Annotated in this window: 55 protein-coding genes (2 of these 55 only partly in view); 29 read left to right on the top strand and 26 right to left on the bottom strand. The window is 62.3% G+C overall.

Going from position 1 to position 56,673, the window contains the following annotated elements; translation table 11 throughout:
* Positions 1–316, bottom strand: partial view of a 23S rRNA (adenine(2030)-N(6))-methyltransferase RlmJ gene (locus HNR38_RS12560; protein WP_183704711.1) — the 5' portion only. Its footprint begins 527 nt before the window's first position; 316 of the gene's 843 nt are visible here — the first part of the coding sequence; its start codon is at positions 314–316; its stop codon lies beyond the left edge, outside the window.
* A gap of 390 nt (positions 317–706) precedes the next feature.
* Between HNR38_RS12560 and HNR38_RS12555 the strand changes: the two genes are divergently transcribed.
* From HNR38_RS12555 to HNR38_RS12535, 5 genes are all read left to right on the top strand, one after another.
* Positions 707–2,002 (top strand): imelysin family protein, encoded by a 1,296-nt coding sequence (locus HNR38_RS12555; protein ID WP_183704709.1) that lies wholly within the window; start codon positions 707–709, stop codon positions 2,000–2,002.
* A 130-nt stretch (positions 2,003–2,132) separates the two neighbouring features.
* Entirely contained in the window at positions 2,133–3,542 is a 1,410-nt protein-coding gene (locus HNR38_RS12550; protein WP_183704706.1) for a di-heme oxidoreductase family protein, read from the top strand.
* Positions 3,543–3,551: 9 nt separating this feature from the next.
* A complete protein-coding gene (locus HNR38_RS12545) occupies positions 3,552–4,589 on the top strand; it encodes an imelysin family protein (protein ID WP_183704704.1) in 1,038 nt (345 codons plus the stop codon).
* A gap of 8 nt (positions 4,590–4,597) precedes the next feature.
* Complete coding sequence (locus tag HNR38_RS12540; RefSeq protein ID WP_183704702.1) at positions 4,598–5,695, top strand: DUF1513 domain-containing protein; 1,098 nt, start codon at positions 4,598–4,600, stop codon at positions 5,693–5,695.
* Between the two features lie 72 nt (positions 5,696–5,767).
* Complete coding sequence (locus tag HNR38_RS12535) at positions 5,768–7,081, top strand: MFS transporter (protein ID WP_183704700.1); 1,314 nt, start codon at positions 5,768–5,770, stop codon at positions 7,079–7,081.
* On the opposite strand, the gene HNR38_RS12530 is transcribed toward HNR38_RS12535, so the two are convergent.
* The 4 genes from HNR38_RS12530 to HNR38_RS12515 form a co-directional block, all read right to left on the bottom strand.
* Entirely contained in the window at positions 7,082–7,441 is a 360-nt protein-coding gene (locus tag HNR38_RS12530; protein ID WP_183704698.1) for a hypothetical protein, read from the bottom strand.
* Positions 7,442–7,504: 63 nt separating this feature from the next.
* Positions 7,505–9,145: a methyl-accepting chemotaxis protein gene (locus HNR38_RS12525; RefSeq protein ID WP_183704696.1), complete on the bottom strand. Its 1,641-nt coding sequence runs from the start codon at positions 9,143–9,145 to the stop codon at positions 7,505–7,507.
* Between the two features lie 166 nt (positions 9,146–9,311).
* On the bottom strand, positions 9,312–9,563 hold the full coding sequence (locus tag HNR38_RS12520) for a hypothetical protein (RefSeq protein ID WP_183704694.1): 252 nt from the start codon (positions 9,561–9,563) through the stop codon (positions 9,312–9,314).
* Between the two features lie 87 nt (positions 9,564–9,650).
* A complete protein-coding gene (locus HNR38_RS12515; protein ID WP_183704692.1) occupies positions 9,651–11,453 on the bottom strand; it encodes an acyl-CoA dehydrogenase in 1,803 nt (600 codons plus the stop codon).
* Between the two features lie 361 nt (positions 11,454–11,814).
* Between HNR38_RS12515 and HNR38_RS12510 the strand changes: the two genes are divergently transcribed.
* Genes HNR38_RS12510 through HNR38_RS12480 form a run of 7 tightly spaced genes read left to right on the top strand, consistent with a single transcriptional unit; the run spans position 11,815 to position 19,276 of the window.
* Positions 11,815–14,616 carry a monovalent cation/H+ antiporter subunit A gene (locus HNR38_RS12510; protein WP_183704690.1) on the top strand — a complete coding sequence of 934 codons (2,802 nt, stop codon included), beginning with the start codon at positions 11,815–11,817 and terminating at the stop codon, positions 14,614–14,616.
* On the top strand, positions 14,616–14,984 hold the full coding sequence (locus HNR38_RS12505) for a Na+/H+ antiporter subunit C (protein WP_183704688.1): 369 nt from the start codon (positions 14,616–14,618) through the stop codon (positions 14,982–14,984). The genes HNR38_RS12510 and HNR38_RS12505 overlap by 1 nt, the downstream gene beginning before the upstream one ends.
* Positions 14,981–16,498, top strand: a complete 1,518-nt coding sequence (locus tag HNR38_RS12500) for a monovalent cation/H+ antiporter subunit D (protein ID WP_183704686.1) — start codon at positions 14,981–14,983, stop codon at positions 16,496–16,498. Before HNR38_RS12505 ends, HNR38_RS12500 begins: the two co-directional genes overlap by 4 nt.
* Complete coding sequence (locus tag HNR38_RS12495) at positions 16,498–16,986, top strand: Na+/H+ antiporter subunit E (RefSeq protein ID WP_183704684.1); 489 nt, start codon at positions 16,498–16,500, stop codon at positions 16,984–16,986. The genes HNR38_RS12500 and HNR38_RS12495 overlap by 1 nt, the downstream gene beginning before the upstream one ends.
* Positions 16,983–17,255 (top strand): K+/H+ antiporter subunit F, encoded by a 273-nt coding sequence (locus tag HNR38_RS12490; RefSeq protein WP_183704682.1) that lies wholly within the window; start codon positions 16,983–16,985, stop codon positions 17,253–17,255. Before HNR38_RS12495 ends, HNR38_RS12490 begins: the two co-directional genes overlap by 4 nt.
* Positions 17,256–17,271: 16 nt before the next feature.
* Complete coding sequence (locus tag HNR38_RS12485) at positions 17,272–17,604, top strand: Na+/H+ antiporter subunit G (RefSeq protein ID WP_183704680.1); 333 nt, start codon at positions 17,272–17,274, stop codon at positions 17,602–17,604.
* Between the two features lie 25 nt (positions 17,605–17,629).
* Positions 17,630–19,276, top strand: a complete 1,647-nt coding sequence (locus tag HNR38_RS12480; protein ID WP_183704677.1) for a fatty acid--CoA ligase — start codon at positions 17,630–17,632, stop codon at positions 19,274–19,276.
* A 71-nt stretch (positions 19,277–19,347) separates the two neighbouring features.
* On the opposite strand, the gene HNR38_RS12475 is transcribed toward HNR38_RS12480, so the two are convergent.
* The 6 genes from HNR38_RS12475 to HNR38_RS12450 form a co-directional block, all read right to left on the bottom strand.
* Positions 19,348–20,601, bottom strand: a complete 1,254-nt coding sequence (locus HNR38_RS12475) for a D-amino acid dehydrogenase (RefSeq protein ID WP_183704675.1) — start codon at positions 20,599–20,601, stop codon at positions 19,348–19,350.
* A gap of 33 nt (positions 20,602–20,634) precedes the next feature.
* Positions 20,635–20,994 carry a translation initiation factor Sui1 gene (locus tag HNR38_RS12470; protein WP_183704673.1) on the bottom strand — a complete coding sequence of 120 codons (360 nt, stop codon included), beginning with the start codon at positions 20,992–20,994 and terminating at the stop codon, positions 20,635–20,637.
* A gap of 19 nt (positions 20,995–21,013) precedes the next feature.
* Positions 21,014–21,541, bottom strand: a complete 528-nt coding sequence (locus tag HNR38_RS12465; RefSeq protein WP_183704974.1) for a DUF4136 domain-containing protein — start codon at positions 21,539–21,541, stop codon at positions 21,014–21,016.
* 73 nt (positions 21,542–21,614) lie between these two features.
* Positions 21,615–22,220, bottom strand: coding sequence for an IMPACT family protein (locus HNR38_RS12460; RefSeq protein ID WP_183704671.1), 606 nt, complete (start codon positions 22,218–22,220; stop codon positions 21,615–21,617).
* 7 nt (positions 22,221–22,227) lie between these two features.
* Positions 22,228–23,544: a sensor histidine kinase gene (locus tag HNR38_RS12455; RefSeq protein WP_183704669.1), complete on the bottom strand. Its 1,317-nt coding sequence runs from the start codon at positions 23,542–23,544 to the stop codon at positions 22,228–22,230.
* Positions 23,541–24,230, bottom strand: coding sequence for a response regulator transcription factor (locus tag HNR38_RS12450; protein WP_183704667.1), 690 nt, complete (start codon positions 24,228–24,230; stop codon positions 23,541–23,543). Before HNR38_RS12450 ends, HNR38_RS12455 begins: the two co-directional genes overlap by 4 nt.
* 162 nt (positions 24,231–24,392) lie before the next feature.
* Between HNR38_RS12450 and HNR38_RS12445 the strand changes: the two genes are divergently transcribed.
* Both HNR38_RS12445 and HNR38_RS12440 read left to right on the top strand, forming a co-directional pair.
* Positions 24,393–24,734, top strand: a complete 342-nt coding sequence (locus HNR38_RS12445; protein WP_183704664.1) for a hypothetical protein — start codon at positions 24,393–24,395, stop codon at positions 24,732–24,734.
* 132 nt (positions 24,735–24,866) lie between these two features.
* Positions 24,867–25,646, top strand: coding sequence for a DUF3750 domain-containing protein (locus tag HNR38_RS12440; protein WP_183704662.1), 780 nt, complete (start codon positions 24,867–24,869; stop codon positions 25,644–25,646).
* Positions 25,647–25,657: 11 nt separating this feature from the next.
* On the opposite strand, the gene HNR38_RS12435 is transcribed toward HNR38_RS12440, so the two are convergent.
* The 3 genes from HNR38_RS12435 to HNR38_RS12425 form a co-directional block, all read right to left on the bottom strand.
* A complete protein-coding gene (locus HNR38_RS12435) occupies positions 25,658–26,986 on the bottom strand; it encodes a hypothetical protein (protein ID WP_183704660.1) in 1,329 nt (442 codons plus the stop codon).
* A gap of 77 nt (positions 26,987–27,063) precedes the next feature.
* Positions 27,064–27,375: an AzlD family protein gene (locus tag HNR38_RS12430; protein ID WP_183704658.1), complete on the bottom strand. Its 312-nt coding sequence runs from the start codon at positions 27,373–27,375 to the stop codon at positions 27,064–27,066.
* 26 nt (positions 27,376–27,401) lie between these two features.
* Entirely contained in the window at positions 27,402–28,112 is a 711-nt protein-coding gene (locus HNR38_RS12425; protein ID WP_183704656.1) for an AzlC family ABC transporter permease, read from the bottom strand.
* Between the two features lie 301 nt (positions 28,113–28,413).
* Between HNR38_RS12425 and HNR38_RS12420 the strand changes: the two genes are divergently transcribed.
* The 3 genes from HNR38_RS12420 (at position 28,414) to HNR38_RS12410 (ending at position 34,587) form a co-directional block, all read left to right on the top strand.
* The gene (locus HNR38_RS12420) at positions 28,414–31,917 is read left to right on the top strand and encodes an indolepyruvate ferredoxin oxidoreductase family protein (RefSeq protein ID WP_183704654.1); all 3,504 of its coding nucleotides are present in this window, start codon (positions 28,414–28,416) and stop codon (positions 31,915–31,917) included.
* Between the two features lie 65 nt (positions 31,918–31,982).
* Positions 31,983–33,083 carry a Glu/Leu/Phe/Val family dehydrogenase gene (locus HNR38_RS12415; protein WP_183704652.1) on the top strand — a complete coding sequence of 367 codons (1,101 nt, stop codon included), beginning with the start codon at positions 31,983–31,985 and terminating at the stop codon, positions 33,081–33,083.
* A gap of 91 nt (positions 33,084–33,174) precedes the next feature.
* Entirely contained in the window at positions 33,175–34,587 is a 1,413-nt protein-coding gene (locus HNR38_RS12410; RefSeq protein WP_183704650.1) for a sodium-dependent transporter, read from the top strand.
* A 30-nt stretch (positions 34,588–34,617) separates the two neighbouring features.
* Here HNR38_RS12410 and HNR38_RS12405 read toward each other — a convergent pair whose 3' ends face one another.
* From HNR38_RS12405 to HNR38_RS12390, 4 genes are all read right to left on the bottom strand, one after another.
* A complete protein-coding gene (locus HNR38_RS12405; RefSeq protein ID WP_183704648.1) occupies positions 34,618–35,520 on the bottom strand; it encodes an NAD-dependent protein deacetylase in 903 nt (300 codons plus the stop codon).
* Between the two features lie 14 nt (positions 35,521–35,534).
* The gene (locus tag HNR38_RS12400; protein WP_343068305.1) at positions 35,535–36,272 is read right to left on the bottom strand and encodes a polyamine aminopropyltransferase; all 738 of its coding nucleotides are present in this window, start codon (positions 36,270–36,272) and stop codon (positions 35,535–35,537) included.
* 26 nt (positions 36,273–36,298) lie between these two features.
* A complete protein-coding gene (locus HNR38_RS12395; protein WP_183704644.1) occupies positions 36,299–37,483 on the bottom strand; it encodes a M24 family metallopeptidase in 1,185 nt (394 codons plus the stop codon).
* A gap of 114 nt (positions 37,484–37,597) precedes the next feature.
* On the bottom strand, positions 37,598–38,497 hold the full coding sequence (locus tag HNR38_RS12390; RefSeq protein ID WP_183704642.1) for a LysR family transcriptional regulator: 900 nt from the start codon (positions 38,495–38,497) through the stop codon (positions 37,598–37,600).
* Positions 38,498–38,624: 127 nt separating this feature from the next.
* Between HNR38_RS12390 and HNR38_RS12385 the strand changes: the two genes are divergently transcribed.
* The gene (locus HNR38_RS12385) at positions 38,625–38,819 is read left to right on the top strand and encodes a hypothetical protein (RefSeq protein ID WP_183704640.1); all 195 of its coding nucleotides are present in this window, start codon (positions 38,625–38,627) and stop codon (positions 38,817–38,819) included.
* Position 38,820: 1 nt separating this feature from the next.
* Here the strand turns inward: HNR38_RS12385 and HNR38_RS12380 are convergent, their stop codons facing one another.
* Positions 38,821–39,486, bottom strand: a complete 666-nt coding sequence (locus HNR38_RS12380) for a protein-L-isoaspartate(D-aspartate) O-methyltransferase (RefSeq protein ID WP_183704638.1) — start codon at positions 39,484–39,486, stop codon at positions 38,821–38,823.
* A gap of 191 nt (positions 39,487–39,677) precedes the next feature.
* On the opposite strand from HNR38_RS12380, the gene HNR38_RS12375 reads away from it, so the two are divergent.
* Both HNR38_RS12375 and HNR38_RS12370 read left to right on the top strand, forming a co-directional pair.
* The gene (locus tag HNR38_RS12375) at positions 39,678–40,343 is read left to right on the top strand and encodes an AbiTii domain-containing protein (protein ID WP_183704636.1); all 666 of its coding nucleotides are present in this window, start codon (positions 39,678–39,680) and stop codon (positions 40,341–40,343) included.
* A gap of 269 nt (positions 40,344–40,612) precedes the next feature.
* A complete protein-coding gene (locus HNR38_RS12370; RefSeq protein WP_183704634.1) occupies positions 40,613–41,287 on the top strand; it encodes an AbiTii domain-containing protein in 675 nt (224 codons plus the stop codon).
* 2 nt (positions 41,288–41,289) lie between these two features.
* Here HNR38_RS12370 and HNR38_RS12365 read toward each other — a convergent pair whose 3' ends face one another.
* Positions 41,290–42,063 carry a TSUP family transporter gene (locus HNR38_RS12365; protein ID WP_183704631.1) on the bottom strand — a complete coding sequence of 258 codons (774 nt, stop codon included), beginning with the start codon at positions 42,061–42,063 and terminating at the stop codon, positions 41,290–41,292.
* A gap of 111 nt (positions 42,064–42,174) precedes the next feature.
* On the opposite strand from HNR38_RS12365, the gene HNR38_RS12360 reads away from it, so the two are divergent.
* Both HNR38_RS12360 and HNR38_RS12355 read left to right on the top strand, forming a co-directional pair.
* Positions 42,175–42,471 (top strand): Rdx family protein, encoded by a 297-nt coding sequence (locus HNR38_RS12360; RefSeq protein WP_183704629.1) that lies wholly within the window; start codon positions 42,175–42,177, stop codon positions 42,469–42,471.
* Positions 42,471–43,256 carry a ZIP family metal transporter gene (locus tag HNR38_RS12355; protein WP_183704627.1) on the top strand — a complete coding sequence of 262 codons (786 nt, stop codon included), beginning with the start codon at positions 42,471–42,473 and terminating at the stop codon, positions 43,254–43,256. The genes HNR38_RS12360 and HNR38_RS12355 overlap by 1 nt, the downstream gene beginning before the upstream one ends.
* A gap of 10 nt (positions 43,257–43,266) precedes the next feature.
* Here the strand turns inward: HNR38_RS12355 and HNR38_RS12350 are convergent, their stop codons facing one another.
* Entirely contained in the window at positions 43,267–44,184 is a 918-nt protein-coding gene (locus HNR38_RS12350; RefSeq protein ID WP_183704625.1) for a LysR family transcriptional regulator, read from the bottom strand.
* 161 nt (positions 44,185–44,345) lie between these two features.
* Here HNR38_RS12350 and HNR38_RS12345 point away from each other — a divergent pair, with 161 nt between their 5' ends.
* The 3 genes from HNR38_RS12345 (at position 44,346) to HNR38_RS12335 (ending at position 48,270) form a co-directional block, all read left to right on the top strand.
* Positions 44,346–45,857, top strand: coding sequence for a CoA-acylating methylmalonate-semialdehyde dehydrogenase (locus HNR38_RS12345; protein WP_183704623.1), 1,512 nt, complete (start codon positions 44,346–44,348; stop codon positions 45,855–45,857).
* A 37-nt stretch (positions 45,858–45,894) separates the two neighbouring features.
* Positions 45,895–47,568 carry a GMC family oxidoreductase gene (locus tag HNR38_RS12340; protein ID WP_183704621.1) on the top strand — a complete coding sequence of 558 codons (1,674 nt, stop codon included), beginning with the start codon at positions 45,895–45,897 and terminating at the stop codon, positions 47,566–47,568.
* Positions 47,569–47,649: 81 nt separating this feature from the next.
* Positions 47,650–48,270: a LysE family translocator gene (locus HNR38_RS12335; protein WP_183704619.1), complete on the top strand. Its 621-nt coding sequence runs from the start codon at positions 47,650–47,652 to the stop codon at positions 48,268–48,270.
* A gap of 63 nt (positions 48,271–48,333) precedes the next feature.
* Here HNR38_RS12335 and HNR38_RS12330 read toward each other — a convergent pair whose 3' ends face one another.
* The 3 genes from HNR38_RS12330 to HNR38_RS12320 are packed head-to-tail and all read right to left on the bottom strand — an operon-like array spanning position 48,334 to position 51,280.
* Complete coding sequence (locus HNR38_RS12330) at positions 48,334–49,860, bottom strand: tripartite tricarboxylate transporter permease (protein ID WP_183704617.1); 1,527 nt, start codon at positions 49,858–49,860, stop codon at positions 48,334–48,336.
* Positions 49,860–50,306, bottom strand: coding sequence for a tripartite tricarboxylate transporter TctB family protein (locus HNR38_RS12325; RefSeq protein ID WP_183704615.1), 447 nt, complete (start codon positions 50,304–50,306; stop codon positions 49,860–49,862). The genes HNR38_RS12330 and HNR38_RS12325 overlap by 1 nt, the downstream gene beginning before the upstream one ends.
* A complete protein-coding gene (locus tag HNR38_RS12320; RefSeq protein WP_183704613.1) occupies positions 50,303–51,280 on the bottom strand; it encodes a Bug family tripartite tricarboxylate transporter substrate binding protein in 978 nt (325 codons plus the stop codon). The genes HNR38_RS12325 and HNR38_RS12320 overlap by 4 nt, the downstream gene beginning before the upstream one ends.
* A 245-nt stretch (positions 51,281–51,525) precedes the next feature.
* Here HNR38_RS12320 and HNR38_RS12315 point away from each other — a divergent pair, with 245 nt between their 5' ends.
* Together HNR38_RS12315 and HNR38_RS12310 are read left to right on the top strand one after the other, a co-directional pair.
* Positions 51,526–53,142, top strand: a complete 1,617-nt coding sequence (locus HNR38_RS12315) for an ATP-binding protein (RefSeq protein ID WP_183704611.1) — start codon at positions 51,526–51,528, stop codon at positions 53,140–53,142.
* Positions 53,139–53,825 carry a response regulator gene (locus HNR38_RS12310; RefSeq protein WP_183704609.1) on the top strand — a complete coding sequence of 229 codons (687 nt, stop codon included), beginning with the start codon at positions 53,139–53,141 and terminating at the stop codon, positions 53,823–53,825. Before HNR38_RS12315 ends, HNR38_RS12310 begins: the two co-directional genes overlap by 4 nt.
* Here HNR38_RS12310 and HNR38_RS12305 read toward each other — a convergent pair.
* A complete protein-coding gene (locus HNR38_RS12305; RefSeq protein WP_183704606.1) occupies positions 53,807–54,706 on the bottom strand; it encodes a DMT family transporter in 900 nt (299 codons plus the stop codon). The two genes, HNR38_RS12310 and HNR38_RS12305, sit on opposite strands and share 19 nt — an antisense overlap.
* Positions 54,707–54,804: 98 nt before the next feature.
* Complete coding sequence (locus HNR38_RS12300) at positions 54,805–55,044, bottom strand: TIGR02647 family protein (protein WP_183704604.1); 240 nt, start codon at positions 55,042–55,044, stop codon at positions 54,805–54,807.
* A gap of 80 nt (positions 55,045–55,124) precedes the next feature.
* Between HNR38_RS12300 and HNR38_RS12295 the strand changes: the two genes are divergently transcribed.
* Both HNR38_RS12295 and HNR38_RS12290 read left to right on the top strand, forming a co-directional pair.
* The gene (locus tag HNR38_RS12295) at positions 55,125–56,483 is read left to right on the top strand and encodes a dicarboxylate/amino acid:cation symporter (RefSeq protein ID WP_183704602.1); all 1,359 of its coding nucleotides are present in this window, start codon (positions 55,125–55,127) and stop codon (positions 56,481–56,483) included.
* 86 nt (positions 56,484–56,569) lie between these two features.
* Positions 56,570–56,673: the 5' end (the start) of a lytic transglycosylase domain-containing protein gene (locus HNR38_RS12290; RefSeq protein WP_183704600.1), read on the top strand. The gene runs 598 nt beyond the window's last position; 104 of the gene's 702 nt are visible here — the first part of the coding sequence; its start codon is at positions 56,570–56,572; the stop codon falls past the right edge of the window.

The raw sequence follows: 56,673 nt of genomic DNA, 5'->3' as shown, positions 1-56,673 counted from the left end.
CGGGCGACCCCGGATAGCTCGCCAGTCGATCCCCGTTCTGGCTGAGGTGACGCTCAAGTGTCGCAAACATAGGCGCCCAGTCCCCGGACCGAACCCCGTCTCGAGCCCGCCACAGGCGCTGAATGCCAGCGTCCGCTTCCGCCGTCTTGCGCGCACGCTCTCCGGTCAGGTCGTAGCACGCGCTGCCTGCGTGCGTATCAAAGCAGGCGATCGCCGATGACTTGGCCTGCATCATCGTGTAGACCAGTGTCAGGGCTGCGTGTTTTTGAACGTCGGCAAAATTGCCGGCGTGATAGGCGTGCAGATAACTCAGCATAAAGGGCTCCCGGATTCAGGAGCCCATTAGGCATCAGCTACCTGGTCTGTGCAAGATCAGCACTGCGTCCCTTTCGCCGCCGGGACCGATCAGCCGGCGGCTGCTGGACCGACCGCCGCAACGATTGCCACGCCACAAAAACATTCCTTGAAGAGCCTGCAAGCTGAACGACTGAATCACTCATGGGATTTCCTCCATCGCAATCACCACCACGAAAGTCAAGCTAGCACAGCGATACCTCTTTGCAAATCGTTCTCATTAAAATTTATAATACGAATCGTTCAGAATTGTCGGAGATCAAAAACCCCTTGCAACGTGGGGATTAGGCATACACAATCTGAACGATAATATTTATTGTTTTCAAAAACACGATAAGACATGGAGTTCCCAATGAACGCACTGTTTCGCCCGGCTCCGCTGGCGCTGACCATCGCTGCAGCCCTGACCGCCGGCTGTGCCAACACCCCTTCGAGCGCGCAGAACACCCAGCCCGCGACTCGCGACAACGTGGTTGAGCACTATGCCGACCTGGCCCATGCCACCTATGAAGACGCCCTGATTACAGCGCGTGCACTGGACGAAGCAACGGATCGTCTGATCGAGAACCCGACCGAAGCCAACCTGGCAGCGGCCAAGGAAGCCTGGCTCGCCTCCCGCGTGCCCTACCAGCAGTCTGAAGTATTCCGTTTCGGCAACACCATTGTTGATGACTGGGAAGGCCAGCTGAATGCCTGGCCGCTGGATGAAGGCCTGATCGACTATGTTGAGCCCGCCGAATACCAGTACGAACTGGGTAATGCCGGTGCCACCGCCAACATCATCGCCAGCGACAGCATCACCGTCGGCGGCGAGAACCTCGACGTTTCCGAACTGAGCCCGCAACTGCTGGCCGACCTGAACGAAGTGGGCGGCTCCGAAGCCAACGTCGCCACCGGTTATCACGCCGTGGAATTCCTGCTCTGGGGCCAGGACCTGCACGGCTTTGAGCCGGGCGCGGGTGAACGTCCGGTTACCGACTACGCCCGAGGCGCTGACTGCACCAACGGCAACTGCGACCGTCGTGCCCAGTACCTGGACGCAGTCACCGACCTGCTGGTTTCCGACCTGGAGTGGATGGTTGCCCAGTGGGAAGAAGGTAACGGCGACAACTACCGCGCCAAACTGGTTTCTGCCAATCCCGATGCCGGCATCCAGAAAATGCTGTTTGGCATGGGCTCCCTGTCACTGGGCGAACTGGCAGGCGAACGTATGAAGGTAGCGCTGGAAGCCAACTCCTATGAAGACGAGCACGACTGCTTCAGTGACAACACCCACAACTCTCACTACTACAACGGCAAGGGCATCCAGAACGTCTATACCGGCACCTACCGCCGTGTGGATGGCTCCCTGGTCACCGGCCCGTCCCTGTCCGACCTGGTCGAGAAGTCCAACCCGGAACTGGACGCCCGCCTGAACGCGCAACTCGACGACTCCATGGAAGCTCTCGAAGCCATGCGCGCCAAGGCCCAGAGCAGCCAGAACCCGATGGCGTTCGACGTTATGATCCGCCCGGGCAACGCCAAGGGTGAGCGCATCATCAACAACACCATCATGGCGCTGGTTGAGCAGACCGGTTCCATTGAGCAGGCCGCCCGCGAACTGGGCATCCAGGCCCTGGCTCCGGACGACGCCGGTCACAGCTTCTGAGAGTGACTGTCGGCAATATGTGACTACCGGGAGCGTCCTGCTCCCGGTATCATGCCCCCTGAGCGAGCCATGGAAAACCTGCCTGACGGGCTGATTTTCCATGGCTTATTCATTTGTAGCGTGAGCATCCATGAAACCAAGACTGACTCTCTCCCTCATCTCCCTGGCGCTGCTGCCTCTCTCCCTGCAGGCAGAAACCCATGCCGGCTTTCCTCTGCAGACCTCGCCGGACAGCGGCGGCGAAGGTACCGTTCAGCAGGCCGATACCAACGCCTACTCACTGCCCCAGGGCAACCTGTCGATGACCAAGCGACTGGACTTCAGCGTTGGCAACAGTTTCTTCCGCAACCCCTGGGTTGAAGCTCCGGCCAGCACCGACGCCCGGGACGGCCTGGGCCCGCTGTTCAACACCAATTCCTGCCAGGGCTGTCACATCAAGGACGGCCGCGGCCATCCTCCGGGTGTCGACGAGCCCCCGGTGTCCATGTTCCTGCGCCTGGCGGTTCCGGCCGACCCCGAACAGGATGCCGACCTGCTGCGTATGCACGGTTTCAAACCGGCGCCGGTCTACGGCAGTCAGTTGCAGACCTCCTCCCTCCCGGCCGCCAAACCCGAAGCGGACCTGCGGATCGAATGGCAGCCGGTGGAAGAAACCCTGGCCGACGGCACAGTCGTGGAACTGCGCAAGCCGGTCTACCACATCGACAACCCGAACTACGGTCCCATGCCGGAAGATCTGCTGATCTCCCCCAGGGTAGCGCCCCAGATGATTGGCATGGGCCTGATCGAAGCCATCCCCGACGAGCAGATCAATGCCCTGGCCGACCCGGAAGACGCGGATAACGACGGCATATCCGGCAAGCGCAACCAGGTGTGGGACCTGGCCACCGAACAGACCGTTCCCGGCCGTTTCGGCTGGAAGTCGGGTGAGCCCAGCGTTCGCCAGCAGAGCATGGGGGCCTTCGCCGGCGACATGGGGCTGACCTCCTCGCTCAAACCGGCAACAGACTGCACTCCGGAACAGGAATGCGATCGCTTCACCCATGGCGGCGAGCCCGAGGTGAGTGACAAGGTGGCGGATTTCGTCACCTTCTACGCCAAGAGCCTGGCCGTGCCGGCACGCCGGAATATGGACAACGCCAGCGTGCAGCGCGGCGCCGAGCTGTTTAACGAAACCGGTTGTGCCGCCTGCCATACGCCGCGCCATACCACTGGCGAGGTCGCAGACCGTCCGGACCTGAGCAACCAGACCATCTGGCCCTACACCGACCTGCTGCTGCACGATATGGGCCACCGCCTGGCGGATGGCCGAAGCGAGTTCCTGGCCGATGGTTACGAATGGCGGACACCGCCCCTGTGGGGGATCGGGCTGGCCCAGGTGGTCAACCAGCAATCCGGCTTCCTGCATGATGGCCGGGCCCGCACCCCGGAGGAAGCTATCCTCTGGCACGGCGGAGAAGCCCAGCCTGCCGCTGACAGCTATCGCCAGATGCCTGCCGACGAACGCAAGGCTCTGATTGATTTCCTGAACTCGCTTTAAGGACCGACAATGAAACCGTTCAGCAGACTGCTCTGTATCTCCGCAGCCCTTCTGGCACTGAACGCCTCAGCGGCGGCAGAAACGCCCGCCCAGCAGGCGCGGCAGCAATGGCACCAGGAAATACTGACCGGCTATGAGCACCTGGCAGAACAGGCTGGCGCCTTCGCCGATGCCGCCGGAAGCTGGTGCTCAAGCCCAAGTGAACAGGGCCGCACGACCACGGAAAAGGCCTGGCGCGAAGCGTTCATGGCCTGGCAGGCCGTGCGTTTCGTCAATTTCGGGCCGATCGAAACCGACAACCGCAGCTGGCAGTTCCAGTTCTGGCCCGACCCCAAGAACCTGATCGCCCGCAAGGCACGCTACCTGCTTTCCAGCGATGAACCGGCCACCGCCGGCACCATTGATGACTCCGGCGTGGCTGTGCAGGGGTTTCCGATGGCGGAATACCTGCTGTTCGACCAGCCCTTCAACCAGGGTGAGCGGGCATTGCCAGCCGGCCGCAGCTGCGATCTTCTGGTTCTCGTCGCCGGCCATATCCGGGATACCGCCGATCAGCAGCTCAGGGACTGGCAGGCGTTCCGTGCCCCCTATCTGGCCAACGACCAGTACCATGACACCACCATCAAAGCCGGGATGACCGCACTGGAAGTGCTCGAGGAACGCCGTCTGGCGCAGCCCATGGGGCTTCGTGGTAATGGCAAGCGCTCGGTCTATGCGGCCGACGCCTGGCGCAGCGGCACCAGCCTGGCCACTCTGGAGGCCACGGTGCGAGGCCTCAAACAACACTTCCTGCCCGGCCTGACGCTGCTTCTGGAGAACGGCAACCAGCCGGAGCTGGCGCCCCGAATCCGGTCGCAGTTCGACGAGGTGCTGGAAAACTTCCCGGACATGGACAAACCCATGGCGCCGCTGCTGGCCGAAGACGGCCACTACTCGGAGCTCCAGGGGCTGTTTGTGGACGTGTCCCAGCTGACCACACTGGTCAATGACCAGGCCGCTGTTGCACTCGGCGTGGTCCGTGGCTTCAACTCCAGCGACGGCGACTGAGGCAGACCATGGCTGAGCTGAACCGCCGACAACTGCTCAAGGCCGGCGCCGCCGGCAGCCTCGCCGCCACCCTGACCGGCTGTGGCCTGCTGCCGCGCAAGGCCGGACACCATCCGGATCAGTACACCGGCGCCGTCGGACTGCCCGACGGGGGCTTTGGCGTCTGCGCCATTGACCGGTCCGGCCAGCCACTCTGGCAGTCCCCGATGAAAACCCGTGGCCACAGCGGCTGCATTCGCCCTACCGGTGAAGACGTCGTCTTTTTTGAGCGCCGCCCCGGCTGGACCTTCTATGTCATTGATCAGGCCACCGGCCAACGCCGGCATCAGGTCCGGGCCGCCGAGGGCGAGCACTTTGTCGGCCATGGCGTTTTTTCCCCCGACGGGCGCTGGCTTTATGCCACCGGCAGCCGCTATCAACAGGGCGAGGGCATTGTCATTGTCTACGATGCCCATCAGGGCTACCGGCGCAGCCACAGCTTTGATCTCCATGGCGTTGGCCCGCACCAGATAACCCTGCACCCGGACGGGCAAACGCTGGTCATCGGGCTGGGCGGCATTCTCACCCACCCCGACTATGACCGCATCAAACTCAACCTGGACACCATGGAGCCAGCCCTGGTGCTGATGGACCGCAACTCCGGAGAGATCCGGGGCCGCTTCCGACCGGACCATCACTGGCAGAGCACCCGCCATGTGGATGTCGCACCGACCGGCCGGGTCTACGTGGCCTACCAGTACCAAGGCCCTCTGTACGAAACCCCGCCGCTGCTGGCCCGACTGGAGGAAGGGAAACTCCGGGAGTACCGTTTTGATGCGGATACCCAGGCCAGCCTGGCAAACTACATCGCCAGCGTGATTGCCCATCCCGAGAACGATCTGGTCGCCGCAGCGTCGCCAGTGGGCGGCACCGCCATCGTCTTTGAGGGGCAGTCCGGGAAACTGCGGGCAAAAGCAGAGATCACCGACTGCGCCGGTGTCCAGGCACTGGCCGGCGGTGACTTCCTGATTTCCTCAGGCCAGGGCAAACTGGTGCGCCTGGGCGCGGACAAGCCACCACAGGAACTGGCCCAACTCCCCGTTTACTGGGATCACCATCTGGTCTGATGCAGGCTGGGCACCGTACCTCCGATCGCAAAACTGGTATGATTTCGCGATATTTTCCAGGAGGACGGGCCCTTGCCAGCGAAGAACCGGAGCACTGTTGACCAGCTATACAACCTGATTGCCAACGAGGAGGATGCCCGCGTCTGCCGCGACATCCCCGACGAAGCCTGCCGGGAAGTCCCCCGCAACTTCTTCCTGATTCTCGCCAGCAATGTCCTGACCAAACTCGGCGACCTGCTGATCAGCCCGAAAACCGTGCTGGCCTGGCTGATGACCGCCATTGGCGCACCGGCCCTGGTGGCCTGGCTGGTGCCCATCCGCGAGTCTGGCTCCATGGTCCCGCAGATGGTCATTGCCGCCTGGGTCCGCCGAAAAGCGGTGCGCAAGTGGTTCTGGACCCTCGGCAGCCTCGGCCAGGCGCTCAGCGTTGGAGCCATGGCCGCCAGTGTCCGGTTTCTTGAAGGCTATGCCGCCGGCGGCGCGGTCATTGCCGCCCTCATTGTCTTTTCCCTGGCCCGGGGGTTCTGCTCTGTTTCCATGAAAGACGTCCAGGGCAAGTGCATACCGAAGACCCGGCGTGGCCGGCTGTCCGGTCTGGCCACCACCATCGGCGGCACGGCCACCGTGGTGCTGACCGCGCTGCTGTTCTGGGACCGGGGGGATCCAAGCATTGCCTTCTATTCCCTGCTACTGTTGCTGGCCGCCCTGCTCTGGGTGATCGCCGGTGCCTTGTTTGCCGGTGTTGAGGAATACGCCGGCGAAACCGGAGGCGGCGGCAACGCCCTATCGGAAGCTTTCAGCAGCCTGTCACTGCTGCGTGACGACGCCCCTTTCCGCCACTTTGTGATCACCCGGGCCCTGCTCCTGTGCTCTGCCCTGGCCTCACCCTACTTTGTTGTGCTGGCCCAGCGCGAATCCGATGTCGGCTGGATGCTCGGGGTGTTCCTGCTCGCCAGCAGCCTGGCCAGTTCGGTCAGTGCCAGTTTCTGGGGCTGGGCGGCGGACACTTCCAGCCGTCGGGTTATTATCCGGGGGGCCGCTATGGCCAGTGGTGTCTGCCTGGTGGTCGGCATCCTGGCGCTGGTGTTTGGTCCGGGCTTCGGTGGCGCGTGGTTCTATCCGGCAGCGTTCTTTGTGCTGGGCATCGCCCACGCAGGCGTGCGCCTGGGCCGTAAGACCTATCTGGTGGATATGGCGGGGGGTAACAAGCGCACCGACTATACCGCTGTCAGCAATACCGTGATTGGCGTTCTGCTGCTGGCCACTGGTGGCCTGACCGCCGCCATTTCGCTGATCTCAGAGGTGGCGGTCATCCTGGTGCTCGGCGCCATGGGCTTTGCCGGTATGCTCAGTGCACTGCGCCTTGAGGAAGTCACGGAACAGTGATCAGGAGGGCGTCCGGCCTTCGTTGAGTGCCAGGGCGCCCATGACCACCCGGTAGATCACCCAGATGGCAATGGCCAGCAAAATCAGCCAGCCGATGATCAGCATGGTGGTCATGATGCCGATCACTGTCCACAGCAGCCCGATCCAGAAAGTGCGGATCTGCCAGCGGAAGTGGGGTTCCAGCCAGGTCCCCCTGACATCGTCCATCTTGATGTAGTTGATGACCACCCCTGCCAGGGCCGTGATGCCCCCGACAAAAAAGGACAGGGCCTGGAGGATGTAAACCACCGTGGCCAGGTTTCGGGCAGAGCGCGGTTCCTGGTTGCGGTCACCGGCGGGAATATATTCGGGATCGGGCACAGACGTTCTCTCCTTTGGACCGAGCCATCACTCTACCACAGCCGCCGGAACATCCGGGAAGGGTCAGTGCCCGGACGGACGGTACCCCACCCGGAAACCACCCCAGTGCTTGCCGTTCACATAAATAGGCACGGACAGGTCATGCATGATTTCCCCCGTATCCCGCCGATAGGTCTGCAGCAGCATGTCTTCGGTGTGGCTGCCACAACGAAGACCGGTTCGGTCATTGAACAGACGCTTGCTCCGGCTCTTAACCAGGTCCACCTCCCGGTTTCCGGTTGGCGGGTTGGCAAAGTCCCGGTTGTGGGTGGGCACGTAGCCGTCGGGAGCACAGGAAATGGAAAACACGATAGCATCGTGAGCATTCTTGACCGACTCCTGGATCGCCGTCAGATGCTGATCGGTAAACTGATCAAACGCACTGCTGTACTGCTGCGGATCGGTGTTCGGGATGGGTGTGCGTTTTTTATCAAACAGGTCCGCTTCACTGAGCTTGCCGTCCCGGATGGCCTGTTCAAACAGCTGGCCAACCTGCCGGGCACCCGCACGGGCCTGGTCATAGAAGGTCCGGTGGTAGCTCTGGGTACTGTTCAGTGCAAACGCCGCATTGGCCTTTTCGGCCAGTTCCATCAGCTTGGCTGCCTGGTCCGCCAGGGAAGAGACACTGGCATCGCTCTCCGAGATATGGTCCCGGACCGACTCGATGGCTGAAAACACCTGCGCCAGGCTCTGTTCATTGTTCTGATCGATCTCAGCAATGCGGGACACCTGCTCCTGAACCCGGTCCGACTGGTCCCGGATCTGGTCCAGTTGCCCGCCGACGCTTTCAACGGAGACCAACCCCTCTTCCACGCTCCGGGCCAGATCCTCGATCCGGGTGACAATCAGGGTGGTATCGCTCTGGATTTCCTCCAGGGTCTGGGCCACCTCGCCGGTGGCCTGGGCTGTGCGCCCGGCCAGCTGCCGGACTTCATCGGCCACCACGGCGAACCCCCGCCCCTGCTCTCCGGCACGGGCGGCCTCAATGGCCGCGTTAAGCGCCAGAAGATTGGTCTGCTCGGCAATGCCCTGAATGGTGTTGGTGACGCCCTGGATCTTGTTGGATTTGTTATTGAGTTCCTGAATCAGCCGCAGGTTTTCACCAGACTGCTGGTGTACTTCACGTACGCTGTCGATCGCTGAAACCAGTGCTTGCCGACCATCAACGCTGACCTCCCGGTTCTGCAGCGCCATGGTGGCGGCATTGGTTGCCTGCTCGGAGGATTCACGAACGGATTCGGTGATGTGGCCGGCATGCTCGGCCATCTGGGAGGTTTCCTCGACCTGGCGGTCCAGGCGCTTCTTGACCTGATCGGCGGCAAACGACACTTCCGCCGCAGAGATGGCGTTCTGATCCGCGCTTTCAGACAGGGTATCAATCAGCGCACGGCCCGCTCTGGCTTCCGACATCAGGCCCTGGCAGCGCTGATAAAGCGGGTGTTCCCTCGGCAGCGAGCCGTCAACCAGCCGGTTGATCGCCTGCTGGGCCGGGGACAGAACCCGGATCAGCATGTAGCCTGCGGCCACCGCCAGACCAACCACCAGTCCGGTCACCACTGACACGGCGTCCAGGCCGATCAGGGGCGCCACCAGTGGCGCAATGACAGCAAGAAGGATGGCAACTGCCAGTCCCGCAACCAGTGCCGAGCGATTGAGTAATCCCATGGTGCCCTCGTCGTTTTCGATGCCAAAAGGCGCTTTATTGTTATCAGGCTGTTGTTGAGACTAAAGAAATGAGCTGAGTTAATAACTCATACTTTAGTGTATTTTTCATACCGGTATACGGCCGACGTTCTGTTTATCGGCCTGGCGGGGAAGTTCTTGAGGGGGATCAGTTTTCTGCCAGCCGCCGGCCATCAATCATGATGATGTGGTCAACCGCCAGCACCCTGCTGGCGCCGAGCACCAGGAAGTCACGGCCCGCGCGGCTCAGCAGGTCCCGGATGGACTCATGAACCACACAGACATCGCCGGAGGGCGACTGGTAGACAATTTCCGCCAGTCGGCCGGAATGGATGTATTCCTGCAGGGACTGCTGCAGCGAGCAGGACAATGTGGCCGGAGACGGGGTTGAGAAGCTCATTCCGGGGCGCCCTTTTTCCTGTGGTCAGGGACAGTTTGAACCACAAATGGCCAGCCTGCCAGTTCAAAAGGGCACCCCGCTCAGCCGTCAGAACCAGTCCGGCTGCATCTGCAGGCAGGTGTCATCCTGATTGCGCAGCAGAACCAGGTCCTGGGCAACCGTGGGCAGCTCATGATGGAAGAAGTAGCGGGCCGCCTGGAGTTTGCCCAGATAGAACTTCCGGGCCGGTTCGTCACTCACGTTTGCCAGGGCACAGGACGCCGCATTGGCCTGGCGCAGCCACATCCAGGACACCACGATGTGTCCGAACAGGTGCAGGTAGGCAGCCGCATTGGCCAGGCTTTTCTCGGTATCGCCGGCCATCAGCGAGCGCCCCAGCCCCTGGGTGACCTTGACCGCCTGCTGCAGGGTTTCGCTGAGCGACAGCGCCCACTGGCTGCACTGCTCGCTGGTGGCCGCCTCAAGGTCAATCTGCATCTCTCGCATCAGCAGTTGCAGGCCATGGCTCTGGTCCTGCCAGATCTTCCGGCCCAGCAGGTCCAGTGCCTGAATACCGTTGGTGCCCTCATGGATGGCGTTCAGGCGGTTATCCCGCCAGCACTGCTCCACCGGGTATTCCCGGGTATAACCGGCACCGCCGTAGACCTGAATGGCCAGATCGTTGGCCCGCAGCCCGTAGTCCGAGGGCCAGGCCTTGATCACCGGCGTCAGCAGATCGAGCAGCACACCGGCTTCCCGGCGTTTGTCCGGCTCGGGATGCGTGTGCTGATCGTCCAGCAGGCGGGCCCCGTACAGACAGAGCGCGAGCGCCCCTTCGCAGTATGATTTCTGGGCCAGCAGCATGCGCCGGACATCGGCATGTTCGATGATCGGCACCTGGGGACTCTCCGGGTCCTTGTGTGACAACGGACGCCCCTGAAGCCGGGTACGGGCATACTCCAGGCTGTGCATATAGCCACGGTAACCAATCGCCATGGCGCCAATGCCGACGCCCACCCGGGCCTCGTTCATCATCTGGAACATGTACTTCAGGCCCTGATGCGGTTCGCCCACCAGATAACCGTGACAGGGGGCGTCGTCACCGAAGCTCAGGGCGGTGGAGGTGGCACCGCGATAGCCCAGTTTGTGAATCAGGCCCGCCAGACTGACACCGTTCCACTCACCGGGACGGCCGTCTTCCTGGACCCGGAATTTCGGCACGATGAACAGGGAGATCCCTTTAACCCCGGCCGGGGCGCCTTTAATCCGGGCCAGCACCATATGCACGATGTTGTCAGTCAGGTTCTGGTCACCACCGGAGATGTAAATCTTCGCCCCCTTGATCAGGTAATGGCCGTCGTCGGTCGGCGTAGCCGAGGTGCGCAGATCGGCCAGACTGGATCCGGCCTGGGGCTCGGTCAGGGCCATGGTGCCTGCATACCGGCCCTCCAGCATCGGACCAAGGCAGCTGGCGCGCTGCTGATCACTGCCCAGCACCCGGATCAGATTGGCGGCGGCGGTGGTCAGGAAGGGATAGGCCGCCGAGCCCGGATTGGCTGCCGTGAACAGGCCATTACAGGCGGCCATGACCGTCTCGGGCAGTTGCATGCCACCCAGCTCCTGATCGTGCCGCCCGGCGATAAAACCCGCTTCGGCAAAGGCCGTGAACGCGTCCTTGACCTCGGGCAGCATGGTTACGCCACCGTCCGTCATTTTCGGCTCATCCCGGTCACCGGCGCTGTTGTGGTTGGCAAAACGGTCGCGGGCAATCCGGTCGGCTGTCTCGATCACGGCGTCAAAGGTCTCCCGGCTATGGTCGCTGAAGCGCTCCCGGTCGGCCAGCGACCCGGTATCGAGAACCTCGTAGAGCTGGAAGGCAAGATCACGGTGATCAATAAGGGTATCGGTCATTCACTTTCTCCGTGTTGGCACTGTGCGGTAATGTGCAGGGTTTGAAGGGGAAAATAAAGCGCCCCGTCACTTGACCTTCGACAACGGCTACGTATTATCGGAACCCCAGTTTCACTGACGGAGCAACCATGACCGAAAGGTCCGCCGGCTGCACGAATACACCAACGGCCCCCCTGACTGCGGATATCGTCGTCCAGCGTGGTCGTCTGCCGTATTTCCCCGATCCGCCCTTCCCTGCCTGATTCCGATTGCAGACCGGTGTCACCGGTCGTGTTATGCATGGCGCGCCACCTGAGGCTAAACTCTGTGGGCGTCGTATCCCCGGCCGATCATGTAAAACAACACCGACAAAGAGGTTGCGATGTCGCTACCGCTGGTTGTATTTCTGCCTTTTCTGGGGGCCATTGCCGCGCCCCTGTTCGCCCAGGGCGGGCGCACGGCCATTGCCATCGCGTCGTCCGTACCGGCGCTGATCGCTCTGGCGGCGCTGTTCCCGCACTGGGAAACACTCGCCGGTGGCGGCACGGTACTGGCCAGTTACGAATGGCTGCCGGCACTGGGGCTGTCCTTCAGCTTCCGCCTGGACGGCCTGGCGCTGCTGTTCGCCCTGCTGATACTGCTGATCGGCCTGCTGATCATCCTGTACGCACGCTACTACCTCAAACCGGCGGAGAACGTCGGCAAGTTCTACGCCCTGCTGCTGTGCTTCAAGGGCTCCATGCTTGGCATCGTGCTTTCAGGCAACCTGTTGCTGATGCTGATTTTCTGGGAGCTGACCAGCCTGACCTCGTTCCTGCTGATCAGCTTCTGGAACCACAAACAGGACGCCAGGCGGGGTGCCCGCATGGCCCTGGCGGTGACCGGCGGTGGCGGACTGGCCCTGCTCGCCGGCATTCTGCTGATCGGCAACATCGTTGGCAGCTATGAGCTCGATGACGTACTGGCCGCAGGCGACCTGATCAAGTCCCATGCCCTGTACCCGGTTGCCCTGACCCTGGTACTGCTGGGCGCCTTCACCAAATCCGCCCAGTTCCCGTTCCACTTCTGGCTGCCCCATGCCATGCAGGCGCCGACACCGGTCTCCGCCTATCTGCATTCGGCCACCATGGTCAAAGCCGGCGTGTTCCTGATGGCGCGCCTGTATCCGGCCCTGGCTGGCACCGAGCAGTGGTTTTACATGGTCAGCTTCACCGGCATGGCCACACTGCTGATTGGCGCCTATGTGGCGATGTTCAAGCATGACCTCAAAGGCCTGCTGGCCCACTCCACGGTCAGCCATCTGGGCCTGATCACCCTGCTGTTCGGTATGGGCACCAAGCTCGCCGCCGTGGCCGCGGTTTTCCACGTGATCAACCATGCCACCTTCAAGGCCTCGCTGTTCATGGCGGCTGGTATCATCGATCACGAAACCGGCACCCGCGACATGCGCCAGATCAACGGCCTGTGGCGCTACATGCCCCACACCGCCACACTGGCCATGGTCGCAGCGTCGTCCATGGCCGGCGTCCCCCTGCTCAACGGCTTTTTGAGCAAGGAGATGTTTTTCGCCGAGTCCCTGCAACTGAACCTGCCCGGCGGGCTGGCCTGGCTGCCGCCGCTGGTGGCGACTCTGGCGGGTATTTTTGCGGTGGCCTACTCCGCGCGCTTCGTGCACGACGTGTTCTTCAACGGCAAGCCGGTCAATCTGCCGATTTACCCGCCTCATGAGCCGCCGCGCTACATGAAGATTCCGGTGGAGATTCTGGTCTTTGCCTGCATCATGGTGGGCATGTTCCCGGCCTTCTCCATTGGCCCGCTGCTGTACGCGGCCTCCTACGCCACCCTGGGCGGCGAGGTGCCGGACTACCACCTGACCATCCTGCATGGCATCAACCTGCCTCTGATGATGAGTGTGGCGGCGTTTGTCGGCGGCCTGCTGATGTACAGCCAGCGCCAGAAGTTCTTCGACTTCCACGCCCGTTTCCGGGAAATCGACGAGAAAGCCGTGTTCGAGTCGGTGGTGTCCTGGCTGGTGGATCTGGCCCACCGCTTCACCGGCGCCATTGAAAACGGCTCACTGCAGCGTTACGCCATGTTGCTGGTGGTCAGCGTTATCGCGGTGGCCCTGGTGCCGCTGAGCACCATGGGCGTCTTCGTGGGCGAGAACGGCCTGTCCCCGGTGGACTGGCCCACCGCCATCGCCGCCGGCGTGCTGATCCTGTGTGCCATCGCCACCGCGATCGGGCACCGGGAACGCTTCATTGCGCTGGTACTGCTCAGCGTTGTTGGCCTGGTGGTTGCCCTGGCGTTTGCCCGCTTCTCGGCACCGGACCTGGCCATGACCCAGTTGTCCGTGGAAGTGGTGACGATTGTTCTGCTGATGCTCGCGCTCTACTACATGCCGTCCTGGACACCGCACGAAAGCACCGGCGGCCGGCGCCTTCGGGACCTGGTGCTGGCCCTGGTGGCCGGCGGCGGCATGACGCTGGTCACCCTGGCCATGCTGACCCAGCCGTTCAGCTCGATCTCCCAGTTTTTCCTGGAGAACAGCAAGCCCGGCGGCGGTGGCACCAACGTGGTCAACGTCATTCTGGTGGACTTCCGGGGCTTTGATACCCTGGGCGAAATCACGGTACTGGCCATTGCGGCCCTGGGTATCTACGCCATGCTCAAGGACACAGCGCTGACACCACCACCTGGCGACGGCCAGGGGCACCCGTGGACCCGCGATGCCCATCCGCTGATGCTCAAGCAGATTGCCCGACCCATGCTACCGCTGGCACTGATGGTATCGGTCTATATCTTCCTGCGTGGCCATAACCTGCCCGGCGGTGGATTTATTGCCGGACTGGTGACCTCGGTGGCCCTGATCATCCAGTACATCGCCAGCGGCATGACCTGGACCCAGGACCGCATTCCGGTGAAATACCACAATGTGATCGGGCTGGGCCTGCTGTTTGCCACCGTTGCCGGTGCCGGCAGCTTTGCCTTCGGCTACCCGTTCCTGACCTCCACTTTCGACTACATCAGTTGGCCGGTGGTGGGCAAGTTCGAGGTGGCCTCAGCCCTGATTTTTGACCTTGGTGTCTACCTCACGGTTATTGGCGCGACACTGCTGGCCCTGGTGAGTATCGGCCGGCTGTCACCCCATTCAGCAATCAAGAGCCCCCGGGAGAAATCGTAATGGAGCTGATATTTGCCCTGGTCATCGGTACCTTGACCGCCACCGGCGTTTACCTGCTGCTCCGGGCCAGAACCTTTCCCGTGGTGGTCGGCCTGACGCTGCTGTCCTATGGCGTTAACCTGTTCCTGTTCTCCACCGGCCGCCTGGCAACCGGCCAGCAACCGGTGCTGGGTTCCGCCGAAACCTACAGTGACCCGCTGCCCCAGGCGCTGGTGCTGACCGCCATCGTCATCGGTTTTGCCATGACCGCCTTTGTGGTGGTGCTGTCACTGCGTAACCTGGCCGATAATGAGGACGATCACGTGGATGGCCGCCAGCCACAACCGACCGAGCCCAGCAAGCGGGAAAGGGAGGCAGGCAGCAAATGAACCACTGGCTGACGGCTCCCATTCTGATTCCCCTGCTCGGTGGCATCCTCCAGGCGTTCATGGGCTATGCGCCCATCCAGTTGCGCCGAACCCTGGCAATCACCACCACCGTACTGATCCTTGGCGCCAGCCTGGTGCTGTTTTCCATGGCACTGGATGGTGACTACCGGATGTACGCCTTTGGTAACTGGCAGCCGCCGTTTGGCATCGTACTGGTGCTGGACCGGCTGGCGGCGTTCATGGTTGTGATGACCTCGGTGCTGGCCCTGTTTGCCCATATTTTCTCGCTCGGCGGCTCTGACGAGGGCAACCGGCAGTTCCATACCCTGTTCCTGTTCCAGTTGATGGGCCTGAACATCGCGTTCCTGACCGGCGACCTGTTCAACCTGTTCGTGGCCTTCGAGGTGCTGCTGATTGCCTCCTACGGGCTGCTAATGCACGGCGGCGGCACCATCCGCACGGTACCGGGCCTGCATTACGTGGTGCTGAACCTGATCGGCTCCGCCGTCTTCCTGATCAGTGTCGGCATGATCTACAGCGTTACCGGCACCCTCAATATGGCGGACCTGGCCGTGCGTGTGCAGCAGGTAACCGGCGAGAACCTGCAACTGGTCAAGGCCGGCGGCATGATGCTGCTGGTGGTGTTCGCGCTCAAGGCCGCGATCCTGCCGCTGTGCTTCTGGCTGCCCCGGGCCTACGCCAAAGCCACGGCTCCGGTGGCCGCCCTGTTCGCGGTCATGACCAAGGTGGGCGTGTACGCCATTCTCCGGGTTTACCTGCTGGTGTTCGGCGACCAGGCCGGGCCGCTGGCCAACCTGGGGATGGACTGGCTGTTCCCGCTGGCACTGGTGACCATGGCCATGGGCTTTATCGGGGCCCTGGGGGCCGACAATCTGCGCTCCCTGGTGGCCTGGCAGGTGATTATCTCGGTTGGCACCCTGCTGGCTCCGATCGCGCTGGGCTCACCGGCGGGCCTATCGGCCGCCCTGTTCTACATGCTGAGCACCACCTGGACCGTTGCCGGCCTGTTCCTGGTTGCCTCCCTGGTTGCCGGTCAGCGCGGCACCGCCGGTGACCGCATTGTCACGGCCCCCCCCATGCGCAACCGGACCTTCCTGAGCGTTCTGTTCATGGTCGGAGCCGTGGCAGCCGCAGGCCTGCCGCCGCTCAGCGGGTTCGTTGGCAAGATCCTGATCCTGCAGTCCGTCCCGGCCGGGGTGGAAATGGCCTGGCTCTGGGGTGTGTTACTGATGGGCAGCTTCCTGTCGCTGGTTGCCTACAGCCGTGCCGGCAGCATCGTGTTCTGGCGGACGGTGGACGGCCATCTGGAATCACCGCCCAGGCTCACGGGCCCCACCTCCATCGCGGCCGGTGCCCTGATTGCCCTGACCCTGGCGATCGTGGCCATGGCCGGTCCGATCAACAAATACACCGATGCCACGGCGGCCCAGTTGCTGGACCATACCCGGTATCTGGAAATACTTGAGACCCCCGTGGTCGGGGAGGAAAACTGATGCTTGACCGTCTTGGTTTCCCACAGCCCTGGCTCAGCGCACTGCTGTTCGTGACCTGGCAGTTTCTGAGCGAAGGCGTCTCCGGCGCCAGCATCGTCATGGGGCTGGTACTGGCCATGGTGATTCCGCAGATCACCCACGGCTTCTGGCCGGAGCGGCCGGCGTTCGTCAAAGCCTGGAAGATGCCGGCCTATCTGCTGATCGTGCTCAAGGACATTGTCGCCGCCAGCTTTTCCGTGGCCCGGCTGATCCTGAGCCCGCGGCCACCCCGGCCGGTGTTTGTCTGCTACCCGCTGCAGCTCGAGCACCCACTGGCCATTTCGATTCTGGCCAGCACGATCTCCCTCACTCCCGGCACTGTCAGCGCCGATGTCAGCGATGACCAGACGCTGCTGTTGATCCATGCCCTGGATGCCGAATCCGACCAGGAGATCATCGACGCCATCCACCAGCGCTACGAGAAGCGCCTCATGGAGATGTTCCAATGATCATCACCGTCGCTCTTTACGTCACCATTGCCATGGTCACCCTGGCCGCCCTGCTCAACGTGTACCGGCTGATCAAGGGCCCGGATGCGCCGGACCGGGTGCTGGCGCTGGATACGCTTTATATCAATGCCATCGCGCTGATTGTCCTGCTGGGCATCACCCTGGGCACACGCATGTATCTGGAGTCCGCCCTGCTGATTGCGGTCATGGGCTTTGTCGGCACCGTGGCCATGGCCAAATACCTCAAGCGCGGCAGCGTCATCGAATAATTCCGGAGGTCTGTGCATGAACCCGTTCGCTGAGTATCTCATTGCCGCTTTGCTGCTACTGGGCGGCGCCTTCTCCCTGATCGGAGCCCTGGGCCTGGCCCGGCTGCCCGACTTTTTCACCCGCTTGCACGGCCCCACCAAAGCCACCACACTGGGCGTCGGTGCCATCGTGGTCAGTTCCGTGCTCTATTTCAGCAGCCTTGGCGAAGGCATCGGCATTTCAGAAATACTGATCACGGTATTCCTGTTCCTGACCGCACCGGTCAGTGCCAATATGCTGGCCAAAGCCGCCATGCACATAGGCGTAAAAACAACAGACGACACCCGGGGCAACCCCTGGGAACAATAACGATAACCCTGCGAGGTAGTCAGAAATGGCCCAAACCCGTGTTCTCCAGCCGGCAGACAACGCCTACCAGTATCCACTGCTGATCAAACGCCTGCTAATGTCCGGTCCCCGCTACAACCCGGACCAGCAGATCGTCGACAGCAACCGGGGCAGCTACAGCTATCGTGAACTGGTGGAACGTATCCACCGCCTGGCCAACGCCCTGACCGAAGCCGGCGTCCAGGCGGGCGACACGGTCGCCGTCATGGACTGGGATACCCCTCGTTATCTTGAGTGTTTTTTTGCGGTGCCGATGATCGGCGCCGTTCTGCATACGGTCAATGTGCGCCTGTCCCCGGATCAGATTGTCTACACCATGAACCACGCGGAAGACGACGTAGTGCTGGTGCATGACGACTTCCTGCCCATTATCGAGGGTGTGAAGAGCGATATCGAAACAGTGAAGACCTGGATCCAGCTCACCGACAATGACCAGCCCGGCCAGACGTCGCTGGACACTGCCGGCGAATACGAGGCACTGCTGGCCGGTGCGGATGATCACTTCGACTTCCCGGATTTTGACGAAAACAGCGTTGCCACCACCTTCTACACCACCGGCACCACCGGCAATCCCAAGGGCGTTTACTTCAGCCATCGCCAACTGGTGCTGCACACTCTGGCCATCAGCGGTGCCGTGGCCGCCTTTGACGAAATGCCGCTGCTGCGCTCGTCTTCGGTGTACATGCCACTGACCCCGATGTTCCACGTACACGCCTGGGGGGTGCCCTACGCCGCCACCATGCTGGGGGTCAAACAGATCTACCCGGGCCGCTACGAGCCGGAACTGCTGGTGGAACTGATCCGGGAGCATGGCGTGACCTTCTCCCACTGCGTGCCGACGGTCATGCAGCTGATCCTGGCCACCGAGGGTGTGAAGTCCGCCGATTTGAGCAACTGGCACGTACTGATCGGGGGCAGCGCCCTGACCCGCGGGCTGTGCAAGGCCGGCGCCGAGCATGGCGTGCGCATGTACACCGGTTACGGCATGTCCGAAACCTGCCCACTACTGAGCACCACCCACCTCAAGCCGGAAGACCTGGAGCTGCCGCCGGAACAGCAGATCGGCCAGCGGGTGAAAACCGGCATTGCCGTGCCTATGGTTGAGCTTGAAATCGTTGATCCGGATGGCCAGCCGGTGCCCCATGACGGCGAGGCCAAAGGCGAAGTGGTCGCCCGGGCACCCTGGCTGACCGAAAACTACTTCAAGCAACCGGACAAGGGCGAGGAGCTCTGGCAGGGCGGCTGGCTGCATACCGGCGATGTCGCCAGCATGGAGCCGGACAACACCCTGACCATCAAGGACCGGATCAAGGATGTGATCAAAACCGGCGGGGAGTGGCTGTCGTCCCTCGACCTGGAAAACCTGATCAGCCAGCATCCGGCCGTGGCGGCCACCGCCGTTGTTGGTGTGCCGGATGAGAAATGGGGTGAACGCCCCTATGCGCTGATCACCCTGAAGCCGGATGAAAACATCGGCGAGGACGATATCCGCGAGCACCTCCAGGGCTTTGTGGACCGGGGCGACATTAACAAGTGGGCGATTCCCGAACAGATGCGTTTTGTCGAGGATATTCCCAAGACCAGCGTTGGCAAGATCAACAAGAAGCTGATCCGGGACCAGATCAACGACTGATTGACCGGTTCGGAAAAAAAGCCGGCGCATCAGCGCCGGCTTTTTTGTTTCCGGAAGGTGTTAAACCCCGCTCAGAGACCGGAGAAGGTGAAGTCCACCTCGGGCTTTCGGCCAGCCACAATATCAGCCAGCGCCGCTGCCGAGCCGCAGGAGTGGGTCCAGCCAAGGGTGCCGTGACCGGTGTTCAGGTACAGGTTGGAGAAGTGACTCTTGCCAATGTAGGGCACATTGGAGGGGGTCGCAGGCCTGAGTCCGGTCCAGAACTCGGCCTCGTCCCAGCGCCCGGCTTCCGGCATGATCTCAGCCACCCGGCGCACAATGGCCCGGCAGCGGGTGTGATTCAGATCCCGGCCATAGCCGTTCAGCTCAGCGGTACCGGCAATGCGCATACGATCACCCAGGCGGGAATACACCAGTTTGTATTCGTCGTCCGTCAGGCTGACGTTGAAGGCCGCTTCCTCATTCCTGACCGGCACTGTGATCGAATAGCCCTTGGCCGGATAGATGTTCAGGAACAGGCCCAGGCGGCGCGCGAGAATGGCACTGAAACTGCCCAGGCTGAGCACGTAGCTGTCGGCCCGGAGGGTTTCGTGGTGACCTTCGCGCAGGGTGCGAAGGCCCATGATGCGGTCACTGGCCCGGTCGAAATCCAGAATCTCGGTGCCATAGAGGAATTCGACACCGGCCTCTTCACAGCGTTTGGCCAGCGCCTGGGTGAACTTTCGGGCATCCCCGCTTTCGTCCTCACTGGTGTAGGTGGCGCCGGCGATGCGATGACGGATTGGCTTCAGCGCCGGCTCCAGTTCCACCGCGCGATCGGCGTCGATGACCTGACGATCGCAGCCCAGGTCCCGCATGATCTGCGCCGGACCCAGGGCCCCGTCAAATTCCGTCGGATTGGTGTAGAAGTGCAGTATGCCCCTGTCCAGTTGGTCGTACTCCAGGCCCTCTTCCTGACGCAACGCCTGCAACTGGCTGCGACTGTAGGTGCCCAGGTTCACCATCTGGCGGATGTTATGGGCCGCCTTGGCGGAGGTGCACTGGGTCAGGAAAGACAGGGCCCAGCGCCACTGATAAGGGTCCAGGCGGGGCCGGTAAAGCAGGGGGGCGTCAGGCTGGAACAGCCACTTCATGACTTTCAGCGGGGCGGAGGGATTGGCCCAGGGCTCGGCATGGGAAACGGAAATCTGCCCGCCATTGGCGTAACTGGTTTCAAGCCCTGACTGGTTCTGGCGATCAACCACCGTCACCCTGTGGCCCTGTTTCTGCAGAAACCAGGCGGTGGTCACCCCGACAACGCCTGCTCCCATCACCAGTATGTGCATGCCTGCCTCTCCTCAAATCGATACTGCAGACCGTCAGCCGCCCGCGCGTTTGACGGTCCATCCTTTCTGTTCCAGCAACGGCACCAGCGTGTCGCGCTGATCTCCCTGAATTTCCACGATACCATCCCGGACCGTACCACCGGTGCCGCACTTGGCCTTGAGCTGCTTGGCGTAGGCTTTCAGCGCCTTGTCGTCCAACGGGATCCCGGTGATCAGTGTCACGCCTTTGCCCTTGCGCCCCTTGGTCTCACGACTGACCCGGACGATACCGTCACCCGCCGGCCGGCTGACGGTATCGGAACACACACACTCGGACGACGGACGACGGCACTGCGGACACATACGGCCCTGATCCGTGGAATAGACCAGGCCGCCCTGATTCTTCTTACCCACCTTCAGTTTCCTGTATTGCTCAGTTCAGCTCCGGAGGGTATTGGGAAAACATATCAGAGACAACCTCGTCAATAATACGCTGGCGGGTTTCCGGAGACTGGGTCTCCCGCAGATAGCGACGACTGATGGCCTGCCAGACCACCTCTCCAGACTCCCGGTCCGCCAGGCGCACAATCAGTTTTCCCTCGGTGACCTCGCGAATCGGTGGCGGCGCGGTAATGCCCCAGCCAAAGTTACCGTGCCCGAAGCCAAATCCCAGGCCAACGCCACTCTGCTCCAGGCGATCCTCTTCCTGGATGCGCCAGCTGATCAGCAGATCGGCCTCGGCTTCGTCCGCCCGCTTCAGAGTCGTTCCCCCCAGTTCACGGGCCACAGCTTCCCGCACCCGCTGGCCATCCAGGGACAGAAAGCCCCCGGACTCCTGGTCCGGCGCAAACGCCCAGGTGGTGTAATCCGAGAATGCGGTCCGGGACTGGTAATCGGTTACCACCGAGCTGGCACAGCCGGCCAGAAATCCAGCCAGAAGAACTGTCATCAAAATACGCATCATCGATCCTCCGGGATTGACTGCCATGTGACGAGTATACGCGGAGTTGCCCGGCGATGGTTCGCCAAGGGCTTCAGTTTTCGAAACGGTAATCCAGCCCGCGGGCCTCGCAGAAACCGGCGAAGGGTTCCCGCGCCACCTCGGGTAATGACACCAGGGCACTGACGCCGCTGCCATAGTCCACCTGCTCCACCAGGCCGTCGCTGTTTTCACACCAGTGCCGCAGGGGCTGCTCGTCGGCAAACCCCAGAGCAACACGCACCTGCAACCTAGACTGCTGAACCTTTCGGTCCACCGCAGAGAGCACGCTTTCGGCGGCGCCGGCATAGGCCCGTACCAACCCGCCGGCACCCAGTTTGATGCCGCCAAAATAGCGGATCACGATCACCAGCACATCGCCCAGATCCTTGTGCTGGATAACGTTGAGAATCGGCTTTCCGGCCGTGCCGGACGGTTCGCCATCATCGTTCATACCCGCCTCGGCAGCCGAACCGGGCCGGCCGATCTGGTAGGCCCAGCAGACATGCCGGGCATCAGGAAACTCACGGTGCGCCAGCGCTGCCAGTTCCTTGACCTCATCCCGGCTGGCCACAGGATACACCCGGGCAATGAACCGGCTTTTCTTGATCTCTGTTTCACGTTCCAGAAAGCCTGCTGGCACAGGGTAGTCTTTACTCATGACAAGGTCAGTCCTTAACAAATATCGGCAGGCTGATCAAAACCCTCAGCCCCCCGGTGTCACGGTTCTCCGCGCGGATACTGCCATCATGGGCCACGATAATGTCACGGCTGATCGCCAGGCCCAGCCCCCAGCCGTTCCCCGAACGGGACTGGTCAGCCCGATAGAATGGCTCAAACAGATGCGCCAGGGTTTCGTGAGCCACGCCCGGGCCTTCGTCCTCAATCAGGATCTCCAGGCGTTCCTCCACCTGGCCGACCCGGACGTCCACCCGCGTCGAAGGCGGCGCATGGTCCAGCGCGTTCTGCAGCACGTTGTCCAGCGCCCGTTGCAGCAGACTTGCGTCCCCGAGTACCGATGCCGTGGAGGCTTCCGGACTGGCCTCCAGGTGGCAGTCCACACCCCGCTGCTCCGCGTAATCAGCGGCATCGCCCAGGACCCGGTTCACCAGCGCCAGCAACCGCACGGGCTCACGTTCCATATCGCCGCCGGCTTCGGACACACGGTAGAGCGCCAGGATCTGCCCGGTCATGGCTTCCAGCCGCTCGTTCTGGCGCAGTATGCTTTCCATCAGGGCGGTGTCGGCGCCCGCGTCACTGGCAAGCTCAATGGCCACCCGTTGCCGTGCCAGGGGCGTGCGCAGATCGTGTGAAATGTCCCGCAGCAACTGGTTCTGCCGGTCGAGCAACTGGCACAGCCGGTCGGTCATGGCGTTGAAAGCCCGGGCTAACTGCCCCACTTCATCCCGCCGGCGGGTGATACGGTTATTGACTCTCAGGCTGGTATTGCCCGCAGCAATGGCCTGGGCGGTGCCCTCCATATGGCCCAGTGGTCGGGCGACCATCCGGGCGATCCACCAGCAGGCCAGGGTAATGAACAGGAAGGCCAGCGCCATTTCCATAAACCGGAATACCCGGGGCTCCAGCCAGCCTTCCCCTCCCATACGGGGCCAGGCCACCAGTTGATAGCCTCCGTCAAGTTCAATCACCGCCGGCTTGTTCGGGAACCATCCGGATTTCATGCGCTGACGTATCCCCCTGGGCAGCCGGTGATGGCCGCCTTCGCGCTCTACCAGAAACAGATGCAGGTCCAACCGGTCACTCTCGTTCCGCAGGAAGTTCCGGGCGGCCAGAGTGCCCTGTTGTTGCTGGATCGCCAACGCATCGGTGGCGACTTCCTGAAGCCCCACTTCACGCTCGATGGCGTGACGCTCCCGGTCCACGAAATAACGGGTCGCCAGGTTACTGGCCACCACCGCAACGGCCATGGCCAGCCAGATAGACAGGAAGATCCGCCAGAACAGGGGGAAGGTAAACCGCTTCATGAGACTGGCACCCGGTAACTGTAACCAAGCCCACGAACCGTCTCGATCCGGGGCGGGTCATCGTTACCCAGTTTCTTGCGCAGGTTGCTGATGTGCATATCCAGGGTCCGGTCGTAGGCTTCCAGCCGGCGCCCGAGCGCCCACTGCATCAGGTCTGTCTTGCGTACCACGCTGCCGGCCCGGGCCAGCAGCACCTGCAGCACCTCGTATTCAGTGGCCGTCAGGTCCAGCGGTGTGTCGTTCTGGTAGATCCGGCGCTGATCCGGTTCCACCCGCAGATCTCCGTAGGTTCGGGCCGCATCCACCTCGTTCTTCTGGTCCCAGGCAATGCGGCGTAACAGGGCCTGCAGACGGGCCACCAGTTCACGGGGGTTGCAGGGCTTGGGGATGTAATCATCTGCGCCCACTTCAAAACCAACGATTCGGTCGGTCTCATCGCCCCGGGCCGTCAGCAGAATCACCGGCAGGTGGGCCTGTCCGCGCAGTTCGCGTAGAACGTCCAGGCCGCTGATGTCAGGCAGCATGATATCAAGAACCACAATGTCACAATCCTGAGCCAGTGCCAGCGCCAGACCGTCACGGCCATTGGCCGCCTCACGCACAGTGAAGCCCTGACTGTCCAGGTATCGGGCCAGCAACGCCCGTAGTTCATCATCGTCCTCGATCAGCAATACCCGGTTCTGCATGGTGACCTCTCCGCCAATGTCCGCTGCCAGTCTATCACGACCGCCGTTTGGGCCTTTCCGGGTGTTTGCCCTTTACCCAACCTTTACAAGCGCCTGACATCCCCTGACGTTGTCCCGCCTTATGATGGCAGGCATCAAGACCCGAAACCAACGAGGTGAACCATGAAAACACGTAGATCCATTCTCGCCGCCAGTGCCCTGGCCGCACTGATCGTCTCCGCACCACTCGCCTTTGCCGGCAAACACGGCATGAACCATGACAGCCGCTGGGACCGTCAGGCCATGTGCGAGAATTTCCGCGATGGCAAGGCGCCATTCAATATGGCCGAGCGCCGTGCCGAAATGGCAAAGCGCAATGCCGAGATGGCCGACCGGCTCAAGCTCAATGAGGAGCAGCGCGAAATCTGGCGTGAAATACAACAGGAGCGCCAGCAAAAGAACATGGAGCGGATGGAACAATGGCGGGAGAAGATGCAGCGCCGCTGTGACCGCCAGGGCAACTGAACAGACCGCCTTCAAGGTGCGCAGTCATCCAGCAACCATTCGCTTGCGTACTTTCCACCAGATTCGACCCGGCCGGGGGAACCCTGCCGGGTTGCTGCTGTCATTCCAATTTTGAGCTGACGGAAATCCTACATGCGACGACTGCTAAAATCCCTGGCCTGGATCACCGGATCACTGGCCCTGCTGCTGTTCGGACCATTGCTGATGGCGACAAGCGGCAATCTGGCTGGCGCCGAAAGCTGGCAGGATGCCAGCCGAGAAAGTGCAGGCATCGCCCCGTTGGCCAGCGAAACCCCGGAAGCCGTGGTGCAGGTTTACGGTGCCCGCGCCTGGAGTTGGCGGGGGTATTTTGCGGTCCATACGTGGATTGCCACAAAAGAAGCTAACGCCGATCATTACCGGGTGCACGAAGTCACCGGCTGGCGCCGGAACGTGGTGAACTCCCGGCCGGGCGAACCGGATCGACACTGGTATGGTGCTGCTCCTGAGCTGTATGCCGATATTCGTGGCAAATCTGCAGCCGAACTCATTCCGCGGATTGAGCAGGCTGTAGCGGCCTATCCCTACCCGACCGAGTACAACGCCTGGCCCGGCCCCAACAGCAATACCTTCACCGCCTGGGTGATCCGCCAGACACCGGGACTGGATGTAGCTCTGCCCAACCATGCCATCGGCAAGGACTACCTGGGCGACGAAATTGCGGCCCGGGTGCCCGGCGGCACCGGTTACCAGGTGTCACTGGGCGGCTACCTCGGCGTGCTTGCGGGCGCACGGGAAGGCCTGGAGGTCAACGTTCTGGGCCTGTCCTTCGGCATCAACCCAATGGCACTGGGCATCAAGCTTCCCGGCATTGGCGAGCTGGCACTGCTCAATACCAACCCGATGCCAGACACCGAAACGGCCGCGCCCTGACCGGTGCCAACTCAGCTCCGGGCAAATTCCAGATAACGACTGGCCGCCTGTTTTTTCTCATCCTGGCTGTTGAGCAGGGCCAGTCGCAGCTTGTCGATCACTTTCAGATAATGATCCAGGGGCGAGGTCGCTTTGCCTTCCTCCCTGGAGGCCTTGATGAACGCTTTCTGCTCTTCGCGAATGCTGTTGAGCTTTTCCAGCGCACCCCGGATCGCTTCAACCCGGGCTTCCACCAGTCCATTGGTCACAGGGTCTACGCGCCCTGCCGGCTCAGGCAGGCTTTCCACCATGGCCGGAACCGCTTCTTCCGGGGTGTCAGCCGCCAGGTCCTGAGCCGCCAGGTCCAGTTCCTCCAGCGTCCGCACTTCACCACCAGTGGTCAGATAGATCCCGGACGACCGGATCTGGCCAAGTGGGACACCCTGGCTGTTGGCCAGAGTGAAACTGTCCTGGACGCTGTCCAGATACAGGGCCTGCACTCCCACCTCCGCCAGTGATCGGAGTTCCTCGCCCCCATCGGCGGTCTGCACCCAGACCGACAGGGAATCGAACACCTCGTCACCTTCATCAATCCAGCGATTGCCATCATCATCGTAACGGGCCAGTTCACCAAACCCCGAGCCTGAGCCCGGGCCAAACAGTTCCGAACCGTCATCCACCTTGCCGTTGCCATTACGATCAAACACCAGGTAACCACTGCCGGCACCGAGCGCGGCAAACGACTCGGTCTCACCGTTGCCGGTCATGTCAAACTCAAACAGGGTGTCGGTCAGACGGGCGGTGGCGGCACCAAAATTGATGACCAGCGGATCGGACATGGGGCGCTCACGGATCTGAACGTTTTCCGAATACTGATAACTCCGGGATTGGGACTGGCGGAGCGACAGGGTGAAATCGATGGTATTGCCATCATCCAGGGTGATACTTCCCGAGGAGGCAAAACTCCGGCTTTCCGACTCCGAATAAAACATGTACCGACTGGCTGAGACGGACAGACTTTGCGGTGTTTCCACCGGCGCTTCCCCGCCCAGGGCCGCGCGGCTGACGCGCATGGCCTGCTGCCCCACTAGCAACAGGTCCGACGACCGCTCCAGCAGTTGCTCGGTAGTGAAACTTTGAGTGCGGCCATCCCCGGACACCTCGCCGCTGGAGCTGAACGCCATCTGTTCCCGGGCGCTGTAGCGGTAGGCTGCCTGACGGAATACGGACAGTTCTGTTCCCTGATCCACGGCCTGCCCCGGAGCGGAACCCGACTGCCGCACCCGGAGCTGACTGGCATCCAGAGTGGAAACCTGGCGCGAACTGTCCTGAAACAGGGAAATCTGGCTGGATGTAATCATGGCTGCGAACCCTCTAGACGATTGCCTGGGTTATCGGCACCACAACCGGAAACTTGAACAGTTTTTACACAGATCTCTCAGATTACATACCGGACCAGCGCCGCCGCCACCAACCCCATGGCAATGGCCGGCAGGGGCTTTTTCAGCACCAGCATGGTCATACCCGTTGCCGCCAGGGCCGCCAGCGCGCCCAGGTCGCCAGCCACCGCCATGGGCACGATAATGGCAATCAGAACGGAGCTGGCCATGGTATTGATGAAGCTTTCGACCCTTGGATTGATGCGCACAAACGACATCACGAACACCCCGCCGAAGCGGGTCACCAGGGTCACCAGCGCCATAATGGCAATCAGGGCCAGAACCCCGGCGGAGGTGGTTTCAATAGTCATCAGGCAGCCTCCTCACCGGTTTCATCCTATTTGTCTGATCTGTCCGCCCAGAACAGGCCGACAACACCGCCGGCCAGCGCCCCCACCACTACGTGGCTATTGGGAGGCAGCCATTTCCAGGCAGCCAGGGAACCGGCGCCCGCAACCAGCCAGGCCACCAGCACCCGAGGGCTCTTGTTGCCGCCCAGGGCCATAGACAACAGAAAACAGCCCAGCACCATGTCCAGACCGAAGGCCTTGGGATTCTGTAACAGCCCGCCGAAGAAGACCCCGACAGACGTGCCCAGAATCCAGGCCATCCAGAGCACCAGCCCACCACCGATGATGACCTCCAGATTGCGCCGGCCACTCTGGTATTCCTGCGCCGACACCGCCCAGTTGGCGTCGGTGAGCAGCAGCAACAGGGCATAGCGACGGCCCGGGGACACGTCCCTGAGCATCGGGTACAGGGACGCCCCCATCAGCAGGTGCCGGGAGTTGATGGCAAAGACCACCGCCATCAACGGCAGTAAAGAGACTTCCGCGCCCCACATGTCCACGGCCGCAAACTGGGAGGCGCCAGCGAACATCGCCGCACTCATCAGAATGGACTGAAACGGCGATAGCCCCTCCTGACTGGCGGCCAGGCCGAACGCGGTGCCGAAGGCCACCACAAACAACGAGATCGGCAGCAGGCGGAAAAACTCCGCCCGCACCTTGCGGGACTCAAACTGGTAGGGATAAAGATTGGCAGACATCAGAGGACGCTATGTCGGATAAAGTGAAAGGCGAATAGGTAGAAACCCTATTAGAAAAAAATTCTATCGCCAGCTCAAGTGGTTAGATGACTACCTCAGTTACTTTCCCGATTTATCCCCATTTCTGGATTGACGTTCACGTAAACTTCCTTTAGCTTGAATTTTGTCCAGCCCCAAAAGGGCGGGCCCGACCAATCCTTCGGGCAGGACACCCAAGACCGAAGCGCCGGCCAAAAGCCGGACGAACAAAAACAAGACAACCCAACCGCCGCGATCCGGTCAGGTGGGAGAGGATTACAACATGTCTGATCTTTCACGCTCCCCGCAAGGGCTGCGTACTGTCAGCCTGGATGACATCTGGGCAAAAGACAGTGGCCCCGTGTATATGAATGGCAGCCAGGCACTCGCACGTCTGCCCCTGCTGCAAGCCCGCCTTGACCAGAAGAACCAACTCCATACCGCCGGCTTCATCTCCGGTTACCGGGGCTCACCCCTGGGCGGCTTCGACAAGGTTCTCTGGAAAGCCCGCGATTACCTGAAAAAACAGAACATCCATTTCCTGCCCGGTGTTAACGAAGACCTGGGTGCCACCGCCGTCTGGGGCAGCCAGCAGGTCAATATTTTCGAGGGCGCCCGCTACGATGGCGTGTTTGCCCTCTGGTACGGCAAGGGCCCCGGTGTCGATCGCACCGGCGATGTCTTCAAGCACGCCAATGCCGCCGGCACCTCCCGGTTCGGCGGTGTGCTGGCAGTGGCCGGTGATGATCACGCCTGCAAGTCCTCCACCCTGCCCCACCAGAGTGACTACGCCTTTCAGGACGCCGGCATGCCGGTTCTGAACCCGGCGGGCATACAGGACATTCTCGACCTGGGCCTCTACGGCTGGGCCATGTCCCGTTACAGCGGCTGCTGGGTGGGGTTCAAGGCACTGGCGGAGAACATGGACTCGTCCATTTCCGCCAACCTGGACCTGGATCGCATCCAGATCCGGCTTCCGGAGGATTTCCGCATGCCCGAGGGCGGCCTGAATTCACGCTGGCCGGACAAGCCCATGGAGCAGGAACAGCGCCTGCATCGGCACAAACTGGATGCCGCCCGCGCCTTCTGCCGCGCCAACCGCCTGGACCATACAGTGTTTTCTGCCAGCCAGCCCCGCCTGGGCATCATCACCACCGGCAAGGCCTATCTGGATGTTGTCCAGGCACTGGCGGACCTGGGACTGGGCGAGCAGGAACGCGAAGCCATCGGCCTGAGTGTCTACAAGGTAGCCATGCCCTGGCCCCTGGAACCCGAGGGCATCTTCGAGTTTGCCAGTGGCCTGGAAGAAATCCTGGTGGTGGAAGAAAAGCGCGGGCTGATCGAGGAACAGATCAAGGCCCAACTCTACACCTGGCAGGATGCCCGGCGGCCCCGGGTGATCGGCAAACTGGACGACCAGGGCAACGAACTGCTGCCGGTGATTGCCGAGCTGACCCCGGCCATGGTGGCCCGGGCCATCGCCTCGCGGCTGGAGGGCCGTTACTGCAACGACACGCTGCGCCAGCGCCTGGACTTCCTGGCCGAGAAGGAAAACAGCCTGGCCCAGCCCCGCGAACGGCTCGAGCGCACGCCGCATTTCTGCTCCGGCTGTCCCCACAACACCTCCACCCAGGTGCCCGAAGGCAGCCGGGCCCTGGGCGGTATCGGTTGCCACTACATGGCCACCTGGATGGACCGGGGCACCGACACCTTCACCCAGATGGGTGGCGAAGGGGTGACCTGGCTGGGCCAGGCGCCCTTCACCAGCCAGAAACACGTGTTCCAGAACCTGGGTGACGGCACCTATTTCCATTCCGGCGTGCTCGCCATCCGGGCAGCCATCGCCTCGGGTGCCAATATCACCTACAAGATTCTCTACAACGACGCTGTGGCCATGACCGGCGGCCAGCCGGTGGACGGCACCCTCACCGTCCAGCAGATCAGCCATCAGCTCTACGGCGAGGGTGTGCGCCGCATCGCCGTGGTCAGCGACGACATCGACAAGTACCCCTCCCGGGCCGACTTTGCCGATCGCACCACCTTTCACCATCGCGATGACCTGGACGAACTTCAGCGTGAAATGCGCGAGATCGAAGGCTGCTCGGTCATCATCTATGACCAGACCTGCGCGGCCGAGAAACGCCGGCGCCGGAAACGCGGCACCATGGAAGACCCGGATCAGCGCGTGATGATTCACGCCGATGTGTGCGAGGGCTGTGGTGACTGCGGCATCCAGTCCAACTGCCTGTCGCTGCTGCCCAAGGAAACCGAACAGGGCCGCAAGCGCACCATTGACCAGTCCGCCTGCAACAAGGACTTCTCCTGTGTGCGGGGGTTCTGCCCGAGCTTTGTCACCGTCAAGGGCGGCCGGCTGAAGAAACCCGCCGGCGTCAGCGCCGATGTGGACTTCCCGGAACTGCCGGAACCCACCCGGGTCTCCGGCCACGACCCTTACGGCATTCTGCTGACCGGTGTCGGTGGCACCGGTGTGGTGACGGTCAGTGCCCTGCTGGGCATGGCCGCCCACCTTGAAGGCAAGGGCGTCTCCGTGTTGGACCAGACCGGCCTGGCACAGAAATTTGGCGCCGTGGTCAGCCATGTCCGCATCAGCGATCACCAGGAAGACATCCACGCCGTGCGCATCCCGGCCGGCGAGGCCGACCTGATGATTGCCTTTGACCTGATGGTCGCCGCCGGCGACGAAGCCCTGGCGAAACTCGACAACCGCTTCTCCCGGGCCGTGGTCAACACCGAACCGGCCATGCCGGCGGCCTTCACCCGGGATCCGGATATCCAGTTCCCGGGCGACGCCATGGAACAGAGCATCCGGGAAGCCTGCCAGTCCGGCAGCAGCTGGTTCCTGGATGCCGGCGGACTGGCCAAGGCGCTGATGGCCGACGGCATGGCGGTCAACCTGTTCACCATCGGTTTTGCCTACCAGCAGGGCCTGTTGCCCCTGAGCGCGGCAGCGATTGAACGGGCCATCGAGCTCAATAACGTGGCCATCGAGAAGAACAAGCAGGCCTTCCTGTGGGGCCGGCGCGCCGCCCACGATCTGGACCGGGTCAAAGCGCTGGCGTTTCCGAAGCCCCAGGGCAACCCTGTCCAGGTGATGGAGACCCTCGATCAGCTCATTGAACGCAACAAGGCCCATCTGGCCGAGTACCAGAATGCCGGGCTGGCCCGGCGTTATGAAAAGCTGGTACGCCAGGCCGAAGCCCGCATCCAGCAGCGCCTGGACCGGGATCCCCTGCTGCTGCGGGCGATTGCCGAGAACTATGCCCGGGTTCTGGCTTACAAGGACGAGTACGAAGTGGCCCGCCTGTTCAGCAATGGCAGCCTTCGCAAACAGCTGGCGGAGGAGTTCGAGGGCGACGTGGAGCTGGAATTCAACCTGGCACCGCCGCTGCTCAGCCGAGGCAAACAGGGCGAGCGTCCGAAGAAGTACCGTTTCGGCCCCTGGATGGAGCGGGCGTTCGGGATTCTGGCCAAAGCCCGGGGCCTGCGCGGCACGCCGCTGGACCCGTTCGGCTACAGCGCTGATCGCCGCCTGGAACGCAAGCTGATCCGGGAATACGAAGCCGACGTGGCCTATCTGCTCAAACACCTGAGCACCGACCACGCCGATGCCGCCCGAAACCTGGCCAACCTGCCTGCGAAGATCCGCGGCTACGGCCCGGTCAAGGAAGCGGCCTATCAGGCAACCCGCCGTGAGCGCGAGCAGCTTCGGGCCGAGCTTAACCCGCAGGCCCGGGAACACCAGCAGATCGCCAACGCTGCCGTCTAACAACAAAAACCGGCTGCCGCAGGCCCCACAAGGGTAGCGGTAGCCCCTGGACAAGGTGAAACGCCATGAACGTATTCAGCCATCCGGAGTTCGACAACCACGAACACCTGTCTTTTTTCTGCGATGCACAGACCGGCCTCAGGTCCATCGTCGCGATCCACAACAGCAGCCGCGGCCCCGCACTCGGGGGCTGCCGGATGTTCCCCTATGCCAGCGATGAACAGGCCCTGCGGGATGTCCTGCGACTGTCACGGGGCATGACCTACAAATCCGCCCTGGCCAACCTGGACCTGGGCGGCGGCAAGTCGGTGATCATCGGTGATCCGCGCAAACACAAGACCGACGCCATGCTCGAAGCCATGGGCCGGCATCTGGAAAGCCTGGGCGGCCAGTACATTGCCGCCGAGGATTCCGGCACCAGCGTCGCCGACCTGAAAGTCATGGGCCGCCACACCCGGCATGTCGCCGGCATCGCGCCCCGCACCGGTTTCGATGGCAACCCGAGTAACGGTGACCCATCCCCGGCCACGGCCTACGGCACCTTCATCGGCCTGAAAGCGGCAGTCCGCCACCGCCTGGGCCGCGATGATCTGAACGGCCTGAAAGTGGCCATCCAGGGCATCGGCAATGTCGGCTTCCGGCTGGCCCGGCACCTGGCGGACGCCGGCGCCGAACTCTGGGTGCATGACATCCATGAGGATAATCTTCGCCGGGCCATAGACGAACTGGGCGCCCGCCCTGCGGCGGCCGAAGACATCCTGACCCTGCCGGTGGACGTGGTCGCCCCCTGTGCCATGGGCGCGGTCCTGAACGACACCAGTATCCCCGCGATCCGGGCCGGCATCATCGCCGGCGCCGCCAACAACCTGCTCGAACGGCCGGAACACGATGCCATGCTGCGCCAGCACGACATCCTGTATGCGCCGGATTTCGCCATCAACGCCGGCGGCATCATCGATGTCTTCTACGAGCGTACCGGCGCGTCACCGGACCAGGTCCGGCGCCATGTGGATACCATTGGCGAGACCCTGGCAGAGATTTTCAGCCGCTCTGAGAAGTCCGGGCTCCCCACCGGCGCCATCGCCAACGAACTGGCGGAAGAGCGGTTCAGCAAACACATCGCGGGTGCCGGGCTGGCACCCCAGCGGTGGGCTCGCGCCGGTTGACCTGACACCGGTGCTTCCCCTCTGGGAGCCTTGGACAGCCACGGCTCCCCTTTTTACCTGACGACAAAAACAAGTATTCCAGGAGATCCTCATGTCTGTTCATTCAACAGGTTCTGCAACCTATTCCGGTGCCCTTGAGGGTGCCAACGCCAAGCGCGGCCTCTGGTCATCCAGGCTCGCCTTTATACTGGCGGCCACCGGGTCGGCGGTGGGCCTGGGCAACATCTGGAAGTTTCCCTATATCACCGGCGAAAACGGCGGTGGTGCCTTCGTCATTGTCTACCTCGCCTGCATCGCCGTGGTCGGCATTCCGATCATGATGGCGGAAGTGATGATCGGCCGCCGCGGCGGCCGCAGCCCGGTCAACAGCCTGCGCCTGATCACCGAGCGTGACCGGCTGAACCCGGCCTGGAAACTGGTGGGGGCCGTGGGCGTGCTCGCCGGCTTCCTGATCCTGTCGTTCTATTCGGTGATCGGTGGTTGGGCCGTGTCCTACGTCGGCACCAGCGCCAGCGGCCAGCTGGCCGGCCAGTCCGCCGAGGCCATAGGCGCCATTTTCTCAGGGCTGCTGAGTGATCCGGTTACCCTGCTGCTCTGGCATTCGGTGTTTATGGCCCTGGTGATGGTGGTGGTTGCCCGGGGCGTGCGCTCCGGCCTCGAACGGGCGGTCAGCATTCTGATGCCGGCCCTGTTCGTACTGCTCCTGGTGATGGTCGGTTACGCCATGACTTCCGGCGCTTTCGGCCAGGCCGTGAGCTTCCTGTTCCAGCCGGACTTCTCCAGCCTGACCACCACCGGCATCCTGGTGGCGCTTGGCCACGCCTTTTTCACCCTGAGCCTGGGCATGGCGGTCATGATGGCCTACGGGTCCTACCTGCCCAAGAACATCTCCATCGCCAAGACCTCGATGACGGTCTCCGTTATTGATACCGGCGTGGCCCTGCTGGCCGGTCTGGCAATCTTTCCTATTGTCTTTGCCAACGGACTCGAACCCGGTGCCGGCCCTGGCCTGATTTTCCAGACCCTGCCTCTGGCCTTTGGTCAGATGCCCCTGGGCAGCCTGTTTGGCACCCTGTTTTTCGTTTTGCTGATCTTCGCGGCCTGGACATCCGGCATTTCCCTGCTGGAGCCGATCGTTGAGTGGCTGGAGGAGCAGAAAGGCATGAACCGCACGGTCAGCACCCTGGGTGCGGGACTGGTTTGCTGGGCTCTGGGTATCGCTTCCATCCTGTCCCTGAACCTGTGGGCCGATGTCGCGCCCCTGGGCTTCATCCCCATGCTGGAAGGCAAGACCGTTTTCGATCTGCTGGACTTCTTCACCGCCAACATTCTGCTGCCCCTGGGTGGCCTGCTGGTGGCGCTGTTTGCCGGCTGGGTGATGTCGCGGCAAGCCATGGAAAACGAGTTGAGCCTGCCGGCCCCCGCGTTCCGCCTGTGGTTCATGACCGTGCGTTTCATTACGCCGGTCGCCGTGGCCATCGTGTTTATCTACAACCTGGTCTAAACCTGCCGGGGAGCCTGCACGGCTCCCCGCTCACAACTGGCTGATGGCCACTGCCAGGGTCTCCCCGATCCGGGCATTGAGTTTCAGGTTCACCAGATCCTCCGCCCGCGTGCGGCCCAGCGTCAGGGTGGCCATGGGCTTTTGCCATTCCCCGGCATAACGACAGAAACGGAAGCCGGAATACACCATCAGGGAAGAGCCAATCACCAGCAGGCCATCGCTCTCGCGAATGGCGTCCATGGCGGTGGTCACCCGCTGGCGGGGCACGAAGTCGCCGAAGAACACCACGTCCGGTTTGAGAATGCCGTTGCAGACCGGGCAACCCGCCACCTGGAAGCCGGAGAAATCCACGTCCAGATCGGCGTCGCCGTCCGGGGCCGCGGTCGCGGTGAAATGCCGGAAATCCGGATTCAGGTCGGCACAGCGGTCATGCACCTCGTCCCGTGAGCAACGATAACCGCAGCTCATGCACACCACTTCGTCCGCCCGGCCATGAAGATCAAGCACCCCCCGGCTGCCGGCTTTCTGGTGCAGCCGGTCCACGTTCTGGGTCACCACCAGTTGGCAGTGGTTCAGCAGTTCCAGTTCGGCAATATGATGATGGGAAGGATTGGGGGTGGCGTTACGTATCACCGGCCAGCCGATCAGGCTCCGGCCCCAGTATCGCTGACGGGTCCCGGTGCTGGTCATGAAGTCCTGATGCTGGACCGGCTGCTTGCGCTTCCAGGCACCGTCGCCATCCCGGTAGTCCGGAATGCCAGAGTCGGTACTTACTCCCGCCCCGGTCAGGATAACCAGCCGGGGGTAGTGGTGAATAAAATCGGCAAGCTGTTCACCGGCCTGCTGCGGGCCCAGTTCAACCAGCGCCTCGGTCAGCTCCGGCAGGCGCTGATCGCGGCTGAACGGACGGGTTCGATGGGGCAGTTCTGTCATTGCTTCTCCGGCAGTTATCCCGGCTTCCGCGCCACATACACCGTATTGAACGACTCCCTGTTCTGGAACGGATTGAAAAAGGTCACCACATGGCAGACGACGTCGGTGAACACATCCCGGAGCACGGCCATGAATTCGGCGTCCTCGCCCTCATTGGACCACATCGCGAAGACGCCACCGGGCCGGATCTGACCCGCCATGTGCCCGATGCTGTCCACGGTATAGAAGCTGGCGTTGGAATCGTGCAACAACGCCCGTGGGGAATGGTCGATGTCCAGCAGGATGGCATCGAACTGCCGGCCCGGTGACTGCGGGTCAAAGCCGCCCTGATCCGGCGCCTGCACCGCCAGATCGAAAAAGCTGCCCTGCACATACCGGGTTCGCTCATCGTCGGTCAGCTCCCGGCCGAGCGGTACCAGGCCCTGCTGATGCCAGCCAATCACCGGCTGCAGGTATTCAACCACCAGCAGTTCACTGACCCTCGGGTCCTTGAGCGCGGCAACGGCGGTGTAGCCCAGACCGAGACCGCCGACCACCACACTCAGGCCGTCACCCGGCGTGGCGGCCAGCCCCAGATCGGCCAGCGCCACTTCGGCATCCACGAACATGCTGGACATGAGGAATTCCTCGCCCATCTTGACCTCGTGAATGTCCCGGTTACCAAGCGCCGGGATACGGCGCCGGCGCAGGGTGATGTCACCAATGGCCGAAGGCTGGCTGTCGATCTGTTCAAATAGCAGTCCCAAAAGCACGCTCTCTCGTCTGTGGCTCCGGAACCTCAGGGTTCCAGATGCCAGGGATTATCGGTCAGGGGTTCGGCCCCTTTCTCTGTCACCAGGATGGTTTCACTACTACCAATGCCCCAGCGGCCCGGCGCCCTCAGGCAGATCGGCAAGTGAAACACCATGCCCGGCTGGAATTCCGTGTTGCCACCGCGGGCGATAAAACCGGAACCCTCAACCCAGGATGGCGGAAACTGGGCGCCCACGGTATAACCAAATACGCCGGAAAAGAAGACTTCATCCGCCAGCGGCTGGAGCGCCCTTTCCGCCGCCCGGGCGGCTTCGTCAAAGGAAACGCCGGGGCGAACGGAAGCCAGCAGCGCATCCACGATACGACGACAGCCGTCATGGACCCGCTGCACATCACCATCCGGCTGACCACCGGCAACCACGGTCTGCATCATCGGTGCGGTGTAACGATACCAGGCGGAGCCAAACTCCAGGAATACCGGATCACCGGCCTCAATGACGGTGCGCCGGTGATTGCAGTGGATAAAGCTGCTGCGCACACCGGTGGTGACGATCGGCTGCATGCTCATGAATTCACTGCCCGCCTCGATCAGGGCCCGGGCACCGGCAGCCGCCACATCATTATCCGTCGTGCCTGGAATCACGGCGGCACGCGCCGCTTTCAGCCCGGCTGCCGTCACTCTGGCGCTTTCCCGGAGATAGGCGATCTCCGCCTCCGATTTGACGATGCGGATTTTCTTGAGCAGACCGTTATTATGGACGAAACGCACCGTAGGCAGGCGCACTTTCAGGCCATCCAGCACACCGGTACGCAGGGAGCCGTGCCAGGCATCCACCGCCACCGTCTCAATGCCGTTGGTCAGTGCCTGGACCAGGGGTTCCAGCACATCCCCGATGCCCTCCCAGCGGTAACCACTGATGTTCTCGACCCGGGTGGTGGTCAGTGCCGGCCCCATTTCAATAGATGGCACCTGGAGCATCAGATCCTTATGGGTGACCACCAGGGCCACATGCACCGACACCTCGAAGGTGCCGTAACCGGTCAGGTAGAAGATATCCGAGGGATCGGTCACCAGCAGGGCGTCAAAATCCTCCAGCGCCATGCGCTCCCGGACCCGGTTTATCCGGTCTTCGTACTCGGACGCCTGAAACGGACACTCCGCGCCGCGATAGCGTGGCGACAGGGCTTTGCCATAGGCATTGAAATCCATGAAACGTCTCCCGGTTCCGGCCCCGAAACCCTCGGGGCTTTCAGCGAATTAGCGTTACTTCTGGGAGACTGGACCGAAAACCGGGTTTGTACAAATTCACGCCGGCAGAAAGCGTCAGAATCCGCCGCTGATCTCGATCTCAGCTTCAAGCCCCCGTAGCCGCTCCACCAGAAATTCCATGACCATACGCACACGCGCCATCTGCTGGGTGTCCTGATTGACATGCAGCCACAGATCCACGCTTTCACCGTCCAGGGGATCGGACAGCCGCCGAAGTTCCCGCGCTCTCTCGCCCACATAACAGGGCAGAACCGCCAGTCCCGTACCGGCTCTCGCCAACGCCAGCATGGACTGCAGGCTGTTGCAGCGGATCACCGACGTCACCTGTTTCAGATGCTTGCGATACCAGCGGCCGGTAGCCAGGTGACTGAAGGTCTCATCCGGGAGGATCCAGACGCACTCGTCCGGGTGATTCTCGATGTCCATGTTGCGGTTGCGGCGACAGTACTGGGCCGAGCCGTAAACGGCTGACTCCACCGACGCAATCCGCTCCCCTTCCAGGGTTGCCTGGGGCTTGTTTTCCGGGCGCAGGGTCAGGTCCGGTTCCCGGTGAGTCAGGTTGGCCACGTCGTTATCCGTGAGCAGTTCCAGTTCGATATCCGGAAACTGGCGCACCATTTCCGCCAGTATCGGCCCCAGCAGCTGGTTCACCATCATGTCCTCGGCGGCAATCCGGACCTTGCCCACCGGCGCGGAATCCCCGCCGATCAGCTTGCGCTCCAGATTGTCCATATCCGTGGCCAGCCTCTCCGCTTCCCGGAAGGCCATTTCGCCCACCGGCGTCAGTTGAAGACCGTTCTGGTTGCGCTCGAAAAACTGCACACCCAGAGACTCCTCCATCTGGTCCAGCCGGCGCAGCACCGTTGTCTGGTGTACGCCCAGTATTTCACCGGCTTTCGCCAGCGTCCCGCCTATTGCAAGCGCCCTTATGTATCGAAGATAATCCCAGTCCATAATCACTGCATATTTGCAACACGAGTACGGAGTTTAACGTATTCAAGCTGCAAAAAAGAATCCTTAGAATATGTCGTAAATTAAAGATAGATCGCTATCAATCCACCCGATGAAGGAGGAAGGCGCTATGACTCAGAACCATATCGCAACCGTAAACCCCATGCCGTCCACCATCCTCCACAACAGTGCTGAGGTCAGGCGCCAGTATACCCGCGCTGCGGCTCGCCAGGCGATGGCATTTATCCGTCGTAAGGTACGGATTTTCAACCGCAAAGCAGTCGCTGTAGCCCAGGACATGCCTCAGGTACAGGGCGGCCACTGAGTTAGTCTCTGCTCCACCCCTCCTCCCCGAGGAGGGGAACGAACCTCACATCCCCAAAGTCTTCCCGATCAAAACCACCATCAGGCCTTCGTGTTATACACAACAAACGCTGGACCCCTTGCTCCGGCCCGACCGGAATAACCAGTCGACCACCCACAGCCAGCTGCTCTGACAGGGCATCCGGCATGGCAGGCGCCCCGGCAGCCACACAGATCCCGTCAAAAGGCGCCGCTTCCGGCCAGCCCAGAGATCCGTCCCCGCATCGCACCTGCACCTGACTGAATCCGGCTTTCCTCAGGTTCTCACGGGCACGTTCAGCCAGTTCCGGAACCCGTTCCATACTGAAAACTTCCAGGGCTATGCTGGCCAGCACGGCCGCTGCGTAACCCGACCCCGTGCCAATATCAAGTACCCGTTCCCGGCCATCCAGACCCAGCATGTCGGCCATCAGGGCGACAATGTAAGGCTGGGAGATGGTCTGCCCATAGCCGATCGGCAGGGGGTGATCCTCATACGCCTCATCCTGCAGATGCCTGGGAACGAACAACTCCCGGGGAACCTGCTCCATGGCCTCCAGGACCCGGGGGTCCCGGATACCCCGCGCCAGAATCTGTTCCCGCACCATGTCCAGCCGGCGGGCGCTGCTGTCTTTGCTGTCTGAGCCCATGTGACGACACTCCCATGGTTACTGGCGGTTACAACCCATAACCTTTTTACAACAGATGCATAGACTGCTACTGTCTATTTTTTAATCAAAGATTACTCCTCCACCCGATGGAGAAAAAGAAAAACAACAAGCCGGAAAACAACAACAAGACCTGCCTCTGCCGCCAGGCCGAGGGGTACGGGGAGAAAACCATGTCTACGTCAGTCGAACACCTCCAGCAACGCACGCTGGATGCCACCGAGTTGCTCGGGGATCTGATCCCGTCCGCCATCACCCTCGCCACTATGCTTCGGCATCGGACAATGGCCACCTGGCTGCGCCAGGAATATGAAGGCTACGCAGACCATCAACAGGCCCCGCCCTACCGTCGGGAACTGCCCGGCCACATCGTGGCCAAATCACCACAGTACGGCTGGATACCGGCACCAGTCGAGGAACATCAGACCGAGCAATTCGGGCGCCTGGATCTTCTGGACCCGGTGCGTGAACTGGAACACACCTGCCTGAACTGCAAGAAGGGTAACGGCAGCCGGATCCTGCTGGCCCGGGAGGATCTGGCCACCCTGCAGAAACAGATCAATCTGAGCGCGGACCTGGCCATTAATATCAGCCGCGACGTTTACTGCCAACTGCTACGAACGGTCCGCGGAGGCCTCCATCTGTGGCTGGAGGCCCTGGTGGCCGCCGGCCTTGAAGGTGAACACAATCAGTTCAGCCGTGATGAAAAAGCCCAGGTGGCCCATCTGGACACGCCCCAGGATTTCTGGCGCCGGGCGATGGCCGAAAGAGACTCACTGCCGGTTCCGGATGTCCGGGAACTGGGCCTGCTCGAGCGGATGTTCGGCCGGGCCGGCTGATCCGCGCCTCTCATCCCCCCCGGATTGGCGGGCGCATGCCTGCTGCATCCGGGGTACTATCAAACCTGCGTCACATATTTAATGGTTATATCTCACAAGTTTTTTACAACAGATTCTGCAATCTGCTAGCGTTTACCCTGAACGCTTATCAATCCCCATATCCTCGGGTGGCTCTGTTCGTCTACGCAACAGGGATACCGGGAAACGACCCATTACGGAACCACTAACAAGGCTGCTTCTGGCCTCACAGGGCGATCAGGGAGAACACTATGGCCACATCCGTCGAAAATCTCCGGCAGCGCACGCTGGAGCCCACTGAACTGCTCGGCGATCTTCTGCCCTCCGCCATTGCACTTGCCACCATGCTTCGCCACCGCAACATGACCGCCTGGCTGAGGCAGGAATACGACGGTTACACAGACGCCAAACAAGCGCCGCCCTATCGCCGCCAACTGCCCGGAGAGATCGTCGGCAAGCCACCCCAGGCGACCATGCACGGCTGGGTGTCCGCGCCGGTGAATGACCAGCAGAGTGAAACCTACGCCCGCCCGGACCTGCTGGAGCCGGCCCGTCGGCTCGAACGACTCTGCCTGGGTTGCAAGAAGGGTGACGGACACCATGTCCAGATGACTAACGAGGATGCGGCTACGCTGAAGAAAGAGCTGAACCTGACGGCCGAGCTGGCCATCTATCTCGACCGGGACGTCTACAGCAAACTGGTCCGCACCATTCGCGGCGGCCTTTACCTCTGGTTGAGCGCGGTACAGGAAGCCGGACTGACCGGTGAGCGCAATCAGTTCACCCGCGAGGAAAAAGAGAAAGTGGCGCATCTGGACACACCCGAGGAGTTCTGGCGCCAGGCCATGGCGGACCTGGACACCCTCCCCATCCCGGACGTCCGTTCAATGGGCATCTTCGAGCGTCTGTTTAACCGCACCGGCTGAGTTCAGCCCCAGACGCTGAACAACCCGACGGCACTGACGGTCAGCAACACGCCCCCCAGCACCCGGAAGAACAGATTGCTTTCCGAGTGCAACAGCCGGTCGTGGGCGTAGAGCCCGATCACGTGCCCGACGGCGGCGGCCGGCAGCAACCACAGGTGATGGATCAGTTGCAGGTCGATGCCCACCCACAAAAACGCCGACAGCTTGATCAGCACCAGAATGAACCAGAGCGCGAACAGAGTATCCCGCAGTTTTTCCTTGGGCAGATACTGGGCGGCCACGGCAATAATCAGTGGCGCCCCGATCAGTGAGGTGCCACTGATGTAGCCGCCGAGCATCAGAAACAGCACATCCACCGTCTTGCTGCCGCTACGGAACGGCCGATCCAGGATGTAGGACACCGAATAAAGCGCCACAATCACAAAAATGATGCCGCTCATGATATCCCCGGGCAGGGTGATCAGCCCGAAAACCCCGATCAGTTTGGGCACGATCAGAATCGCCAGAAGCCGCCCCAGATAGCGCCAGTCTACGGTACCGCCCTGCCCGTCTTGGGCCTGCCCCGTCTTCCGGTTGTTCATCCAGATGGTCAGGGATGAAAACACCAGCAGGTGTACGGCAATGATCGGCAGGAACACAAGCGGATCGTCCAGTACCAGCAGCAGGAAAGGCAGCGACAGGACGGCCCCGCCAAACCCCAGCCCGGAACGGACAAAACCACTCCAGACAAAAATCAGCGCAATCAGAATATACTGGACAGACGACAGGTCAGACATGGACACTCGCGGCTTGTTTCAGAACAGATGAACCGGGCCACCATCGCCCCGTTCACGGACAGAAAAACGACCATCGTACCATGTAACCCCGACAACCCGCTGGGAGAGACCATGACCAATAAGGTTGATATCCACTACTGCACCGGCTGCCGCTGGTTGCTGCGCTCCGCCTGGATGGCCCAGGAGCTGCTGACCACCTTCGAGGACGACATCGACGAGCTGGCCCTTCATCCCGGCACGGGCGGCATCTTCGAGGTCTGGGTCAACGACACCCGGATATGGTCCCGCAAGGAACAGGGAGGCTTCCCGGACATCAAGCAGCTCAAACAGCTGGTACGGGATGAAATTTCGCCGGACCGGTCACTGGGACACTCCGAGGGCAAACCCGGCACCACCGGAGGCAACTGATGCCCGGCGACCTCAGCATTGTCTGGCTGGGCACCCTGGCCAGCCTGTTTGCGGGCCTGGCCACCGGCGTGGGTGCACTGGCCATCTTCATGGTGCGCACCATCACCCACCGCTTGCAGGATGGCATGCTGGCAGCCGCCGCCGGCGTGATGCTCGCTGCCTCGTTCTTCTCCCTGCTGCTGCCGGGCCTGGACTATGGCGAGACCATCACCGGCCACACCTGGGCGGCGGCGCTGATCGTTATTTTCGGGGTATTGTCCGGTGCCGGCGCCCTGTACCTGGTACACCAGAAGCTCCCCCACCAGCATTTCGAACTGGGCCGGGAAGGCCCCGATGTCTCGTATATCCGGGGCATCTGGCTGTTCATCATAGCCATCACCCTGCACAATTTTCCTGAGGGTATGGCGGTGGGTGTGGGGTTTGCCGGCGAGGACGTTCGCAACGGTTATATCCTGGCCACCGGCATCGGCATGCAGAACATTCCCGAAGGCCTGGCAGTGGCCTTCTCCCTTCTGGCCATTGACTACTCCCGGCTCCGGGCCTTTGGCATTGCCCTGCTCACGGGCCTGGCTGAGCCCATTGGCGGACTGTTTGGCGCAACGGCTGTCTGGCTGGCCGAACCGGTGATGCCCTGGACCCTGGGCTTTGCCGCGGGCGCCATGCTGTTCATCATCAGCAATGAGATTATTCCGGAAACCCATCACCGGGAATGGAAAATCATGTCCACCTTCTCCCTGATGGGAGGCTTCTGCGTCATGATGTTTCTGGATGCCACCCTCGGCTAGGCGCGTCTGGTTAAACGGCGGCCAGGGAAGGCAGGCTCCAGACGCTGGCCAGGGCTTCCAGGGCCTCGGCAATCACCGGCTCCTCTGACCGGCCCTGATGCCAGATGAAGCTCAGGGCACAGGGCAGCCGCACGCCCTCGGCGATCTCCAGCCCACGCTCCTGCCGCTCGGCCATGGCCAGGGCGTCGCGGGCAAGGCTGAGGCCCACGCCTGCCCGCACCAGATCCAGCATACAGGCCTCCTGATCCACCTGGGCCACACCCCGGGGTTCCAGCCCCAGCGGGTCCAGAGCACCCCGCAACAGACGGTGATGCACGGAATCCTCGGGGGTGACCACCCATGGCAGTTCCGCCAGTTGTGGCCAATCCGCCGACACCAGCCGAGTACGCCAGCCCGGGGGCGCCACCACGTAGTAATTGAAGCGGGTCAGTTCCCGGTGCTCAACCTCCGGGGCCAGGGCGCCAGCGCCCACCCCGGGTGGCGACAGGAAAAACCCCACATCCAGCCGGCCATCCCGGACCTGCTCCAGGACACTGCCGCTCATGCCCTGGCGCAGTTCCGTCTCCAGTTGTGGAGCCCGCTCCACCAGCCGATGCAGGAAATCCCCCAGACGGATGAACTCCGGATCTACAATGGTGCCAATCCGCAAACGCCCGCGCACGGTGCTGTGTAACGCCTGGGCACTCTGCTCAAACGCCGCCAGCGAGGCCAGCGTCTTTTCGGCAGCAGGCAGCAGAGCCTGGCCATCCGCGGTCAGCATCAGCCCCTGGGGCCGGCGCGTGAACAGTTTGAGGCCCAACTCGTCCTGGAACTGCTTGAGTTTGAGACTGACCGCCGGCTGGGTCAGGTGCAGCCGCTCAGCCGCCCGGGAAACACTGCCCTCACGGGCCACGGCCACAAACGCCCTCAAGCCCTGTAATGCATGCATGACACACCTCTCTTGAATATAAGAAAAGCTTATATCCCGCTTTAGAAAAACTCAATTGCTCCGGGCGCGCCCCCGACCTAGCCTGATACCACACGATCGCCCGCAACTGACAATAAAAGATCGGGCAACCATCATCCGGAAGCCACCGACGGGGACAGAAAATGACCACGAAAACCATCAATCATTATATCAATGGGCAAATAACACCGGGCGAATCTGACCGCAAGCAGGATGTGTTCAACCCGGCTACGGGGGCGGTCACCGGAGAGGTCGCGCTGGCCAGCGCCAGTGACGTGGACCGGGCAGTCGCCGCAGCCGGGGCTGCCTTCCCCGCCTGGGCCGACACACCGCCCATCCGCCGGGCCCGGGTCATGTTCCGGTTCCTGGAACTGCTCAACCAGCACAAGGACGACCTGGCCCGCGCCATTACGGCCGAGCACGGCAAGGTCTTCACCGATGCCCAGGGTGAAGTGGCCCGGGGCATCGACATCGTTGAATTCGCCTGCGGTATTCCGCAACTGCTCAAAGGTGACTACACCGAGCAGGTCAGCACCGGCATCGACAACTGGACGACCCGCCAGCCCCTGGGTGTGGTGGCAGGGGTGACGCCCTTCAACTTCCCGGCCATGGTGCCCATGTGGATGTTCCCGGTCGCCATCGCCGCCGGCAACAGCTTCATCCTCAAACCCAGCCCGCTGGACCCGAGCGCCTCGCTGATGATCGCCGACCTGCTGCGCCAGGCCGGACTGCCGGACGGCGTATTCAACGTCGTCCAGGGTGACAAGGACGCCGTGGAAGCCCTGATCGAACATCCGGACGTGCAGGCCCTGAGTTTTGTCGGCTCCACCCCGATTGCCAACCTGCTCTACGAGAAAGGCGCCAGCCGCGGCAAGCGCATCCAGGCCCTCGGTGGTGCCAAGAACCACATGGTGGTGATGCCCGATGCCGACCTCGACAAAGCCGTCGATGCCCTGATCGGCGCCGCCTACGGCAGTGCCGGTGAACGCTGCATGGCGATCAGCGTGGCAGTGATGGTCGGCGACGTTGCCGACAGAATCATGCCCCGACTGGCCGAGCGAACCCGCAGCCTGAAGGTCAAAAACGGTGAGGAACTGGACGCCGAGATGGGCCCCATCGTCACCCGCGCCGCCCATGAGCGCATCAGCGGCTATATCGACAAGGGCGAGGCCGAAGGCGCTCAACTGCTGGTGGACGGCCGCAACTTCGACGCCTCCAGCACCGGCGAAGGCTGCCAGGACGGTTTCTGGATGGGGGGTACCCTGTTTGACCATGTCACCCCGGACATGACCATCTATCGCGAGGAAATCTTCGGCCCGGTGCTGGCCTGTGTCCGCGTGCCGGACATCGCCACAGCCATCGAGCTGATCAACAACCACGAATTTGGCAACGGCGTGAGCTGCTTTACCGAAAGCGGCAATGTCGCCCGGGAATTCGGCCGGCGGATCCAGGTGGGCATGGTGGGCATCAACGTCCCCATTCCGGTCCCTATGGCCTGGCACGGCTTTGGCGGATGGAAGCGCTCCCTGTTCGGGGACACCCACGCCTACGGCGAGGAAGGCGTGCGTTTCTACACCCGCCAGAAATCCATCATGCAACGCTGGTCCGACTCCATTGATGCCGGCGCGGAATTTGTGATGCCGACCGCCAAATAGGCGGCGGCACCCTGACCACCTCACTCTGGAGAACGCCATGTCCGACAACAACAAGGCACAGGGACACGCGGAAACATTTGACTACATTGTCGTCGGCGCCGGCTCGGCCGGCTGCCTGATGGCCAACCGGCTGAGCGCCGATCCGTCCAACCGGGTCCTGCTGATTGAAGCCGGCGGCCGTGATAACTACCACTGGATTCACATTCCGGTGGGTTATCTTTACTGCATCGACAACCCACGGACCGACTGGCGGTTCCGGACAGAGCCGGACCCGGGCCTCAACGGCCGCTCCCTGATCTACCCCCGGGGCAAGACCCTTGGTGGCTGTTCCAGCATCAACGGCATGCTTTACATCCGGGGCCAGGCCCGGGATTACAATCAGTGGGCCGAGGTCACCGGCGAGGACGACTGGAACTGGGACAACTGCCTGCCGGATTTCATGCGCCACGAGGACCATTACCGGCTGGATCCGAACGGCGACGCCGATCCTGAGCACAGGAACTATCATGGCCATGGTGGCGAATGGCGGGTGGAACACCAGCGCCTGAAATGGCAGGTGCTGGAAGACTTCGCCGAAGCCTGCGTGGAAGCCGGCGTGCCCAGAACCCGGGACTTCAACCGGGGAGACAACGAAGGCGTGGACTATTTCGAAGTGAACCAGCGCGGTGGCTGGCGCTGGAACACTTCAAAGGCTTTCCTGCGCGCGGCGGAGAAACGCCCCAACCTGACCCTCTGGCATTCCACTCAGGTCCAGAACCTGGAAACCCGCGGCAGCGGCGAGGGTTCCCGCTGCACCGGTGTGCGGGTCCAGCGCCCGGGCCAGGGCGAGGTAACCGCCCGCGCCAGCCGGGAAGTGATTCTTTGCGCCGGTGCCATCGGCTCGCCACAGCTACTGCAGTTGTCCGGCATCGGACCGGCGGATCTACTCCAGGCCCACGACATTCCCGTGGTCCGGGATCTGCCCGGTGTTGGCGAAAACCTACAGGACCATCTGCAGATCCGATCGGTTTACCGGATTCAGGGGGCCACCACACTCAATACCATGGCCAACTCCCTGCTCGGCAAGGCCCGGATCGGTCTCGAATACCTGCTGACCCGCTCGGGCCCGATGAGCATGGCGCCGTCCCAGCTGTGTCTGTTTACCCGCAGCTCGGCAGAATACGACTACGCCAACATCGAGTACCACGTGCAACCCCTGAGCCTGGATGCCTTTGGCCAGCCGCTGCACGATTTCCCGGCCATCACTGCCAGCGTCTGTAACCTCAACCCGACCAGTCGCGGCACCGTGCGCATCCGCAGCGCGGACCCGGCCCAGGCACCGGCTATCGCGCCCAATTACCTGAGCACGCCGGAAGATCGCAAGGTGGCGGCGGACTCACTTAGGATCACCCGCCGACTGGCTGAACAGCCGGCGTTCGCCAAATACCAGCCCGAGGAATACAAACCGGGCCTTCAGTACCAGACCGACGACGAGCTGGCCAAACTGGCGGGCGATATCGGCACGACCATCTTCCATCCGGTCGGTACCACCCGCATGGGGCGCGACGATGACCCCATGGCGGTGGTGGATCCGCACCTGCGGGTAAGGGGCGTGGCCGGACTGAGAGTGGTGGATGCGGGCATCATGCCCACCATAACCAGCGGCAATACCAACGCCCCGACCCTGATGATCGCGGAAAAAGCCGCGCGCTGGATTCTGGCGGGCCACTAACCCAACCACCGGGGTCAGGGTTCTTTGCCGGTGCCGGGCTGTTAAACTCTGCAGTCTGAACCACCGGCAAAGGACTGAACCATGACTCTTGCGACCTGGCTGACGGTTGTCACCATCTGCGTTCTCGGCGCCATGTCGCCGGGTCCCTCCCTGGCCCTGGTACTGAAACAGACACTCAGCGGGGGCCGCCGCAACGGCGTGATCACGGCCCTCAGCCATGGCCTGGGCATCGGCATCTATGCCTTTCTCAGTATTCTGGGCCTGGCCGCCGTCATTACCGCCTCCCCGACCGCGTTTGCCCTGTTGCAATGGGGTGGCGCCGGGTATCTGGCCTGGCTGGGCCTGAAAGGGCTCATGGCCAGACCGTCCAATGACGAAACCCTGCCCGAACCACCCACCACGCGCAGCGCCGCCCGTGACGGCTTCATGATTGCCTTTCTCAACCCCAAGATTGCGGTCTTTTTCCTCGCCCTGTTCAGCCAGGTGGTGGGCACCGACACCACACTGCTGGCCAAAGCCGGCTATGCCAGCACGGCCCTGGTGATCGACACCGGCTGGTACCTGCTGGTGGCTTGGCTGTTCTCCAGCCCACGCTGGCTGGCAGCGCTGCAGCGGCGTGCAGTCTGGTTCGAGCGGGTCTTTGGGGCCGTTCTGGTCGGGTTGGCCGGGCGCCTGGTGGTCGGCATCGTCAACGGCCGATAAAAAAACACCGGGCAGAGCCCGGTGCAAAAACTGACAGCAGATCGTCAGGTGGGAGCAACCCCGTCAGTCACTGACGGGGGATTCTTTCATCGCCGCATTCATGCGCCGGCGCAACAGCGGGCCCACAATGTACGGCAGGAGCAGGCCAAGCCCGGCAACAACCCACAGGCCCTTGGCCAGTGCGCTTTGCCACAGGATGCTCCAGTCGCCGTCGGACAGCACCAGAGCGTGGCCCAGGTTCTTTTCCATTTCCGGCCCCAGCAGAAGCCCGAGGATGATCGGCACCAGTGGAATCTCCAGCTTGCGCAGGAAATAGCCGGCAACACCGAAAGCGACCATGAAGTACAGGTCGAACGTGCTGTGACTGATCGAGTAGATGCCGACAAAGGCGATCATGGTCACAATCGGCAGCAGGTACATCGGCGGCACCGACAGCAGCTTCACGAAGAAACCCACCAGCGGGATGTTCAGCACCAGCAGCAGAACGTTGCCAATCAGCAGCGCGGCAATAACGCCCCAGACAATTTCCGCGTTCTGGGTGAACATCAGCGGTCCCGGCGTGATATTCAGTGAAATCAGCATCGCCAGCAGGACGGCGGTGGTACCACTGCCCGGCACGCCCAGCGTCAGCATGGGTACCAGGGCACCGGAGGAGGCACCGTTGTTGCCGGCTTCCGGAGCCACCACGCCACGGATATCGCCCTCACCGAATGTGCCCTTGCGGCCAACCACCTGCTTTTCCAGGGTATAGCTGATGAAGCTGCCCAGCGAGGCACCGGCCCCCGGCAACACGCCGGAAATAAAGCCGAGCACGCCCCCGCGCAGTTGCGTGGGAATGGTGCTGACCAGTTCCCGGAAGCTCAGGGAGAGCTTGCCGACACTCATCTTGCCACGACCACTGCCCATCCGGGATTCCACGAAGAACAACAGTTCCGAAATGGCAAACAGGCCAACAATCGCCAGGATGAAATCGATCCCTTCATACAGCTCCAGCACACCGAAGGTATAGCGCTGGGTGCCGGTGGAAATATCGATGCCCACCGTGGAGATCATGATCCCGAGCGTTGCCGCGATGACCGTCTTCATCGGATTCTTGCCGGTAATACCACCAAGGGTGGCAAACGCCAGCAGGAACAGCGCGAAGTACTCGGCCGGCCCGAACGTCAGCGCGAACCTGGCCAGCACCGGCGCCAGCATGATCAGGCCGATGGTGCCGATCAGGCCGCCGGCAAAGGACGCAATGGCCGACACCGCCAGGGCATCGGCAGCCCGACCGTTCCTGGCCATGGGATGGCCGTCCAGGCAGGTCATCATCGCCGGTTCGTCACCGGGGATATTGAGCAGAATCGAGGAGATCCGGCCGCCATACATGGCCCCGGCATAGACTGCCGTCAGCAGGATCATCGCCGTTTCCGGGGGCAGGCCCAGGGTGAACGCCAGGGGAATCAGGATCGCCACACCGTTGGCGGGGCCAAGGCCGGGCAGGCAGCCAATCAGGGTGCCAACAAACGCGCCGAACAGGGCGAACATCAGGTTGTACGGGGTCAGAGCCACCGCAAAACCGTCCATCAGAAAACCGATCGTTTCCATCAGTTCACCTCCAGCAGACCGGCCGGAAGACTGAGCGCCAGACCATAGTTAAACAGCACGAACACCACCACCGCACTGACCAGACCCGTGATGAAGGCATAGCGGGGCTTTGCCCCCATACGCCAGCTCAAAGTGCCCACGGCCAGAGTGGTGGAAATGACAAACCCGAGGGGCTCGAGCAACACGGTATAGACCAGCAGTACCAGCAACGAGATCACCAGTTCCATCAGCGACTTGCCAACGGGCCACTGGGCATCCGGGTCCGGTTTGATCATCAGATACAGGCTGCCGGCCACCAGCACCACCGCCAGGATGGTGGGGAAGGTTTCGGGCCCCACAGTCTCGGCGCCGCCGAACGGCTCGGGCCACTGCTGCGCAGCCCAGCCGTAGGCAACGGCGAGGACCAGAAGGCCCAGGCCGAGGATACGATCACCGAAGCGTGTCATTTCAGCAGTCCGATATCGCGGGACAGCTGTTCGATTTCCTGCACCTGATTGCGTACGAATTCATCGAACTTGTCAGCCGGCGGGTGGAAGGCGATCAGGCCGTTGTTGCGCATGACCTTCTTCCATTCATCACTGGCATAGAGGGTATCAACAGCATCCACCCAGTAGGCTTTGGCTTCGTCGCTGGCGCCCTTGGGCATGTAAAAACCGCGCCAGTTCGGGCCGACCGCATCAATGCCCTGCTCTTTCGCGGTGGGGATGTCGCTGAAATCACCCGGCAGGCGCTCATCCGCCAGCACCGCGACCACGCGCAGGTCACCGGATTTCATGAAGCCGGTTGCCTCGGAGATATCACCGGTGAAGGCGTCCACCTGGCCGCCAACCACCTGGCTCATGGCTTCACCACCGTTGTTGTAGGACAGGTAGGGAATGGACGGCAGCTTGTCGGCGCCGGCCGCGCGGGCAGTAATCAGGACTTTGAGGTGGTCCCAGCCGCCACGGGCACTGCCACCGGCGAACTTGACCGATTTCGGGTTTTCCTTGACCGCGGCCATCAGCTCATTGAGGTTCTGGTACTCGGAATCCCTGGACACCGCAATGATGCCGTAATCCGCGCCCAGGGCACCGACCCAGGTCACCATGTCCGCGTCCATGCCCGGGAACTGCTTCTGGGCCAGACGAGTGGTGGTTGCCGTGGAGGCGGCTACCAGCAGGTTGTTGTCCTCGGCCCGCTTGCTCACGGTGTGGGCGTAGGCCACGCCACCGCCGGCACCGGCCATGTTGACCGTCTGCACCGTGCCTTCCACCAGGCCAAGATCCTGCATGACATTGCCAACGCTACGGCAGGTGAAATCCCAGCCGCCACCGGGATCGGCGGGTGCCAGACATTCGACTTTTCCGGAAGGCTGCCAGGCCATGGCATGCATAGAGACGGCCGCAGCCGCTACGAAGGACAGGGTTCGCTTGAAAAACATATTGTCACCTCTCAGCTTGTTTTTGTCGTCGCCCCTGAGGCAGGACCGTATTGGCCAGGTCCCTGGCTTTGGCAGGCCAGAGGAGCGATTGCGCGCAGATTAAAAGGTGACCGGGCAGGCGAAGAAGTTTATGGGCGAAAACCCTTTAAAGAGCGAAAAGGATATTTTGTGCATAAAGAGCACGGGCAAGCGTCAAGGTGATGCAGTACCCTTGGGGCAGAAAACAATAACGCTGTGCCGGACTCATGTTGCGAAAAACCACCCTGAAAACCCGGATGATTCTGACCCTGGGACTGCTCGGGGCGCTCCAGACGCTGCTGATTGGCGGCTTCGCGGGTTACTACCTCAGCGAATCCCTGTATGAGGAAATCGGCCAGCGCGCCCTGATGGTCTCCCGCACCGTGGCGGCGACCCCGTCCGTTATCCAGGGCGTTCGGGCCCGGGACGTGGACGCTCTCAATCACCTGGCCCAGCGCCTGGCACAAACCAACAAGGCCCGTTTTATCGTGATCGGCGATCACAACGCCATCCGCCTCGCCCACCCCAACCCGGACCGCCTGGGCCACTCCATGGCGGATGACGATGGTGATGACGGCCGGCGGGCACTGATTGAAGGTAAATCCTACGTGGCCCGCGCCCTTGGCAGCCTGGGTGAGACCATGCGCGGCAAGTCCCCGATCGAGGACCCGGCCACCGGCGAGATCATCGGCATCGTCTCGGTGGGGTACAGCCTGGACCAGGTGGAAGCCACCATCCGCCGTTATAACTTCACGCTCTACGGTGTCGTCGGCCTGATGGTGCTGGTGGCAGTGCTGTCGGCCATCGTCATCGCGGGGCGGTTCAAACGGGCCATTTTCGGCCTGGAACCGGAAGAAATTGCCCGCCTGTTCCAGGAACGCGAAGCCACCCTGCAATCGGTGCGCGAGGGCATCCTCGCCATCAACCGCGACGGCATTATCACCACGGCAAACCGGGCCGCCTGTGAAACCCTGGGCCTGGCACCGGATACCAGACTGGCGGGCCAGCCCATCCTCGACATCCTGCCGGAATCCAGCCTGCTGTCGGTGCTGGAATCCGGCCAGCCGGACTTTGACCGGGAAGTCTGGCTGCGTGGCCGGCAGATGGTGGTCAACCGCCTGCCGGTACGCCAGGGCGACGAGATCATCGGCGTGGTGGCCAGTTTCCGGCTGCGGGATGAGCTGGACCAGGTCAGCCGCCAGCTCACTCGCATCCAGCAATACGCCGACACCCTGCGCAGCCAGACCCACGAGTATTCCAACAAACTGCACACCATCGCCGGCCTGATCCAGATCGGCGCCCACGACAAGGCGTTGGCACTGATCGGCAGCGAGGTCAGTGACCACCAGTCCCTGCTGCACCTGCTGCTGGAAGCGGTGCCCGACCCGGTCATCGCGGGCTGTCTGCTGGGCAAGTACAACCGCGCCCGGGAGATGGGCCTGCGCCTGGACATCGATCCGGACAGCCAAATGGCGGACATTCCCGCCACCCTGCCCCGGGAGCAACTGGTCAGTGCCCTGGGCAATCTGATCGACAACGCCCTGGAGGCCACGTTCCAGCAGACCGGCCAGGGTGGCGTGGTGCGGCTGTCGATGACCGATCTCGGCGCAGAGCTGATTTTCGAAGTGGAGGACCAGGGCCCGGGCGTGCCCGAAAACGCCCAGCAACGCATTTTCGAGCGAGGCGTCAGCACCAAGGGTGAAGACCATGGCATCGGCCTGCACCTGGTACAGCAGTTCCTGAACCGCTGGGGCGGCTCGGTTACCGTGGAGAATCTGACCGCCGGCGGTAGTCGCTTTACCCTCTATCTGCCCAAACAACCGGAGGAGAAAAAGGGCCTGTGAACCCGATTCGACTTCTTATCGTGGAAGATGACCACAAGATCGCGGAAATTCAGCGCCGCTTTATTGAACGCCTAAACAACCTGGAGCTCTGTGGCATCGCCCATACCCTGGCCGACGCCCGGGACCTGGTAGACGTGATGGCGCCAGACCTGATCCTGCTGGACGTGTATTTTCCGGACGGCAACGGCCTGGAACTGCTCCGGGAACTGCGGGCCACCGACAGCGGTAGCGATGTCATCCTGATCACCGCCGCCAAGGAAGTGGAAACCCTGCGCAGCGCCCTGCGCGGCGGGGTGTTCGATTACATACTCAAGCCACTGGTGTTTGAACGCCTTCAGGATGCCATCAACCGGTACCGGGAACACCTGGAAAAACTGGCCACCCTGAATCAGCTCGCCCAGCGCGAGGTGGATGCGCTGCTGCCCAGGGGCGGAACAGAAGGCGAAACCGGCAATCAGGAGAGGTTGCCCAAGGGCATTGATGCGCTCACCCTGGACAAGGTCCGGGACCACATCGCCCGGGGCGGCCAGTGGAGTGCCGAAGACATGGGCATGGAAATGGGCGCCTCACGCACTACCGCCAGACGCTACCTGGAGTACCTGGTGGGTACCGGCGAACTGACTGCAGAAGTCAGCTACGGCAGCGTTGGCCGCCCGGAACGGCGCTATTTCCTCAAGGCCTGAGCGCCACGGCCCTTGACCGTGACCAGCGCCACGCCGGTAATGGCGACCAGGCCACCGGTGATGGCCAGCGGCCCCAGGCGTTCGCCAAACAGGATAAAGGCTTCCAGCGCCGTCACTGGCGGCACCAGATAGAACAGGCTGGCCACCTGGGAGGCCGCCCCCCGGCGAATCAGCCACATCAAAAGCAGGATCGCGCTCACCGACAGGCCAAACACCAGCCAGGCCAGGGCCAGCTTGAACTGCAGGGTCCATTCCACCTCCCGGGTCTCCAGCACGAAGGCGCCCAGGGCAAAGAAACTGCCGGCCGCCGCGTACTGCACCATGGTGCCGGTGACCAGATCGACACTGGTGCCATGGCGCTTCTGGTAGACGGTACCCAGGGAAATCCCCAGCAGGGCCAGCAGAGCCCAGATCAGCGTGTGCGGCGGAATCCCCACCTCGCCGGTGCCGCCCATTTTCTCTGCCAGCACCAGCACCACACCCACCAGGCCCAGGGACAGCCCGAGCCACTGGCGGGAGGTCACGGATTCTTTCAGAAAGATCACCGCCGCCAGGCTGGTTACCAGCGGTTGCAGGCCAACAATCAGCGAGACAACCCCGGCGGACATACCCTGGTCGACCGCGTAGAACACCCCACCCAGATAAAAACCCTGCACCAGCAGCCCGGTCACCGCCAGATGACCGGCCCCACGCCAGCCGGGCCAACGGGATTTCAGAAAGACGGCAAGCACAGCCAGAGGCACCAGGGTCAGGAACATGCGCATGGCCAGCAGGGTAAACGGCTCGGCAAAAGGCAGCCCGTATCGGGCACCGATGAAGCCAGTGCTCCAGAGCCAGACGAACAGTGCGGGAACGAACAGAGAGTAAAAGACCGGTGGCATGCCGTGGATCAACCCAGTTGGAAAAATCAGGGCCGTCGACTATACCTGTCCTCCAGTAAGGCGAACAGGTACAGTCCGTCGGCAACCGGCCGTAACAGTCAGGTATCTGACAGCATGGACTTGAGTTTCTGGGTCATTTCAACGGCCTCACACCCGAGTGGCGTCAGGTAGCCGCCGTCGTGATGGGAGGTCAGCCCCTTGGCAAACAGTTTCTCGGCCGCCTGCACGGTTTCCGGCGCAGCTTCGTGTGCGTGCACCTTGATTCCCTCCTGGGTGGACGTGGAAGGAAACTGCAAAAGCAGGTTAAGTTCGGCAAGATGGTTGGGGGAAAACGGCATTGTGTCACCTCTCTGTAACGGCTGGCTGTAGTCAGTCTAGGCGCCGCGCGGCGGTTGGCCAAGCACAGGAATGCAAAGCGATGGCAAAACAGGACGATTACCCGATTTACTACCCCAGGCCCCTGCGGCACCTGAGTGTCTATCTTGCCGGGCTGGTGGCCGGGCGGCTGTGGTTGAAAGTACTGATCGGCCTGGGCCTGGGTCTCGTGGTTGGCACCCTGCTGGGGCCATCAGTCGGGCTGGTTGAGCCCGCCACCGGCACCCTGATCGGCAACTGGCTGGCGTTCCCCGGCCAGCTGTTTCTCGCCACCATCCAGATGATTGTGATTCCCCTGGTCATCGCTTCGGTGATTCGGGGCCTGGCCGCCAGCGAGGACCTGGAACAATTACGCAGGCTTGGGCTGCGGGTCACCCTGTTTTTTGTGGTCACCACCGGCATTGCTGCCTCCATCGGGCTCTGGGTGGGCGGCGTGCTGTCGCCGGGCACCCTGCTGGCCGGGCTGGCACAGACCGAACTGCCACCGGGCGACCCCACCAGCGGGGCCGCCATGCCGGCAGTGGAAGACCTGCCGCGCACCCTGATAGGCCTGCTGCCCGGCAATCCCCTGGATGCCATGGTGGAAGGCCAGATGCTGCAAATTGTGATTTTCTCGATCATCGTTGGCATCGCCCTGGTCAGCATGGCCCCGGACAAAGCCAGGCCCATGCTGGACCTCCTGGATTCCCTGCAACAGGTCTGCATGACTGTGGTCAAATGGGCCATGCGACTGGCGCCACTGGCCGTATTCGGCCTGATGGCCCAGTTGACCACCACCATCGGTTTCCGCTCCATGCTGGGCATGGGCGCCTATGTGCTGACCGTGCTTGCCGGCCTGCTGCTATTGCTGGGGGTCTACCTGCTGTTCATGAAACTGGCCGTAGGCTACCCGCCTCTGCGCTTCATCCGGGACAGCCGCGATGTCCTGCTGCTGGCCTTCTCCACCTCCAGTTCAGCAGCGGTGATGCCCCTGTCCATCCGTACCGCCGAAGACAAGCTCGGCGTGCGCCCCTCCATCTCCCAGTTCGTCATCCCCCTGGGCGCCACCATCAACATGAACGGCACCGCCCTGTACCAGGCGGTAGCCACCGTTTTCCTGGCTCAGGTGTACGGTATTGATCTGGGCATGGGCAGCATGGCACTGGTGGTGGCCATGGCGGTTGGCGCGTCCATCGGGTCTCCGGCCACACCGGGCGTCGGCATCGTGATCCTGGCAATGGTGCTGCAGACGGTTGGCATTCCGCCGTCGGGCATTGCCCTGATCATGGGTGTGGACCGGATTCTGGATATGTGCCGGACCGCCATCAACGTCACCGGGGACCTGGTGACCTGCCGGCTGATGGAAAACTGGTCCGGCACCCGGCTCCCCCAGGAAGAGGCGCCGACGGGCAATTCCGGTTAAATGAGACCTGAACACTATGCTCGGATGTCTCAGGCTGGAATAATGGAACGGTTATCCAACCGGGCACCAGTGACGCGTTACGAACCATGGCCAGAGACACCCGACATTCCCGCTACCGACTGCTGATGGGGCTGTGCATGGCCCTGTCCATGCCGGCCATGGCCGATGGCATTCAGCGGATCGAGCATCC

Origin of the sequence: Marinobacter oulmenensis (assembly GCF_014201735.1) — a bacterium.
Taxonomy (GTDB): domain Bacteria; phylum Pseudomonadota; class Gammaproteobacteria; order Pseudomonadales; family Oleiphilaceae; genus Marinobacter; species Marinobacter oulmenensis.
This window is presented reverse-complemented; position numbering and strand designations above follow the sequence as displayed.

Bases quoted from the DNA above. Each gene is read 5' to 3' on its own strand.
- HNR38_RS12375 (WP_183704636.1), top strand. From the start codon at position 39,678: ATGTCTACGTCAGTCGAACACCTCCAGCAACGCACGCTGGATGCCACC.
- HNR38_RS12465 (WP_183704974.1), bottom strand. From the start codon at position 21,541: ATGCGTATTTTGATGACAGTTCTTCTGGCTGGATTTCTGGCCGGCTGT.
- HNR38_RS12495 (WP_183704684.1), top strand. From the start codon at position 16,498: ATGCTTGACCGTCTTGGTTTCCCACAGCCCTGGCTCAGCGCACTGCTG.
- HNR38_RS12360 (WP_183704629.1), top strand. From the start codon at position 42,175: ATGACCAATAAGGTTGATATCCACTACTGCACCGGCTGCCGCTGGTTG.
- HNR38_RS12320 (WP_183704613.1), bottom strand. From the start codon at position 51,280: ATGTTTTTCAAGCGAACCCTGTCCTTCGTAGCGGCTGCGGCCGTCTCT.
- HNR38_RS12435 (WP_183704660.1), bottom strand. From the start codon at position 26,986: ATGATTACATCCAGCCAGATTTCCCTGTTTCAGGACAGTTCGCGCCAG.
- HNR38_RS12550 (WP_183704706.1), top strand. From the start codon at position 2,133: ATGAAACCAAGACTGACTCTCTCCCTCATCTCCCTGGCGCTGCTGCCT.
- HNR38_RS12410 (WP_183704650.1), top strand. From the start codon at position 33,175: ATGTCTGTTCATTCAACAGGTTCTGCAACCTATTCCGGTGCCCTTGAG.
- HNR38_RS12525 (WP_183704696.1), bottom strand. From the start codon at position 9,145: ATGGGATTACTCAATCGCTCGGCACTGGTTGCGGGACTGGCAGTTGCC.
- HNR38_RS12490 (WP_183704682.1), top strand. From the start codon at position 16,983: ATGATCATCACCGTCGCTCTTTACGTCACCATTGCCATGGTCACCCTG.
- HNR38_RS12430 (WP_183704658.1), bottom strand. From the start codon at position 27,375: ATGACTATTGAAACCACCTCCGCCGGGGTTCTGGCCCTGATTGCCATT.
- HNR38_RS12555 (WP_183704709.1), top strand. From the start codon at position 707: ATGAACGCACTGTTTCGCCCGGCTCCGCTGGCGCTGACCATCGCTGCA.
- HNR38_RS12450 (WP_183704667.1), bottom strand. From the start codon at position 24,230: ATGCAGAACCGGGTATTGCTGATCGAGGACGATGATGAACTACGGGCG.
- HNR38_RS12350 (WP_183704625.1), bottom strand. From the start codon at position 44,184: ATGCATGCATTACAGGGCTTGAGGGCGTTTGTGGCCGTGGCCCGTGAG.
- HNR38_RS12510 (WP_183704690.1), top strand. From the start codon at position 11,815: ATGTCGCTACCGCTGGTTGTATTTCTGCCTTTTCTGGGGGCCATTGCC.
- HNR38_RS12315 (WP_183704611.1), top strand. From the start codon at position 51,526: ATGTTGCGAAAAACCACCCTGAAAACCCGGATGATTCTGACCCTGGGA.
- HNR38_RS12455 (WP_183704669.1), bottom strand. From the start codon at position 23,544: ATGAAGCGGTTTACCTTCCCCCTGTTCTGGCGGATCTTCCTGTCTATC.
- HNR38_RS12500 (WP_183704686.1), top strand. From the start codon at position 14,981: ATGAACCACTGGCTGACGGCTCCCATTCTGATTCCCCTGCTCGGTGGC.
- HNR38_RS12345 (WP_183704623.1), top strand. From the start codon at position 44,346: ATGACCACGAAAACCATCAATCATTATATCAATGGGCAAATAACACCG.
- HNR38_RS12365 (WP_183704631.1), bottom strand. From the start codon at position 42,063: ATGTCTGACCTGTCGTCTGTCCAGTATATTCTGATTGCGCTGATTTTT.
- HNR38_RS12420 (WP_183704654.1), top strand. From the start codon at position 28,414: ATGTCTGATCTTTCACGCTCCCCGCAAGGGCTGCGTACTGTCAGCCTG.
- HNR38_RS12440 (WP_183704662.1), top strand. From the start codon at position 24,867: ATGCGACGACTGCTAAAATCCCTGGCCTGGATCACCGGATCACTGGCC.
- HNR38_RS12485 (WP_183704680.1), top strand. From the start codon at position 17,272: ATGAACCCGTTCGCTGAGTATCTCATTGCCGCTTTGCTGCTACTGGGC.
- HNR38_RS12355 (WP_183704627.1), top strand. From the start codon at position 42,471: ATGCCCGGCGACCTCAGCATTGTCTGGCTGGGCACCCTGGCCAGCCTG.
- HNR38_RS12475 (WP_183704675.1), bottom strand. From the start codon at position 20,601: ATGCACATACTGGTGATGGGAGCAGGCGTTGTCGGGGTGACCACCGCC.
- HNR38_RS12445 (WP_183704664.1), top strand. From the start codon at position 24,393: ATGAAAACACGTAGATCCATTCTCGCCGCCAGTGCCCTGGCCGCACTG.
- HNR38_RS12460 (WP_183704671.1), bottom strand. From the start codon at position 22,220: ATGAGTAAAGACTACCCTGTGCCAGCAGGCTTTCTGGAACGTGAAACA.
- HNR38_RS12300 (WP_183704604.1), bottom strand. From the start codon at position 55,044: ATGCCGTTTTCCCCCAACCATCTTGCCGAACTTAACCTGCTTTTGCAG.
- HNR38_RS12340 (WP_183704621.1), top strand. From the start codon at position 45,895: ATGTCCGACAACAACAAGGCACAGGGACACGCGGAAACATTTGACTAC.
- HNR38_RS12545 (WP_183704704.1), top strand. From the start codon at position 3,552: ATGAAACCGTTCAGCAGACTGCTCTGTATCTCCGCAGCCCTTCTGGCA.
- HNR38_RS12395 (WP_183704644.1), bottom strand. From the start codon at position 37,483: ATGGATTTCAATGCCTATGGCAAAGCCCTGTCGCCACGCTATCGCGGC.
- HNR38_RS12425 (WP_183704656.1), bottom strand. From the start codon at position 28,112: ATGTCTGCCAATCTTTATCCCTACCAGTTTGAGTCCCGCAAGGTGCGG.
- HNR38_RS12390 (WP_183704642.1), bottom strand. From the start codon at position 38,497: ATGGACTGGGATTATCTTCGATACATAAGGGCGCTTGCAATAGGCGGG.
- HNR38_RS12380 (WP_183704638.1), bottom strand. From the start codon at position 39,486: ATGGGCTCAGACAGCAAAGACAGCAGCGCCCGCCGGCTGGACATGGTG.
- HNR38_RS12330 (WP_183704617.1), bottom strand. From the start codon at position 49,860: ATGGAAACGATCGGTTTTCTGATGGACGGTTTTGCGGTGGCTCTGACC.
- HNR38_RS12480 (WP_183704677.1), top strand. From the start codon at position 17,630: ATGGCCCAAACCCGTGTTCTCCAGCCGGCAGACAACGCCTACCAGTAT.
- HNR38_RS12405 (WP_183704648.1), bottom strand. From the start codon at position 35,520: ATGACAGAACTGCCCCATCGAACCCGTCCGTTCAGCCGCGATCAGCGC.
- HNR38_RS12305 (WP_183704606.1), bottom strand. From the start codon at position 54,706: ATGCCACCGGTCTTTTACTCTCTGTTCGTTCCCGCACTGTTCGTCTGG.
- HNR38_RS12505 (WP_183704688.1), top strand. From the start codon at position 14,616: ATGGAGCTGATATTTGCCCTGGTCATCGGTACCTTGACCGCCACCGGC.
- HNR38_RS12335 (WP_183704619.1), top strand. From the start codon at position 47,650: ATGACTCTTGCGACCTGGCTGACGGTTGTCACCATCTGCGTTCTCGGC.
- HNR38_RS12295 (WP_183704602.1), top strand. From the start codon at position 55,125: ATGGCAAAACAGGACGATTACCCGATTTACTACCCCAGGCCCCTGCGG.
- HNR38_RS12520 (WP_183704694.1), bottom strand. From the start codon at position 9,563: ATGAGCTTCTCAACCCCGTCTCCGGCCACATTGTCCTGCTCGCTGCAG.
- HNR38_RS12370 (WP_183704634.1), top strand. From the start codon at position 40,613: ATGGCCACATCCGTCGAAAATCTCCGGCAGCGCACGCTGGAGCCCACT.
- HNR38_RS12515 (WP_183704692.1), bottom strand. From the start codon at position 11,453: ATGACCGATACCCTTATTGATCACCGTGATCTTGCCTTCCAGCTCTAC.
- HNR38_RS12540 (WP_183704702.1), top strand. From the start codon at position 4,598: ATGGCTGAGCTGAACCGCCGACAACTGCTCAAGGCCGGCGCCGCCGGC.
- HNR38_RS12385 (WP_183704640.1), top strand. From the start codon at position 38,625: ATGACTCAGAACCATATCGCAACCGTAAACCCCATGCCGTCCACCATC.
- HNR38_RS12415 (WP_183704652.1), top strand. From the start codon at position 31,983: ATGAACGTATTCAGCCATCCGGAGTTCGACAACCACGAACACCTGTCT.
- HNR38_RS12325 (WP_183704615.1), bottom strand. From the start codon at position 50,306: ATGACACGCTTCGGTGATCGTATCCTCGGCCTGGGCCTTCTGGTCCTC.